The 57095-nt window shown below is 70.0% G+C and carries 51 protein-coding genes (2 of these 51 cut by a window edge); 45 read left to right on the forward strand and 6 right to left on the reverse strand.

The features are described 5' to 3' along the window. The 13 genes from ABZ796_RS07570 to ABZ796_RS07630 all read left to right on the forward strand — a co-directional run. Positions 1-499, forward strand: the 3' end of a protein-coding gene (locus ABZ796_RS07570; RefSeq protein WP_357335892.1) for an aromatic ring-hydroxylating dioxygenase subunit alpha. It extends 701 nt beyond the left edge of the window; the window shows 499 of its 1200 coding nt (coding positions 702-1200); the start codon falls outside the window, past its left edge; its stop codon occupies positions 497-499. Further along, a complete protein-coding gene (locus tag ABZ796_RS07575) occupies positions 496-1377 on the forward strand; it encodes a hypothetical protein (protein ID WP_357335893.1) in 882 nt (293 codons plus the stop codon). Before ABZ796_RS07570 ends, ABZ796_RS07575 begins: the two co-directional genes overlap by 4 nt. A 124-nt stretch (positions 1378-1501) precedes the next feature. Continuing rightward, the gene (locus ABZ796_RS07580; RefSeq protein ID WP_357335895.1) at positions 1502-2998 is read left to right on the forward strand and encodes an aldehyde dehydrogenase family protein; all 1497 of its coding nucleotides are present in this window, start codon (positions 1502-1504) and stop codon (positions 2996-2998) included. Positions 2999-3000: 2 nt separating this feature from the next. Then, the gene (locus tag ABZ796_RS07585) at positions 3001-3219 is read left to right on the forward strand and encodes a ferredoxin (protein WP_357335897.1); all 219 of its coding nucleotides are present in this window, start codon (positions 3001-3003) and stop codon (positions 3217-3219) included. 25 nt (positions 3220-3244) lie between these two features. Beyond that, positions 3245-4462, forward strand: a complete 1218-nt coding sequence (locus tag ABZ796_RS07590; protein WP_357335898.1) for a cytochrome P450 — start codon at positions 3245-3247, stop codon at positions 4460-4462. 46 nt (positions 4463-4508) lie between these two features. Next, positions 4509-4898, forward strand: coding sequence for an SCP2 sterol-binding domain-containing protein (locus ABZ796_RS07595; protein WP_357335900.1), 390 nt, complete (start codon positions 4509-4511; stop codon positions 4896-4898). 12 nt (positions 4899-4910) lie between these two features. Further along, complete coding sequence (locus tag ABZ796_RS07600; protein WP_357335902.1) at positions 4911-6029, forward strand: NDMA-dependent alcohol dehydrogenase; 1119 nt, start codon at positions 4911-4913, stop codon at positions 6027-6029. 9 nt (positions 6030-6038) lie between these two features. Further along, positions 6039-7697: an FAD-dependent oxidoreductase gene (locus ABZ796_RS07605; protein WP_357335904.1), complete on the forward strand. Its 1659-nt coding sequence runs from the start codon at positions 6039-6041 to the stop codon at positions 7695-7697. Then, positions 7694-9166, forward strand: coding sequence for an acetyl-CoA acetyltransferase (locus tag ABZ796_RS07610; protein ID WP_357335906.1), 1473 nt, complete (start codon positions 7694-7696; stop codon positions 9164-9166). The genes ABZ796_RS07605 and ABZ796_RS07610 overlap by 4 nt, the downstream gene beginning before the upstream one ends. A 40-nt stretch (positions 9167-9206) precedes the next feature. Beyond that, positions 9207-9524, forward strand: a complete 318-nt coding sequence (locus ABZ796_RS07615) for a hypothetical protein (protein WP_357335907.1) — start codon at positions 9207-9209, stop codon at positions 9522-9524. After that, positions 9521-9958: an OB-fold domain-containing protein gene (locus tag ABZ796_RS07620; protein ID WP_357335908.1), complete on the forward strand. Its 438-nt coding sequence runs from the start codon at positions 9521-9523 to the stop codon at positions 9956-9958. Before ABZ796_RS07615 ends, ABZ796_RS07620 begins: the two co-directional genes overlap by 4 nt. Continuing rightward, positions 9955-11130 carry a hypothetical protein gene (locus tag ABZ796_RS07625; RefSeq protein ID WP_357335910.1) on the forward strand — a complete coding sequence of 392 codons (1176 nt, stop codon included), beginning with the start codon at positions 9955-9957 and terminating at the stop codon, positions 11128-11130. The genes ABZ796_RS07620 and ABZ796_RS07625 overlap by 4 nt, the downstream gene beginning before the upstream one ends. A gap of 14 nt (positions 11131-11144) precedes the next feature. Further along, positions 11145-12569: an aldehyde dehydrogenase gene (locus tag ABZ796_RS07630; protein WP_357335911.1), complete on the forward strand. Its 1425-nt coding sequence runs from the start codon at positions 11145-11147 to the stop codon at positions 12567-12569. A 54-nt stretch (positions 12570-12623) separates the two neighbouring features. Here the strand turns inward: ABZ796_RS07630 and ABZ796_RS07635 are convergent, their stop codons facing one another. Next, complete coding sequence (locus ABZ796_RS07635; protein ID WP_357335913.1) at positions 12624-13757, reverse strand: acyl-CoA dehydrogenase family protein; 1134 nt, start codon at positions 13755-13757, stop codon at positions 12624-12626. Positions 13758-13841: 84 nt separating this feature from the next. After that, on the reverse strand, positions 13842-14522 hold the full coding sequence (locus ABZ796_RS07640) for a TetR family transcriptional regulator (RefSeq protein WP_357335914.1): 681 nt from the start codon (positions 14520-14522) through the stop codon (positions 13842-13844). Positions 14523-14695: 173 nt separating this feature from the next. On the opposite strand from ABZ796_RS07640, the gene ABZ796_RS07645 reads away from it, so the two are divergent. The 7 genes from ABZ796_RS07645 (at position 14696) to ABZ796_RS07675 (ending at position 23282) form a co-directional block, all read left to right on the forward strand. After that, positions 14696-15871, forward strand: coding sequence for a thiolase family protein (locus ABZ796_RS07645; protein WP_357335915.1), 1176 nt, complete (start codon positions 14696-14698; stop codon positions 15869-15871). Positions 15872-15898: 27 nt separating this feature from the next. After that, entirely contained in the window at positions 15899-16666 is a 768-nt protein-coding gene (locus tag ABZ796_RS07650) for a 3-hydroxyacyl-CoA dehydrogenase (RefSeq protein WP_357335917.1), read from the forward strand. A gap of 1 nt (position 16667) precedes the next feature. Continuing rightward, entirely contained in the window at positions 16668-17342 is a 675-nt protein-coding gene (locus tag ABZ796_RS07655) for a hotdog domain-containing protein (RefSeq protein ID WP_357335919.1), read from the forward strand. A gap of 29 nt (positions 17343-17371) precedes the next feature. Then, positions 17372-18550, forward strand: a complete 1179-nt coding sequence (locus tag ABZ796_RS07660) for an acyl-CoA dehydrogenase family protein (RefSeq protein ID WP_357335921.1) — start codon at positions 17372-17374, stop codon at positions 18548-18550. After that, positions 18547-19632, forward strand: a complete 1086-nt coding sequence (locus tag ABZ796_RS07665) for a phosphotransferase family protein (RefSeq protein WP_357335923.1) — start codon at positions 18547-18549, stop codon at positions 19630-19632. Before ABZ796_RS07660 ends, ABZ796_RS07665 begins: the two co-directional genes overlap by 4 nt. After that, positions 19611-21614: an NADPH-dependent 2,4-dienoyl-CoA reductase gene (locus ABZ796_RS07670; protein ID WP_357335924.1), complete on the forward strand. Its 2004-nt coding sequence runs from the start codon at positions 19611-19613 to the stop codon at positions 21612-21614. Before ABZ796_RS07665 ends, ABZ796_RS07670 begins: the two co-directional genes overlap by 22 nt. Positions 21615-22058: 444 nt before the next feature. Continuing rightward, a complete protein-coding gene (locus tag ABZ796_RS07675) occupies positions 22059-23282 on the forward strand; it encodes a lytic murein transglycosylase (RefSeq protein ID WP_357335926.1) in 1224 nt (407 codons plus the stop codon). A gap of 16 nt (positions 23283-23298) precedes the next feature. Here the strand turns inward: ABZ796_RS07675 and mftR are convergent, their stop codons facing one another. Continuing rightward, positions 23299-23907 carry a mycofactocin system transcriptional regulator gene (gene mftR, locus ABZ796_RS07680; RefSeq protein WP_357335928.1) on the reverse strand — a complete coding sequence of 203 codons (609 nt, stop codon included), beginning with the start codon at positions 23905-23907 and terminating at the stop codon, positions 23299-23301. A 127-nt stretch (positions 23908-24034) separates the two neighbouring features. On the opposite strand from mftR, the gene mftA reads away from it, so the two are divergent. The 11 genes from mftA (at position 24035) to ABZ796_RS07735 (ending at position 38212) form a co-directional block, all read left to right on the forward strand. Continuing rightward, the gene (gene mftA / locus ABZ796_RS07685) at positions 24035-24133 is read left to right on the forward strand and encodes a mycofactocin precursor MftA (protein WP_179658722.1); all 99 of its coding nucleotides are present in this window, start codon (positions 24035-24037) and stop codon (positions 24131-24133) included. A gap of 2 nt (positions 24134-24135) precedes the next feature. Beyond that, complete coding sequence (gene mftB / locus ABZ796_RS07690) at positions 24136-24408, forward strand: mycofactocin biosynthesis chaperone MftB (protein WP_176883989.1); 273 nt, start codon at positions 24136-24138, stop codon at positions 24406-24408. 12 nt (positions 24409-24420) lie between these two features. Further along, positions 24421-25632: a mycofactocin radical SAM maturase gene (gene mftC, locus ABZ796_RS07695; protein ID WP_357335930.1), complete on the forward strand. Its 1212-nt coding sequence runs from the start codon at positions 24421-24423 to the stop codon at positions 25630-25632. Between the two features lie 29 nt (positions 25633-25661). Continuing rightward, positions 25662-26912, forward strand: coding sequence for a pre-mycofactocin synthase MftD (gene mftD, locus ABZ796_RS07700; protein ID WP_357335932.1), 1251 nt, complete (start codon positions 25662-25664; stop codon positions 26910-26912). Beyond that, positions 26909-27580, forward strand: a complete 672-nt coding sequence (gene mftE, locus ABZ796_RS07705; protein WP_357335933.1) for a mycofactocin biosynthesis peptidyl-dipeptidase MftE — start codon at positions 26909-26911, stop codon at positions 27578-27580. Before mftD ends, mftE begins: the two co-directional genes overlap by 4 nt. Continuing rightward, positions 27577-28386, forward strand: a complete 810-nt coding sequence (locus ABZ796_RS07710) for a mycofactocin-coupled SDR family oxidoreductase (protein ID WP_357335934.1) — start codon at positions 27577-27579, stop codon at positions 28384-28386. The genes mftE and ABZ796_RS07710 overlap by 4 nt, the downstream gene beginning before the upstream one ends. Further along, positions 28383-29819 carry a mycofactocin biosynthesis glycosyltransferase MftF gene (gene mftF, locus ABZ796_RS07715; protein WP_357335935.1) on the forward strand — a complete coding sequence of 479 codons (1437 nt, stop codon included), beginning with the start codon at positions 28383-28385 and terminating at the stop codon, positions 29817-29819. Before ABZ796_RS07710 ends, mftF begins: the two co-directional genes overlap by 4 nt. 123 nt (positions 29820-29942) lie before the next feature. Further along, entirely contained in the window at positions 29943-31070 is a 1128-nt protein-coding gene (locus ABZ796_RS07720; RefSeq protein WP_357335936.1) for a sugar phosphate isomerase/epimerase family protein, read from the forward strand. 186 nt (positions 31071-31256) lie between these two features. Next, a complete protein-coding gene (locus ABZ796_RS07725; RefSeq protein WP_357335937.1) occupies positions 31257-34562 on the forward strand; it encodes a PQQ-dependent sugar dehydrogenase in 3306 nt (1101 codons plus the stop codon). A gap of 213 nt (positions 34563-34775) precedes the next feature. Further along, the gene (gene purU, locus ABZ796_RS07730; RefSeq protein WP_357335938.1) at positions 34776-35678 is read left to right on the forward strand and encodes a formyltetrahydrofolate deformylase; all 903 of its coding nucleotides are present in this window, start codon (positions 34776-34778) and stop codon (positions 35676-35678) included. Positions 35679-35707: 29 nt separating this feature from the next. Beyond that, positions 35708-38212, forward strand: coding sequence for an FAD-dependent oxidoreductase (locus ABZ796_RS07735; protein ID WP_357335939.1), 2505 nt, complete (start codon positions 35708-35710; stop codon positions 38210-38212). A gap of 68 nt (positions 38213-38280) precedes the next feature. Here ABZ796_RS07735 and ABZ796_RS07740 read toward each other — a convergent pair whose 3' ends face one another. Beyond that, positions 38281-38979: a GntR family transcriptional regulator gene (locus ABZ796_RS07740; protein WP_357335940.1), complete on the reverse strand. Its 699-nt coding sequence runs from the start codon at positions 38977-38979 to the stop codon at positions 38281-38283. 111 nt (positions 38980-39090) lie between these two features. On the opposite strand from ABZ796_RS07740, the gene glyA reads away from it, so the two are divergent. The 10 genes from glyA to ABZ796_RS07790 are packed head-to-tail and all read left to right on the forward strand — an operon-like array spanning position 39091 to position 50778. Next, on the forward strand, positions 39091-40386 hold the full coding sequence (gene glyA / locus ABZ796_RS07745; protein WP_357335941.1) for a serine hydroxymethyltransferase: 1296 nt from the start codon (positions 39091-39093) through the stop codon (positions 40384-40386). Next, positions 40386-41603 carry a sarcosine oxidase subunit beta family protein gene (locus tag ABZ796_RS07750; RefSeq protein WP_357335942.1) on the forward strand — a complete coding sequence of 406 codons (1218 nt, stop codon included), beginning with the start codon at positions 40386-40388 and terminating at the stop codon, positions 41601-41603. The genes glyA and ABZ796_RS07750 overlap by 1 nt, the downstream gene beginning before the upstream one ends. 12 nt (positions 41604-41615) lie before the next feature. Next, positions 41616-41906: a sarcosine oxidase subunit delta gene (locus ABZ796_RS07755; RefSeq protein ID WP_357335943.1), complete on the forward strand. Its 291-nt coding sequence runs from the start codon at positions 41616-41618 to the stop codon at positions 41904-41906. Then, positions 41903-44806: a sarcosine oxidase subunit alpha family protein gene (locus ABZ796_RS07760; RefSeq protein ID WP_357335944.1), complete on the forward strand. Its 2904-nt coding sequence runs from the start codon at positions 41903-41905 to the stop codon at positions 44804-44806. The genes ABZ796_RS07755 and ABZ796_RS07760 overlap by 4 nt, the downstream gene beginning before the upstream one ends. Then, positions 44799-45431 (forward strand): sarcosine oxidase subunit gamma family protein, encoded by a 633-nt coding sequence (locus ABZ796_RS07765; protein ID WP_357335945.1) that lies wholly within the window; start codon positions 44799-44801, stop codon positions 45429-45431. The genes ABZ796_RS07760 and ABZ796_RS07765 overlap by 8 nt, the downstream gene beginning before the upstream one ends. Next, positions 45431-46804 carry an L-serine ammonia-lyase gene (locus tag ABZ796_RS07770; protein ID WP_357335946.1) on the forward strand — a complete coding sequence of 458 codons (1374 nt, stop codon included), beginning with the start codon at positions 45431-45433 and terminating at the stop codon, positions 46802-46804. The genes ABZ796_RS07765 and ABZ796_RS07770 overlap by 1 nt, the downstream gene beginning before the upstream one ends. 29 nt (positions 46805-46833) lie before the next feature. Next, on the forward strand, positions 46834-47718 hold the full coding sequence (locus tag ABZ796_RS07775; protein WP_357335947.1) for a bifunctional methylenetetrahydrofolate dehydrogenase/methenyltetrahydrofolate cyclohydrolase: 885 nt from the start codon (positions 46834-46836) through the stop codon (positions 47716-47718). Continuing rightward, entirely contained in the window at positions 47715-48608 is an 894-nt protein-coding gene (gene folP, locus ABZ796_RS07780) for a dihydropteroate synthase (protein ID WP_357335948.1), read from the forward strand. The genes ABZ796_RS07775 and folP overlap by 4 nt, the downstream gene beginning before the upstream one ends. Next, positions 48605-49459, forward strand: coding sequence for a methylenetetrahydrofolate reductase (locus tag ABZ796_RS07785; protein ID WP_357335949.1), 855 nt, complete (start codon positions 48605-48607; stop codon positions 49457-49459). Before folP ends, ABZ796_RS07785 begins: the two co-directional genes overlap by 4 nt. Beyond that, on the forward strand, positions 49456-50778 hold the full coding sequence (locus tag ABZ796_RS07790; RefSeq protein ID WP_357335950.1) for a folylpolyglutamate synthase/dihydrofolate synthase family protein: 1323 nt from the start codon (positions 49456-49458) through the stop codon (positions 50776-50778). Before ABZ796_RS07785 ends, ABZ796_RS07790 begins: the two co-directional genes overlap by 4 nt. Positions 50779-50959: 181 nt before the next feature. Here ABZ796_RS07790 and fdhA read toward each other — a convergent pair whose 3' ends face one another. Next, the gene (gene fdhA, locus ABZ796_RS07795; RefSeq protein ID WP_357335951.1) at positions 50960-52171 is read right to left on the reverse strand and encodes a formaldehyde dehydrogenase, glutathione-independent; all 1212 of its coding nucleotides are present in this window, start codon (positions 52169-52171) and stop codon (positions 50960-50962) included. 239 nt (positions 52172-52410) lie between these two features. Here fdhA and ABZ796_RS07800 point away from each other — a divergent pair, with 239 nt between their 5' ends. From ABZ796_RS07800 to ABZ796_RS07810, 3 genes are all read left to right on the forward strand, one after another. After that, positions 52411-53193, forward strand: a complete 783-nt coding sequence (locus ABZ796_RS07800) for an IclR family transcriptional regulator (protein ID WP_357335952.1) — start codon at positions 52411-52413, stop codon at positions 53191-53193. A gap of 267 nt (positions 53194-53460) precedes the next feature. Then, positions 53461-54711, forward strand: a complete 1251-nt coding sequence (locus tag ABZ796_RS07805) for an aromatic ring-hydroxylating dioxygenase subunit alpha (protein WP_357335953.1) — start codon at positions 53461-53463, stop codon at positions 54709-54711. An 18-nt stretch (positions 54712-54729) separates the two neighbouring features. Next, positions 54730-55905 (forward strand): hybrid-cluster NAD(P)-dependent oxidoreductase, encoded by a 1176-nt coding sequence (locus tag ABZ796_RS07810; RefSeq protein ID WP_357335954.1) that lies wholly within the window; start codon positions 54730-54732, stop codon positions 55903-55905. A 68-nt stretch (positions 55906-55973) separates the two neighbouring features. On the opposite strand, the gene ABZ796_RS07815 is transcribed toward ABZ796_RS07810, so the two are convergent. Continuing rightward, a complete protein-coding gene (locus tag ABZ796_RS07815) occupies positions 55974-56648 on the reverse strand; it encodes a GntR family transcriptional regulator (RefSeq protein WP_357335955.1) in 675 nt (224 codons plus the stop codon). Positions 56649-56850: 202 nt separating this feature from the next. On the opposite strand from ABZ796_RS07815, the gene ABZ796_RS07820 reads away from it, so the two are divergent. Beyond that, positions 56851-57095: the 5' end (the start) of a RidA family protein gene (locus ABZ796_RS07820; RefSeq protein ID WP_357335956.1), read on the forward strand. Its footprint extends 277 nt past the window's final position; 245 of the gene's 522 nt are visible here — the first part of the coding sequence; its start codon is at positions 56851-56853; the stop codon falls past the right edge of the window.

Raw genomic sequence — 57095 nt, forward strand, 5'->3', positions numbered from 1 at the left:
CCACACCAACGTGATGGTCTTCGAGGACTTCGACCGGCACTGCCGGTTCATCGCCCCGCGCAAGAGCATCGACCGCTGGCTGGAGGAGGAGCCCGGTGACCGCAGCCTCGTCGAGGACGTCACCGAGACCCACTTCCTCGGCCCGAACAGCACCCTGCTCAAGCAGCCCGACCACTTCCAGCTGCTCACCTTCCGCCCGCACCCGACCTCGCCGACGCACTCCGTCATGGAGATGCGCCTGATCGTGCCGTCGGCGGACGAGGCCGGCATCACCCAGGAGCGCTGGGAGTACCTGTGGGAGAAGAACTGGCAGATCCTCCTCGCGGTGCTCCACGCCGAGGACTTCCCGGTGCTGCGCGACTCCCAGAGCGCCATGGGCAGCGCCGACGCGGGCTCGATGGTGCTTGGTCGCAACGAGGTCGCCAACCAGGTGTTCCGGCGTCTGCTCAAGCGCCTCCTGGCCGAGACCTCCGAGACGGACGAGACGGGCGAGGCATGATCACCTACGCGTGGCGCACGACGCTGGCCGACAACGAGGTGAAGGACGTCGAGAGCCTGCTCGAGGAGGCGGTCGAGTACGACGCCGAGGCCGGCTTCTCGACGGCCACCCCGACCACGGCGGGTCGCGGGGAGGTCCGCCACCTGTTGGTCTCGATCGCGCCACCCGGCGAGCGTGGCAGCGTCGCGCTCGACCGGCTGCCGGACGTACCTGTCGTGGCGTACCTGCGGCTCGATGTGCGCGGGGAGGTCGCCGACGTCCAGCTCGTGGTGCGTCCCGAGTTCCGCTCCCACGGCATCGCCACGCTGCTGGCCGAGCTCCTCGACGAGCAGCCGACCGGCTGGTCCTCCGTCGAGGGCGTACGCCGCCTGCGGGCGTGGGCGCACGGCGCCCATCCCGCCGCCGAGCGGATGGCGCGACGGTTCGGCGCCCGCGTCGACCACGCGCTCTTCAAGACCCTGCGCTTCATCGGCGGGTCCCGCCCGTTCGCCGGCGATGATGTGGGGGCCGCCGTCGAGCCTGCCCCCGAGGGGCCGGCGGAGATGGTCGAGGGGCACCTGGCCGGCATCGCGCCCGGCGAGCGGGAGGTGCTCGCGCGCGGACGGACCCGCCTGGCCACTCCAGCCGGAAGCGTCCTCGTCGGTGTCGACGAGAAGGATCCGGCGCGACAGCCGGCGTGTATCGCGCTCGACCCCGCAGGCGTGCCGGCCGGCGACGTCCGGGCCCTGCTGACGACCGCGCTCCTGCGGGCCCAGGCCGACGGCGCCCGGGTCGCCCAGATGTACGTCGACGCCCTCTCCGAGGTCTTCGTGGGTGCCTCCCGAGGGCTCGGATTCCAGCACGACCAGTCGGACCTGCTCTACCTCAGGCCCCTCTGAGACCTGGCCGCCACGCCGTGTGCGGGGTAGGGCATTGACCGCGTAAACCTAATTGTATAAGTTTTGCGACTGTGAGGGGCGCCACACCGGCCCTCTCGTGCAGCAAGTGAACGAAGGACATGTGATGCGTGCATTCCAGAACTTGATCGGTGGCGAGTGGATCGACGCCGAGGGCGTGATCCCTGCCGACGACCCGTCCACGGGCGAGGTCTACGGGCTGGTCCCGGACTCCGACGCCGCCACCGTCGACGCCGCCGTCCGGGCCGCCCGGACCGCCTTCGACGGCCCCTGGGCCCGGATGTCGGTCGGCGACCGCGCCGAGGCGCTGCGCCGCCTGGCCGGTGTGCTGGAGAAGCGCTTCGACACCCTGGTCGAGGAGCTGATCATGGACACCGGCGCGACCGCCCGGTTCGCCCCCATGCTGCAGGTGGGTGCGCCCCTCGCCCACCTGCGCGACTTCGCCGAGATGGCCCACCACCTGGAGACGCCGGAGTCCTTCCCGCTCCAGGCGGGGCCGGCGCTGGGGCAGTGGGAGCTGCACCGCGAGCCGGTCGGGGTGGTCGGGGCGTTCACGCCCTACAACTTCCCGCTCTTCATGACCGTCTGGAAGGTCGCGCCCGCGCTGCTGGCCGGCAACACGGTGGTCCTGAAGCCCTCGCCGCTGACCCCGATCGGTCCCGAGGCCCTCGCCGCCGCCAGCCTGGAGGCCGGCATCCCGGCCGGCGTGATCAACCTGGTCCACGGTGACCGGATCGCCGGGGAGGCGCTGGTCGCCCACCCCGACGTCGACCTGGTCAGCTTCACCGGCAGCACCGCGGTCGGCACCCGGGTGATGGCCTCGGCCGCCGCCACCGCCAAGGACGTCATCCTCGAGCTCGGCGGCAAGTCCGCCGGTCTGGTGCTGCCCGACGCGGACGCCGAGCTGACCGTTCGCGGCATGCTCTTCTCCAGCATGATGCACGCCGGTCAGGCCTGTGTGGCGCTGACCCGGATGCTGGTCCCGGACTCGCGCTACGACGAGTTCGTCGACCTGCTCGAGCAGCGTGCCAAGGTGCTGCACGTCGGCCACGCGGCCGACTTCACCACCGACGTCGGGCCGGTGATCTCCGATGCCGCTCGCATCAAGGTGGAGAAGTTCGTCGCCGCCGGCCTGGAGGCCGGGGCCCGGGCGATCGTCGGCGGTGAGGCCCCCGCGGGCGTGCCCGCCGGCGGCCACTACGTCAGCCCGACGGTCCTGGTCGACCTCGACAACGACAACCCGGCCGCGCACGAGGAGATCTTCGGGCCGGTGCTCTCGGTGATCCGCTACTCCGGCGTCGAGGACGGGATCCGGATCGCCAACGACACCCGCTACGGCCTCGCCGCCGCGGTGTGGGGCACCGACCTGGTCAGGGCCCGCGAGGTCGCGCTGCGGATGCGCGGCGGCCTCACCTGGATCAACGACGCGGCCCAGGCCGACGTCACCAAGACCCCGCTCGCCGGACGTGGGATGAGCGGCGTCGGTCAGGAGAACGGCCGCGACGGCCTCCTCGCCTACACCAAGGTCCGCAGCCTCTACACGGCGCTGGACACCGACATCGACCTGCGCGCGTACGGCGTCGTGGGCAGTGAGTGGGAGTGAGTATGAACGACCACAGTCAGGCATCGATCGATCGCGAGCTCTGCAAGGGCCACGGCCGGTGCTACATGTCGGCGCCCGCCGTCTTCGACTCCGACGACGAGGGGTTCGGCGTCGTGGTCGGGGAGGCCACCACGCCCGGCGACACCGCCGCCCTCGAACGCGCCGTCAACAACTGTCCGGAGCGCGCGATCGCGTTCGCGTCCTCCGTAGCCACGCACTAGTCCCCCGGAAGAAGGAGACACCTTCATGAGCGAGCTCAAGGACGCCGAGAGCCCGGAGATCCAGACCGACTTCGACATCCACTCACCCGACATCGCCGACACCGTCTACGACGTCTACGCCGAGATGCGTGGCAAGTGCCCCGTCGCCCACAGCAAGCACTACGGCGGGCACTGGGTCGCGACGAAGTACGACGACATCCAGGAGGTTCTCAAGAACCCGACGGTCTTCTCCAGCGAGTCGGTCAACGTGCCCGGCACCATCGGCCAGGACGGGCCGATGATCCCGATCGAGGTCGACCCGCCCGACCACGGCATCTACCGCAAGCTGATCAACCCGCTCTTCTCGCCGAAGCGGATGGCGGCGCTGGAGCCGCAGATCCGTGAGATCGCCAACGAGCTGATCGACCAGATGCTGGAGGACAAGCAGGTCGACTTCATCCAGGCGTTCGCCAAGGAGTTCCCGAGCCGGGTCTTCCTCGCGCTGATGGGCTGGAACCTCGAGGACAGCGCCCAGTTCAACCACTGGGCCGACACCATCGTGCTGGGGGAGCCGGGCGCCAGCGAGGAGCGCGCCACCGAGGTGCGGATGGCGGCCGCCATGGAGGTCTACGCCTACTTCGGCGAGATGATCGACGAGCGTGCCGAGTCCGGCGACGCCGAGGACATCACCCAGATCCTCATCAACGGCACCTTCGAGGACCGCGAGCTGACCCAGTTCGAGGTGCTCAACATCCTGTTCCTCTTCCTCATCGGCGGACTGCACACCGTGCAGGGCCAGCTGGCCCACTCGGTCATCTACCTCGCCGAGCACCCCGAGGTGCGCAAGCAGCTCGTCGACGACCCGGGCCTGGTGCCCACCGCGGTCGAGGAGATGCTGCGCTGGGAGTCGGCGGTCTGCCCCGCCCGGGTCGTCAAGGAGGACTACGTCCTCGACGGCGTACAGCTGAAGGCGGGCGACAAGATCCTGATCCCGTTCGGCGCCGCCAACCACGACACCAGCGTCTACCCCGACGCCGACGTGGTCGACCTGACCCGCGACCCCAACCCGCACCTCGCCTTCGGCGCCGGCAACCACCGTTGCGTCGGGTCGCACCTGGCGCGGCTCGAGCTGCGCGTCGCCTTCGAGGAGCTGCACCGGCGGATCCCGGACTACCGCCTCGACCCCGACAACCCGCCGGAGCGTCACCTGAGCCAGGTCAAGGGCGTGGTCTCGCTCCCGCTCTTCCTCGGCGAGTCGATCTGACCCGTCGTACCCGACATCTCGCATCCCAACCAAAGGAGTACCCAAGATGACCGTCAAGTTCGGAACCGTGGAGTTCTACCAGGCGATGGGCGACGCCCTCAACAGCGACCCGGTCTGGGCCGACAAGGGCAAGAACATCGACTTCGACATGGCCTACAAGTACGAGGCGCCGCTCGAGGGCCAGTTCTTCGTCAGCTTCGACAAGGGCCAGGTGACCGCCGTGCGCGACGCCAGCCAGGAGGACCTCGACAACGCCGACTTCCTGATCAGCGGCTCCAGCGACACCTGGAAGGGCTGCTTCGACGGGAGCATCAACCCCACGGTCGCGATGACTCGGGGCAAGCTGCGCGTGCGCGGCAAGATGGCGCAGATGCTCAAGAACATGCCTGCGTTCATGTACATCCAGGAAACCATGGGCAAGATCGACTTCGAGTGAGGATCTGAGCAGATGAAGTCACGAGCAGCAGTTCTTCTCGACGGCCCCGGCAAGTGGGACGTGATCGAGGTCGAGGTCGACGAGCCCAAGGAGTTCGAGGTCCTGGTGCGGTTCACGCACGCGGGTCTGTGCCACTCCGACGACCACTACGCTCAGGGCGACGTCCCGGCGATGGCCTACCCGTTCGCCGGCGGCCACGAGGGCGCCGGGATCGTGGAGAAGGTCGGTCCGGGCGTACGCGACCTGAAGGTCGGCGACCACGTGGTGGCCGCCTTCATCCCCGGCTGCGGTCGGTGCACCTGGTGTGCCCGCGGCATGCAGAACCTGTGCGACAACGGCGCCTACATGATGCTGGGCACCCAGCTCGACGGCACCTTCCGTCTGCACACCGACGACGGCAAGGACGTCGGTCAGTGCTCGCTGGTCTCGACGTTCTCGGAGTACTCCATCCTGCCCGAGTGGGGCGCGCTCAAGATCGACGACGACATCCCGCTCGAGATCGCGGCGCTGGTCGGCTGCGGGGTCCCGACCGGCTGGGGCTCCTCGGTGAACGCCGCCCAGGTACGCCCCGGCGACGTGGTCGTGATCATGGGCATCGGCGGCATCGGGATCAACGCGGTGCAGGGCGCGAAGTTCGCCGGCGCCTCCCACATCCTCGCCGTCGACCCGGTCGAGTTCCACCGCGAGAAGGCGCTCGAGCTCGGCGCGACCGAGGCGTTCGTCAACATCGCCCAGGCGACCGACCGCGCCCAGCAGCTCACCAACGGCCAGGGCGCCGCCTCGGCGATCGTCACCGTCGGTGTCGCCAACGGCGAGCACGTCGCCGAGGCCTTCGGGGCGATCCGCAAGGCCGGCACCGTGGTGCTCACCAGCATGTGCAACGTCACCGAGTACGGCATCCCCGTGAGCCTGTTCGAGCTGGCGATGTACCAGAAGCGGATCCAGGGGTCGCTGTTCGGGATGATGCAGCCCACCCGCGCGGTGCCGGACATCCTGGAGCTGTGGCGCGAGGGCAACATCAAGCTCGAGGAGCTCATCACCCGCCGCTACGCCCTGGAGGAGATCAACCAGGGCTACGAGGACATGCACGCGGGGATCAACCTCCGCGGTGTCATCGACTACTCCGCCTGACGAGCCGACATGACCCACGTCGTCACCCGAGCCTGCTGCAACGATGCCAGCTGCGTACCTGTCTGTCCGGTCAACTGCATCCACCCGACACCGGACGAGCCGGACTACGGCACCGCCGAGATGCTCTACATCGACCCCGATGTCTGCATCGACTGCGCCGCCTGCGTCGAGGTCTGCCCGGTCGGAGCGATCAGCGCCGACTACGATCTCGCCCCCGACCAGGAGCCGTATGAACCGATCAACGCCTCCTGGTTCGACGGCGACGGGCGCCGTGACTATGCGCAGGAACCCGTCCAAGCCCGGTCCACGACCTGGACCGGACGGACGGGGGAGCAGCTTCGGGTGGCGATCGTGGGAACCGGGCCGGCGGCCTCGTACGCGGCCGAGGAGCTGCTGTCGCGGCGCGGTCTCGACGTCGCCGTCGACATGTACGAGCGCCTCCCGATCCCGGGTGGCCTCGTACGCTTCGGGGTCGCCCCCGACCACCAGGACACCAAGAAGACCTCGGTCGCCTTCGCCCGGACGCTGAAGCGGAAGGGCCTGCGGCTCTTCCTCAACACCGAGGTGGGCCGCGACATCACCGTCGAGGAGCTGCGTGCCGGCTACCACGCGGTGATCGTCGCCGTCGGCGCGCTCGACGACCGCCGCCTCGGCATCCCGGGGGAGGACCTGCCCGGCAGCCACTCGGCGACCGAGCTGGTCGCCTGGTACAACGGCCATCCCGACTTCGCCCACCGTACCTTCGACCTCTCCAGCGACCGTGCCGTCGTCGTCGGCAACGGCAACGTCGCCCTCGACGTCGCCCGGATCCTCGCCTCGGACCCGGAGCGGCTGGCGGGCACCGACATCGCCGACCACGCGCTCGCACAGCTGCGGGAGAGCAACATCCGCGAGGTCGTCGTGGTCGGGCGCCGCGGACCGCAGGAGGCGGCGTTCACCACCAAGGAGCTGCTGGGCCTGATCCAGACGCCAGGGATCGACGTCGTCGTACGCGGCGAGGAGCTCACCCAGGGCGAGGCCGCTCCCGGCTCGGCCGCCGCCGAGAAGCAGCGCCTGCTGCAGGAGCTGCTCTCACGTCCCCTGACCGCGCCCCGACGGGTGGTGCTCCGCTTCCTCGGCTCGCCCGAGACGGTCCTCGGTGCGGACTGGGTGGCGGGCATCCGGCTGCAGCACAACCGCCTCGAGGCGGACGCGGGCGGCGTGGTTCGCCCGGTGCCCACCGGCGACCTCGAGGAGCTCGCCTGCGGACTGGTCCTGCGGTCCATCGGCTACCGCGGGTCCGCGGTGCCCGGCGTGCCCTTCGACGACGTACGCGCCGTGGTGCCCAACACCGGAGGACGCGTCCACGAGGCGGGTGAGAACGTTCCGGGACTGTTCGTGACCGGCTGGATCAAGCGCGGCCCGAGCGGGGTCATCGGCACCAACAAGCAGTGTGCTCGGGAGACCGTGGCCCACCTGCTGGCGGACTTCGACGCGGGCACGCTGCCCTCGCCCCAGCACACCGCGGACGACATCGAGTCGCGGCTGCCCGGCCACGTCGGCCTGGAGGGGTGGCGCCAGATCGACACCTACGAGACCGGTGCCGGGCGGGCGGCACGACGCCCCCGGGTGAAGCTGGTCGACGTCGAGGAGATGCTCGCCGTGGCACGGTCAGGAGCCGGTGCATGAGTCTGGATCCACGTACCCCTGTTCTCGTCGGAGGCGGGCAGCTCAACCAGCGCTCAGACCCCGTGGAACCGGTCGACATGATCGTCCGAGCCGCCCATCTTGCGGCTGCCGACGCCGGTGCTCCGGCTCTCGTCGAACGGATCGACTCGATCCGTGTCGTCGGGATGCTGTCGTGGCGCTACCGCGACCCGGGCCTGCTCGTGGCTCGGCGGTTGGCGGCCTCGGTGCGACACACCGTCTACACCGGCCACGGAGGAAGTCATCCGCAGGCACTGGTCAACGATGCCGCCGAGGACATCGCCGCCGGGCGCTGCGACGTCGTGCTGGTGGGTGGAGCCGAGGCCTGGCGAACCCGGATGAGCCTCAAGGCACGCGGTGAGCGGCCGGACTGGACGTGGCAGGACGACTCCGTGCCGGTTCCCGAGACGCGTCCGGACGTCCCCATGAAGGACCCGACCGAGATCGCGGCCGGCCTGGACCGGCCGGCGTACATCTATCCGCTCTTCGAGCAGGCGATCAGGGTCGCATCCGAGCGCAGCATCGATGCGCACCGAGACGTCATCGCAGGACTTTGGGCGCGGTTCAACGAGGTCGCGATGGGCAACCCCGACGCCTGGGTGCAGCGCCCTTACACCGCCGAGGAGATCTCCACCGCCACATCGGCGAACCGCATGGTCTCCTCGCCCTACACGAAGCTGATGAACTCCAACAACAGTGTCGAGCAGGCGGCCGCCGTCCTCGTCTGCTCCGTCGAGGCCGCCCGTCGCCACGGGGTGCCTGAGGACCTGTGGGTCTTCCTCCGGTCAGGGAGCGAAGCCTCCGACACCGCCCGGATCGCGGCCCGCCCGAGGCTCGACGCCTCGCCTGCGATCGCCGCGGCCGGCCGGACTGCTCTGGAGCTCGCGGGCTTCACCGTCGACGACCTGGGGCCTGTCGACATCTACTCCTGCTTCCCTGCCGCCGTACAGGTTGCCGCCGACGCGCTGGGGCTGCCCCTCGATGATCCGGCTCGCCCGCTCACCGTCACCGGCGGCCTCACGTTCGCCGGGGGACCCTGGAACAACTACAGCACCCACGCCATCGCGACCATGCTGCGCGAGGTGCGCCGCACCCAGCGGCCGGGGCTGGTCACCGCCAACAGCGGCTATCTGACCAAGCACGCCATCGGTGTCTATGCGCCCACGCCCGGCGACGGGTTCCGCCGGGCCTCGGCGCAGGCACAGGCCGACGAGGCCGCCCCGACCCCGGTCGCCCCCGAGTACGCCGGACCCGCCGAGCTGGAAGCCTGGACCGTCGCGCACGACCGTGACGGCCGACCGGCGACGGCGATGGCAGCGCTGCGTACGCCCGATGGTGCCCGGACCCTGGCGCGATCGGAGGCACCCGACCTCGTCGCGCGCCTGGCGACCGAGGACCTGGCCGGCGCCAAGCTCGACGTCTCGGCCGATGCCACCTTCGCCCTGCCCTGAAGTCTGCCCCTGAAACCCCCGCTACCCGAGGAGATCTGCGATGACCATCACCACCTCCGACTTCGAGACGACGTACCGCCGGCACGTCGACGGAGTCGTCTCCGGCGACCTCAAAGCCGTGCTCGCCGACATGGCTCCCGGCGCGGTCCCCGCGGTCTTCGTCGGCGTCCAGGTCCCACGTGCCGACGTCGACGGCGCCGAGATCATCTCGGTACGCGTCGACGGAGACCGGGGTGTGGGCGAGGCCGTCTACGCCACCCCGGACGGCTCGATCGGCCTGCGCTCGGGCTGGGTGCTCGTCGACGGTGCCTGGAAGGCCGACATCTTGGAGAACTTCGACCCATCGAGCGCCCGATGACGGCTGCTGTGACCGAGACCCTTCCGGCAGGCCCGGCCGCCGATGAGAGCGATCGGCCCTTCTGGGAAGGACTGCGGGACGACCAGCTCCTGCTGCCTCGGTGCGGGGCCTGCGGGCAGTGGCGCCCGCTCGGCCGCGCGATGTGCGCGGCATGTTGGTCCTTCGACACCGACTGGGCTCCCGTCGACGCTGCGGGCGCCATTCACACCTGGGTACGCAGCGCCCGCGCGTTCATGAGCGAGCTCGACGTCCCCGTCCCGTACGTCACGGTGCTGGTGCGGCTCGACCAGGTCCCGGTGCGACTGCTGGGCATCCTCCTCGGCGACGATCCGCGCCCGGCGATCGGCGACCGTGTCACCGGAGTCATCCAGCAGCCTTCCAACGCCGAGTGGCCGGTGCTCCGCTGGCGTGCCGCAGGCGGTGAGGACCGATGAGCCTGCGAGGGACGACCGCGGTGGTGGGGGTCGCCGACATCCATCACCCACGGGGGAAGGCTCCGGGTGGCGAGCGGGAGCTCGTTCTCCAGGGGATCCTGGAGGCGTGCGCCGATGCGGGGATCTCGCCGCGAGACATCGACGGGTTCACCTCCTATGCCGGCGGTGACCACAGCGGACCCGTGCTGGCCGCCGACCTGGGCGTGCGCGAGCTGCGCTGGTCGAGCATGGTCTGGGGTGGGGGAGGTGGAGGCGCGGCGGCCGCCATCGGCGCGGCCGCCGCGGCGGTCACCACCGGTCAGGCCGAGTGCGTTGTCGCCTTCCGCGGCATGTCCCAGCGCGAGACCGGCCGCCGCGGCTACGCCAAGTACTACTTCGACAACAACTATCTGCCCCACGGCGTCGCCACGCCTGCTCACGTCTGCGCCCTGCGGACTCAGCGAATGCTCGAGCACGACGGTGTGCCCCGCTCGGCGATGCGCAACCTCGTCCTGGCCGCCTACCGGCACGCCCAGAACAACCCGGGCGCCGCGGGCTACGGCAAGCCGCTCGACGAGGCCGGCTACGACGCCTCGCCGTTCATCGTCGAGCCGTTCCACCTCTTCGACTGCTCGCGTGAGAACGACGGTGCGGTCGCACTGATCGTGGTCTCGGCGGAGCGCGCCCGCGCGATGGGGCGCCCGGCGGCGTACGTCCTGGGCGCCGCCCAGGGCGCACCAGGCGGCTACTCCGCGCTGAACGAGAACGACGAGCCCTACACATCTGCTGGTTTCGTCGACTCGTCCTCCGGTGCGGGCGTCGCCTCGCGACTGTGGGCGGAGGCCCGGGTGAAACCGGCCGAGGTCGACGTCGTCCAGGTCTATGAGAACTTCAGCGGACCCGCGGTCGCCTCCCTCATCGACCACGGACTCTGCCCGCCCGGACCGGCGGCCGCCGAGGTGATGACCGTCGAGAACCTCACCGCACCCGGAGGCTCGCTGCCGGTGAACACCTCCGGCGGCAACATCGCCGACTCGTTCGTCAACGGCATGGGTCTGGCCGTGGAGGCAGTCCGCCAGATCCGCGGGACCTCGACCAACCAGGTCGACCGGGCCGACACCTCGCTGTTCATCGGCGGACCGATGGCACCGCTGGTCAGCTCGGTCCTCCTCGGCAGCGAACAGACCCTCTGAGCAAGGAGCCCATGATGTACGACCGCCCCCGACTCTTCATCGACGGAGAATGGACCGATCCGGCGAAGGGAACGACCTATGAGGTGATCGAGGCCGCCACGGGCGAGCCCTTCGCCACCACGGCGCTCGCCACCGCCGAGGACGTCGACGCCGCCGTCGCCGCCGCCCGTGCGGCGCTGTCCGGTCCCTGGAGCAGGATGACCCAGGCCGATCGCGCCCGAATCCTCGGTGCCTTCGCCGCCGCGCTCGGTGCCCGCCGCAAGGAGACCGCCACCCTGGTCAGCCGGGAGAACGGCATGCCGATCTCCCTCTCGCACGTCGTCAACGGCATCGCCCCCGGATTCATCACCGGCTACTACGCCGAGCTGGCCGCGTCGCTGACTCTCGAGGAGAGCCGCCCGAGCCCGACCGGCGGCGACACTCTGGTGGTGCGCGAGCCGGTCGGCGTGGTCGCCGCGGTGACTCCGTGGAACTACCCGCAACCGCTGGCGATCATGAAGATCGCCCCGGCGCTCGCGGCCGGGTGCACCGTGGTGCTCAAGCCGGCGCCCGAGACCGCACTGGACGCCTTCGTCCTCGCCGACGCCGCCGCGGAGGTCGGTCTGCCGCCGGGCGTGCTCAACGTGCTCCCGGGCGACCGTGAGGCCGGAGCCCATCTGGTCGAGCATCCCGGCATCGACAAGGTTGCGTTCACCGGATCGACCGGTGCCGGCCGGGTGATCGGCGCGAGCGCCGGCCGGCTGCTGCGCCCGGCCACGCTCGAGCTCGGCGGCAAGTCCGTCTCGCTCGTCGCCGAGGACGCCGACCTCGCACTGGTGACCTCCAAGCTGCTGGAGGTCTCGCTCCCGAACAACGGCCAGACCTGCCATGCCGCCACCCGGATCCTGGCCCCGCGAAGCAGGTACGCCGAGGTGGTCGAGGCGGTCACCTCGACGGTGGCTGCGTTGACGGTCGGGGACCCGCTGGACCGGGCGACCCAGGTCGGCCCGCTCGTCTCGAAGGCCCAGCAGCAGCGGGTTGCCGACTACATCAGGCAGGGCCGCGACCTCGCCCGCCTCACCACCGGCGGCGGCGTCCCCGACCGCCCGGGCTGGTACGTCGAGCCGACCGTCTTCGCCGACGTCGACAACGACTGTGTCATCGCCCAGGAGGAGATCTTCGGGCCGGTGCTGGTGATCACGCCGTACGCCGACGAGGACGAGGCGATCGCCCTGGCCAACGACTCCGACTACGGGCTCGGGGGAGTCGTGTGGAGCGCGGACGAGGAGCACGGCCTCGACCTGGCCCGCCGGATCAGCAGCGGCACGGTGGGCGTGAACCACTACGAGCTGCACATCAACGCGCCCTTCGGTGGCGTGCGCTCCAGCGGCCTGGGCCGCGAGCTCGGGCCCGAGGGGCTCGAGCCCTATCTGGTCGCCAAGTCGATCTACCGGCGCTGAGCCGGCCCCTGCTGGTCGAGCCGCCGGAGATCCGGTGGCTCGACCAGTCGGTTTTCAGCGGAGCAGGTCCTTGGCGACGATGTCGGTCATGATCTCGTTCGCGCCCCCGTAGATCCGCTGCACGCGGGCGTCGACGAACGCCCGTGCGACGGGGTACTCCAGCATGTAACCGTAGCCGCCGTGCAGCTGGACGCCGACGTCGATGACCTCGTGCTGCAGGTCCGTGGCCCATGCCTTGGCCTTCGCCGCATCGACCGGCGACAGCGTGCCGCCGTTCCACTCGCGTACGCACCGGTCGATGTAGGCCCGGGAGACCTCGATCGCCGTGCGCAGGTGTGCCAGCTTGTGCGCGGGCACCTGGAAGTCGGCGATCCGGCGCCCGAAGGCGGTCCGCTCCTTGACGTAGTCGACCGTCCAGCCGAGCACCGCCTCGGCCGAGGCCTGCCCGGCGATGGCGATCCCGAGCCGCTCCAGCGGCAGGCTCTGCTTCAGGTACGCCAGTCCCTGACCGACCTCGCCGAGCAGGTTCTCCGCCGGCACGTGCACCTGGTCGAAGGAGAGCTCGGCGGTGTCCTGGGCGCGCAGCCCGACCTTGTCGAGCTTGCGGCCACGGGTGAACCCGGGGGTGCCGTCCTCGACAACGAAGAGGCTGAAGGACTCGCCGGTGCGCGCGAAGACGATGACCAGGTCGGCCAGGATGCCGGAGGTGATGAACGTCTTGGAGCCGTTGATCAGCCAGCCGTCGCCGTCCGGCACCGCGCTCGTTGTGATCCCGCGCAGGTCGCTGCCGGCACCCGGCTCGGTCATCGCGATCGCACCGATCGTCTCGCCGGTCACGAACCCCGGCAGCCAGCGCTTGGCCTGCTCCGGTGTTGCATGCCGCAGCAGGTAGTTCAGCACGATGTCGTCGTTGGTCGAGAAGCCCGACTGCAGCGAGCTGGCACCCACCCGGGCGATCTCGAGCTGCAGGATCATCCGGTAGCGGTAGTCCGTCTCACCCGGCCCACCGAACTCCTCCGGCACGGCCAGACCGAGAAGCCCCTGCCGGCCCGCGGCCAGCCAGGTCTCCCGGTCGATCTCGCGTTGCTCGTCCCAGCGCTCGAGGTTCGGCTCGACCTCGCGGGAGACGAACTCCCGGACCACCTCCCGGAACTCCTCGTGGTCCGTCTCGAACAGGTCGCTCTCCATGTCCATCCCCTTCCAATAAATCTAACGTCTGTAGGTTATTGGAAGACGCACGTATCCGCCAGGGGTGGCGGGGGCGACGTTGGGTCAGGCCGTCCTGGCGAGGTCTGCGTCAGACGCAGGGGCGTCGGTTCCGGTGCCCGAGTCGATCGTGCCGAAGTGGGCGACGCCGAGAAGGTAGCTGCGTACGGTGTGCTCGAAGATCTGCTTGGTGTTGAGCTGGTTCGCTGCGCCGGCGGCCGTCAGGGCCGGGAAGCGTTCGGGGTCGGCGTGCTCGAAACGAACGCGGGCGCGCGACGGTGGCCGCATCGCCTCGGCGATCGCGGCTCCGAGCGAGACCTTCTCCAGGCCGTCGAGGATCTGTACATGGAGGTCGACCGGCACCCCGCACTCGCTCAGATAGATGGCGGCCTGCTCGTACATCTCGGTCAGCAGGTCGCGAGGCATGAAGCGAAGGAGGATCGGGGCGGCATTGCGATGCCGCACGACGGAGGCCCGGAAGTTCAGGGCGAGCTGGGTGAACCACTCTGCCCAGTCGTTCTGGCTCGGCTTGCGGGGGAGCGGGGTCTTCGCGACGATCGCGTGGGCCACCGCGGCGAGGATCTCGTCCTTGTCGGCGAAGTGGTGGTAGAGCGACGGCGCCTTGACGTTGAGCTCGCGAGCCAGTCGCGGCAGGCTCAGGGCATCGATGCCGTCCTCGTCGACGATCGCCAGGGCGGCCTTGATGGTTGCCTCTCGGCTGATCAGCGGTGTGCTCGGTCGTGCCATGGGAGCCCTCCTCGGTCCTGCGGCCGTCGATAACCGCATCACTTTAGATTCTCGCACGGCTTTGCCGATTCGCCGACGACACTGGTGCGTTTTGCTGGTTACACTCTTGTAAACCTAATGATAGAAGGTTTAGTGTGATCGCGACCGCAAAGTCGTGAACATCAGGAGCCCCTATGACCAACGCCGTGATCGTCGACATCGCCAGGACCGCCTCGGGCAAGGGGAAGCCGGGAGGTGCGCTCTCCGGCGTCCACCCCGCTGACCTCTTCGCGACCGTGATCCGGGCACTGGTCGAGCGCAACGATCTCGACCCCGCCCTGGTCGAGGACGTCATCGGTGGCTGCGTGATCCAGTACGGCGACCAGTCGCTCAACATCACCCGCACCGCCCTGCTCGCCGCAGGACTTCCGGTCGAGGTCCCGGGCACGACGATCGACAGGCAGTGCGGCTCCTCCCAGCAGGCCGCGCACTTCGCCGCCCAGGGCGTGATCGCAGGGGCGTACGACATCGTGATCGCGGGCGGTGTGGAGTCGATGAGCCGGGCGCCGATGGGCACTTCGGTCGGCACCGGCGACCCCTTCGGGCCGCTCGCCGCTCGCTTTCCGAGCCTGCCCAACCAGGGCATCGGCGCGGAGCTCGTCGCCGCACGATGGAAGATCGACCGGGACCAGATCGACGCCTATTCCGCCGAGTCGCACCGCCGTGCCGCCGCGACCGCGCTCTCCGGCAGCTTCGGTCCCGAGGTCGTCCCGGTGACGCTGCCCGACGGCAGCTGCCACGTCGTCGACGAGACCGTACGGCCCGCCACGACCGCCGACGGGCTCGGAGGGCTCAGGCCGTCGTTCTACAGCGAGGAGATGGCCGCGCGCTATCCCGAGATCGGCTGGCACATCACGCCGGGCAACTCCTCGCCGCTGACCGACGGCGCCTCGGCGGCGCTCATCATGAGCGAGGAGAGGGCCGCCGAGCTCGGCCTGACCCCGCGAGCACGATTCCACACCTTCGCGGTCTCCGGCTCCGACCCCGAGATCATGCTCACCGGTCCGATCCCGGCCACCCACAAGGCGCTGAAGAGGTCGGGCCTGAGCATCGAGGACATCGACGCGTACGAGGTCAACGAGGCCTTCGCGCCCGTTCCGCTGGCCTGGGCGCAGGAGTTCGGCGCGGACCCGGTGCGGCTCAACCCGCGTGGTGGCGCCATCGCTCTCGGACACCCGCTGGGCGGCTCCGGCACGCGCCTGATGACCACCCTCCTCAACCACCTCGAGGAGACGGGCGGGCGCTACGGCCTGCAAACGATGTGCGAGGGCGGCGGGATGGCCAACGCGACCATCATCGAGCGCCTCTGATCCCCCCGCACCACAGGAAGGAACAGCATGAACATCACCGGCAAGTCCGCCCTCGTCACGGGGGGCGCCTCCGGCCTCGGCCTCGCCAGCGTACGCAGGCTCCACTCGGCCGGGGCACACGTCGTGATCCTCGACCTGCCCGGCAGCGACGGCAAGCAGGTCGCGGCCGACCTCGGTGAGCGCGCCGTCTTCGTGCCGGCCGACGTCACCGACGAGGAGCAGGTGCAGGCCGCCGTCGACGCCGCCGTCGGGGAGGCACCGCTGGCCGTGACCGTGAACTGCGCGGGCATCGGCAACGCGATCAGGGTCGTCGGGAAGGACGGCTCGCCGTTTCCGTTGGCCGACTTCACCAAGGTCGTCAACGTCAACCTTGTCGGCACCTTCAACGTCCTCCGGCTCGCGGCCGCCGCGATGGTGGCCGGCACGGAGATCGACGGCGAGGAGCGCGGCGTGATCGTCAACACTGCCTCGGTCGCCGCCTTCGACGGCCAGATCGGCCAGACTGCCTACTCGGCCTCGAAGGGCGGCATCGTCGGGATGACCCTGCCGATCGCCCGTGACCTGGCCAACCACCGGATCCGGGTGAACACCATCGCGCCGGGACTGTTCCACACGCCGCTGTTCAACGCCCTTCCGGACGAAGCCATCGACTCCCTGGGCGCCCAGGTGCCCCACCCCAGCAGGCTCGGCAAGCCCGAGGAGTACGCCGGTCTGGTCGCCCACATCGTCGAGAACCCGATGCTCAACGGCGAGGTGATCCGGCTGGACGGCGCGATCCGGATGGCGCCACGCTGAGGTGGACGGCGAAGCTGACGGCACGGTGACCGACCACGCCGAACCCTGGGAGACACGCATCGGCGTACCTGAGTCGTTCACCGGAGTCCATCCCGACAAGGAGCCGTCCGAGCTCCCCGGCGGCAAGGCGTGGGCGCCGCTCATCGAGGCGCTGCGCGGATTTCTCGACGACCTCGCCGGCTCCTTGCCGGACCAGGAGCGCACCGTCGCGCTCACCCGGGAGGTTGAGAAGTGGTCAACGCAGCTGAGACAGGACCAGGTGCCCGAGACGCTGCAGGCATTCGGTCATCGTGTCGATCTGGACGGCCGCGGACAGGTGATGGTCCCCGCGTTCGTACTCACCGGTCGCGGCCCGGACAGCGTCGAGGGAACTGTGACCTTCGGACGCTACTTCCTCGGCGGCCACGGCGCCGTCCACGGGGGAGCGGTCGCGCTCCTCTTCGACGAGGTGCTCGGACGTCTCTCCGACACCTCGTCGCGCCCGCCGGGGCGCACCGCCAACCTGACCGTGAACTACCGCGCGGTCACGCAGGTCGGTAAGCCGCTCACCGTACGGGCCCACTTCGAGGAGGAGTCGGGGCGCAAGCGATACCTCGTCGGCGAGATCTGGGACGGCGAGACCCTCTGCGCCGACGCCCGGGCGCTGTTCCTCGGCCTGCGTGCGGGCCAGGACTAGAGGCTATGGATGCAGACAAGGAGCAAGCGATGACCGATGTGGCCGCGATCGCGGAGACGATCCGGAAGCTGATCGAGACCCATGTCCTCCCGGTGGAGGACGAGCACGACGGCGACGTTGAGGCTGCCGGAGGTGAAGCGCTGCGTGTGCGGCTGCAGGCCGAGGCCCGTGCGGCCGGAGTCTTCGCCCCGCATGCACCGGTTGCCTACGACGGTCTGGGTCTGGGGATGGTCGATCGAGTCCCGGTCTTCGAGGCTGCTGGGACGGGCCTGTTCGGCCCGATGGCCCTCAACATCAACGCGCCCGACGAGGGCAACGTCCATCTGCTCGCCCATGTTGCCGACGATCGGCAGAAGGTGCGGTTTCTCGCGCCGCTGGCGCGGGGCGAGGTGCGTTCGGCCTTTGCCATGACCGAGCCGTCGCCCGGTGCGGGGGCCGACCCTGCGGCGTTGACGAGCCGTGCAGAACGGACCTCGTCGGGCTGGCTGCTCAACGGACACAAGTGGTTCATCACGGGTGCCGACGGCGCTGGGTTCCACATCGTCATGGCGCGTACCTCCGGCGAGCCCGGCGGCGCGGGTGGAGCGACGATGTTCCTGGTGCCCGCGGACGCTCCGGGCGTCGCGCTGGTGCGCCACGTCGGCACCCAGGATCGCTCGATGCTGGGCGGGCACTGCGAGATCACCTACACGAACGTCGAGGTGGGAGCGGAGGCGGTTCTGGGTGAGGTCGACGAGGGGTTCCGCTACGCGCAGGTGCGTCTCGGACCGGCCCGGATGACACACGTGATGCGCTGGACCGGCGCCGCTGTCCGAGCCCACGAGACAGCCGTACGCCACGTCGCCGAGCGCCGCGCGTTCGGATCCCGGCTCGCTGAGCAGGGGATGGTGCAGCAGATGATCGCCGACAACGAGATCGACCTGGCCGCGACCAGGGCGCTGCTCTCGGCGGCCTGCCGCGAGCTCGACGACGGTGGTCGGGCGTCGGAGTCGACCTCGATCGCCAAGACGTTCGCTGCCGAGGCGCTGTGCCGGGTCGCGGACCGAGCGGTGCAGATGTGCGGCGGCCTGGGAGTCTCCCGGGATCTCCCGGTGGCCCGGATCGCACGCGAGCTCCGTCCATTCCGGATCTACGACGGGCCATCCGAGGTGCACCGCTGGTCGATCGCCCGCCGCGCGGTGCGCCGGATCGCGGGTGATGCGTCATGACCGGAGTTCTCGCCGAGATCGAGCTGGCCGTGGTCCGCCGGCGGATGCTGGCCGCCGGCGCGGAGGTCGGGCCGGAACTCGATGGCAGCCTGATCTCCGGCGGCCGCTCCAACCTCACCGTCCTCCTCGACGACGGCGTATGCCGCTGGGTGCTGCGTACGCCTCCCCGGCACGGCCGCACGCCGTCGGCCCACGACGTGGGCCGCGAGTTCCGTGTCACCAGCGGTCTCGCCACCACCGACGTGCCGGTCGCGGCCCCGGTGGTCTTCTGCGAAGACGAGGCACTCCTGGGCGGCCCGTTCTCGGTGTGGGAGTTCGTCGACGGGGTGACCGTCCAGTCCCGTGACCAGCTCGATGCCTTGGGCTCGGAGGTTGTCGACGGCATCACCGGCGCCCTGGTCGAGACGTTGGCCGCACTCCACCGAGTCGACCATGTCGTGGTCGGGTTGGAGCGCTTCGGCCGCCCGGATGCGTACGTTCGTCGTCAGATCACCCGGTGGTCGGGCCAGTGGGAGCTGGTCGCTCCGGGCGATGCCACGGTGCAAGACCACGCGATCGCCGTGCGCAGACTGCTCGAAGAGCAGATCCCCGAGCAAGTACACACCTCGATCGTCCACGGTGACTACCGCATCGACAACGCCCTGCTGGACCTGACCGGAACCACGCCACGGGTCGCGGCGGTCGTCGACTGGGAGCTCTCCACGATCGGAGACCCGGTCGCCGACGTCGCCACCATGTGCGCCTACCGGCACCCCGCCTTCGACCAGGTTCTCGGCTTCCCGACCGCGTGGACCAGTCCGAGCCTCGACGATGCCGATGCGCTCGCGCAGCGCTACGAGCGTGCGGGCGGAGTCGAGCTCGCGCACTGGCCGGTCCACCTGGGACTGGCCTACTACAAGATCGCCGTCATCGCCGCGGGCATCGACTACCGCTGGCGGGCGGAGGGCGCACCCGAAGGCGGCAACGACACCGCGGGATCCGCGGTCGCACCCTTCCTGGAGGCGGCGCTGACCACCCTGACCGCTGAGGGGCTCTCCCGCCCGCCGACACAAGGAGCACGATGTCGTTCGACCACCTGCTGAGCCCGCTGCGGCTCGGCGCCCTGGAGCTGCCCAACCGCGTCGTGATGGGATCGATGCACACCGGGCTCGAGGATGCCGACGACGACGTCCCGCGACTGGCCGGATACTTCGCCGAACGTGCCCGAGGCGGTGCCGGGCTGATCATCACCGGTGCGTACGCCGTCAACGCCGAGGGCCGGCTCAGCGAGGGTGCCGGCGACGTGGCGACCGACGACCGGATCGACGCGCACCGGCAGGTCACGGACGCGGTCCACGCCGAGGGAGGCCGGATCGCGCTGCAGCTCATCCACGCCGGCCGCTACGGTCGCCACACCGACTGCGTCGGCGCCTCCTCGATCAAGAGCCCGATCAACCGGTTCCAGCCGCGCGCTCTGACCACCGACGAGGTCTGGAAGGTCGTGGACGACTTCGCCGCGGCAGCCGCGCGGGCCCGGGCCGCCGGTTACGACGCGGTCGAGATCATGGCCTCGGAGGGCTACCTGATCAACCAGTTCCTCGCGCCCCTGACCAACGACCGCACCGACGAGTGGGGCGGCTCGGCCTACGCCCGGAGGCGCCTGCCGGTCGAGATCGTCCGCCGCATCCGCGCCGAGCTCGGTCCGGAATTCCCGATCCTCTACCGGATCTCCCTGCTCGACCTGGTCGACGGCGGCCAGACCTGGCAGGAGACCGTCGAGCTCGCTCAGGCCCTGGAGGCCGATGGCGTGACCGCCTTCAACAGCGGAATCGGCTGGCACGAGGCTCGTATCCCGACGATCATCACTCAGGTGCCACGGGGTGCCTGGCTGCGCTACACGCGGTTGTTGAGGCTCGCGGTCGACGTGCCGGTGTGTGCCTCCAACCGGATCAACACCCCGCAGCTCGCCGAGGACATCGTTGCCGACGGCGACGCCGACCTGGTCGCAATGGCCCGGCCGCTGCTCGCCGATCCCGACTTCGTTGCTAAGACGGCCGCTGGGCGCGCCGACGAGATCAACACCTGCATCGCCTGCAACCAGGCCTGCCTGGACCATGGTTTCTCCGGCCTCGAAGCCTCCTGTCTGGTGAACCCGCGTGCGTGCAAGGAGACGGTCTGGACCATCTCGCCCGCTCCTCGCCCGCGCAGGGTCGCGGTCGTCGGGGCTGGTCCGGCTGGCCTCGCCGCAGCAGTGACCGCGGCCGAGCGCGGGCTCACGGTCACCCTCTTCGAACGCGAGCGGGAGGTCGGAGGGCAGTTCCGGCTGGCGATGGAGGTGCCCGGCAAGGAGGACTTCGCCGACACGCTGCGCTACTTCCGCCGTCGCCTGGAGGTGCTCGACGTCGAGGTACGTCTCGAGGCGACCGCGACACCCGGCGACCTCGAGGAGTTCGACGACGTCGTGATCGCCACCGGCGTCAGGCCCCGGATCCCGCAGATCCCGGGGATCGACCACACCAAGGTCGCGAGCTACGCCGACGTGCTCGCTGGGCGGGTGACCCCGGGCGAGCGCGTCGCGGTGATCGGCGCCGGGGGGATCGGCGTCGACCTGTCCCACTGGCTCACCCACGACCCGAAGGAGGACCTCGACCGCTGGCTGGCCCGATGGGGTGTCGACCCCACCATGACCCGGCCGGGCGGGCTCACCGAGCCGCAGCCGTACGAGCCGTCCCGGAAGGTCACCCTCCTCCAGCGCAAGGCGACCGCGATCGGAAAGGACCTGGGGAAGACCTCGGGCTGGGCGCATCGTGCGGTGCTCGGTCAGGCAGGAGTCAGGCTGGTTCCCGGCGCCTCCTACGAGCGAATCGACGACCGTGGTCTGCATATCGTGGTCGACGGGGTCGCGCACACGATCGAGGCGGACACGGTCGTGGTCTGCGCCGGTCAGGAGTCGGTGCGTGACCTCTACGACGCACTGGTCACCGCAGGCCGCACGCCGCACCTGATCGGTGGCGCCGAGCTGGCCGCCGAGCTCGACGCGAAGCGCGCGATCGCCCAAGGCACAGCCGTCGCTGCGGCGCTGTAGGTCCAGCCGCCAAACGATCGGTAACAGTGTGGCGTACACCACGCTCGTTAAACCTAATGATGATAGATTTAGTCCAAGGTTGACTTGAGGAGGAGGCCCGATGATGAGCTCCGCGACAATCCAGCGCCCCGGCTCGGTGGCGGAAGGTGAGTGCCTGCCCGGACGGGGGTGTGCGGTCCAAGCCTGGCTGGTCACCGCCCCGCAGCAGCAGCCGCGTCCCCTCTCGAAGGGGCGAGCTCCCTGGGGCACGTACCACCTCAAGGAGAACGGCGGGAACTTGACCGTCTGTGGTGAGTACGCAGTGACCTGGCACGTCTTCTGGGACCATCCGGCCACTCCGCTGGCGCCGCAAGCCTGTTCTACGTGTTTCGGTATCGTCGGCGAGTCGGGTGGCGGGATTCGTGGGTCCCGACGGGGATCCGTCGCCCTGCATGGGGAGACAGAATGATCCCGCAGGAGGATGTGAGCCCGACGTCGAGCGCGAAGGGGTCGAGGCCTGTCGTCGCACTCGTCCATCTGTTCGCCGTGTCGGTCGTATGGGCCGTCCACCTGGTGAATCCGTCTGCGTTCGCCAGTGGGAACATGCCGGCCTCCGCGCCCCTGGACGGCGTCTCGGTGCCGACAGCGGCGGTGCAGGACCAGGCGAGCTATTCGCAACCAGCTGTCGTGGCGGCCGGTGTCCCGCAGAGGGAGGTCATGCAGGTCGCGACGGGCGTTTCGACAGCGGGGATCCCGAACGCTGCGCGTGCCGCTTATCAGCGCGCGGAGACGGTCATCAATGCTGCGGACAAGGCGTGTGACATCGACTGGCAGCTGCTTGCGGCGGTCGGCCGCGTCGAGTCGGATCACGGCCGCTTTGGCGGCAGCAGCCTAGGTGCCGACGGCATCTCTCGCCCAGGCATCTACGGCATCCCTCTCGACGGTAGGGCCAAGACCGAGGCGATCGCGGACACGGACTCCGGGCAGTATGACCGAGACCAGGCCTGGGATCGTGCTGTCGGTCCGATGCAATTCATCCCCGCCACATGGTCGGCCGTCGGTGTGGACGCTGACGGTGACGGGCAGAGGAACCCTCAGGACATCAACGACGCCGCGCTGGCGGCAGCGGTGTATCTGTGCTCGGGTCCACAGGGTCTCGGTAACGAGGCCGGGCGCCGTGCGGCGGTCCTCCGCTACAACCACTCGCGCTCCTATGCCGACCAGGTTCTGCAGACCCGCATGTCGTACCTGAAGGGCGACTACACCGCAGTGCCCGGCCGAACCCTGCCGGCGGCCTACGTTCCCGGCTCCGGCCGGCGGTCCTCCGCCGGGTCCGACGGCGAGAAGGAGGTGCCGAAACCAAGGCGGATCTCTCCGCGCGAAGACGGTGCCACAGATCGTTCGACCACCGATCCGGAACCAGGTGGTCGGAACAGCAGCGATGACACCGCGGGATCCGGGCCCAGGTCGCCTTCTTCGGATGAGGCTCCGGCTTCACCGCCCGAGCAGGAACAGGACGATGCAGATGGGACCCTCGAGAAGGTCGCGGAGCCCCTTCCGCCCCCTGTCCGCGAGCCTGTCGATCGTGTCTTGACCTTGACTCAGGCGGCCACCCGGTGCACGGCGGACGGCGTGAGTCGGCTCGACCTTGTCGCTTGGGACACGTGCATCAACGACTTGGTCCGATGAGCCTCAGGCCCGAGCGTCAGGTCGAGAGGTAGGAACGCAGATGGACCATCGTGGCCCCGAGCAGGTGGGGGAGGGAGGCGTCCTTGTCGGCGAGCCATGCCTGGTAGGAGGTCAGGGCGAGGGCCAGGGCGACCTGGCCGACGGTCTGGGGAAGCAGGTCGTCGGGGTGCGTGCTGGTGCGCTCGGCGACGTACTCGGCGATGACCTCGCGCCAGCTCGCGTAGCGGAGCACCGAGTGGGCCTGGAGCGCCGGCGTGGTCAGGATCAGCCGCATCCGGTCGCGGTGGCTGGGGCTGGCGTCGGCGGGGAAGTCGTTGAAGGCGAGTACGCCGCGATGGACCGCCTCGTGGAGCGGGAGGTCTTCGGGCATCGCGCGCAGGATCTCGCGGAACCCGTCGAGGGTGCGGTCGAACTGCCCCCAGGGGATGTCGTTCTTCGAGGGGTAGTAGCGGGTGATGGTGCGTCTGCCGACCCCGATCGCCTCGCCGATGTCGTCGAGGGTGGTGGCCTCGAAACCTCTGGTCACGAAGAGCTGGAAGGCGGCCTGCTCGATCTCCGCGTGCGAGGTCGCGGCCGGTCGTCCGCGCAGCGAGCGCCGCGTCGTGGGGGCGGGGCTGGTGGGCACCTGCCGCAATCTACCGCAGCGGTCCGGGCAAAAGAATCGCTTGATCCCGCGCACCCCTATCTTTTTGACCCCGAGTGTCATTAATGTGTTGTGAGTCACTTCGAACCTGCGATGAAGGAGATATGTCATGAACCCTGAGGAGAACACCCAGGTCGTCGACGAGGCCCTGACCGAGGAGTCCTTGATCGAGGAGGTCTCGATCGACGGCATGTGCGGCGTCTACTGATCATGGCCGCCGTGAGCCTGGACAGCGCGTGGACGCTGTCGCCGTCGGTCGCGCTGCGGCCGGAGCCGTTCGGGGCGCTGGCCTACCACTTCGGGAACCGGAAGCTGACCTTCCTCAAGCGTCCCGAGCTGGTGGCGGTCGTGCGCGCCCTGGGGTCGCACCCGGACGTGCGCGGTGCGCTCGTGGCATCGGGAGTGCCGGAGGGCCAGCACGCCGCGTACGTCGCTGCGCTCTCCGGCCTGGCCCGGACCGACATGATCCGACCTGCTGAGTAGAGGAGCGAGACGATGAAGCTGGTGGAGCACTTCGAGCTCGGCCTGGATGCGCCGATCTGTCTGACCTGGGAGCTGACCTATGCGTGCAACCTGGAGTGCGCGCACTGCCTCTCGAGCAGCGGCCGGCGCGACCCGCGCGAGCTGAGCACCGAGCAGTGCGAGGCGGTGATCGACGAGCTGCAGCGGATGCAGGTCTTCTACGTGAACATCGGCGGTGGCGAGCCGACCGTACGTCCCGACTTCTGGCACCTGGTCGAATATGCCGTCGCCCATGACGTCGGGGTGAAGTTCTCCACCAACGGCGTCCGGCTCACCCCGGAACGGGCGCGGTGGCTGGCGGCGAGCGACTACGTGGACGTGCAGATCTCCCTCGACGGCGCCACGGCCGAGGTCAACGACCGGGTGCGGGGGACGGGGTCGTACGACACCGCGATCACCGCGCTGCGCAACCTGCACGAGGCGGGGTTCGGCGACGCCAAACTGAGCGTGGTCTGCACCCGGGAGAACATCGGGCAGCTCGACGAGTTCAAGGCGATCGCCGACCGGTTCGGGGCAACGCTGCGGCTGACTCGGCTGCGTCCCTCCGGCCGCGGCGCGGACGTGTGGGACGAGCTGCATCCGCTTCCTGAGCAGCAGCGCGAGCTCTACGACTGGCTTGTCGCCCATGGCGACGGGGTGCTGACCGGGGACTCCTTCTTCCACCTGGCCGCCTTCGGGCCGGAGGACGGCAGCGGAGCCCTGCCCGGGCTGAACCTGTGCGGCGCGGGCCGGGTGGTGTGCCTGATCGACCCGGTCGGCGACGTCTACGCCTGCCCGTTCGCGATCCACGACCAGTTCCTGGCCGGAAACCTGCTCACCGACGGCGGGTTCCGCGAGGTGTGGCAGGAGTCAGCCCTGTTCCAGGAGTTGCGGGAGCCGCAGACCGGTGGTGCCTGCTCGGGCTGCGCCCACTACGACTCGTGTCGGGGTGGCTGCATGGCCGCGAAGTTCTTCACCGGTCTGCCGCTGGACGGGCCCGATCCCGAGTGTGTCCAGGGGTACGGCGAGTCCGCGCTGGCCGGCGCCCGGACGATCCCCGCGGTCAGCCAGGACCACTCCCGCAGCGAGCCGAGCCGCAACGCGCCGGTGCTGCTGACCCTCTCCCGACGCCGTCCGGATGCCGAGCTGACCCCACCGGTGAGTGCGTGCGCAGAGTCGCCGCTGGCCGGCTTCGCCCCCAACTGAACCCCCTGAAGACAGAAGCGAGAACACTGATGCCCTGGAAGAACCCGTGGAAGCAGAATCCGTGGTTCGAGTCCGTCGCGGTGGCGCAGGAGCGTGCCCGCAAGCGGCTGCCCAAGCCCGTGTACGCGGCGTTGCTGGCCGGCTCGGAGCGTGGCCAGACGATCGCGGACAACCAGCAGGCCTTCGCCGACCTCGGGCTCGCACCTCATGTGGCCGGCCATCACGACAAGCGCGAGCTGGCGACCACGGTGCTGGGCCAGGAGATCGGGTTCCCGGTGATCATCTCGCCCACCGGCGTACAGGCTGTGCATCCCGAGGGCGAGGTCGCGGTCGCGCGGGCGGCGGCAGCGCGGGGGACGGTGATGGGGCTGTCGAACTTCGCCTCGAAGCCGGTCGAGGAGGTCGTGGCGGCCAACGCGGCGACTTTCTTCCAGATGTACTGGACCGGTGATCGCGAGGTGATGATCCGCCGGATGCGTAGGGCGCATGTGGCCGGGGCGAAGGCGCTGATCGCCACCCTGGACTGGTCCTTCTCGATGGGCCGCGACTGGGGCAGCCCGGAGATCCCGGAGAAGGTCGACCTCTCCGCGATGCTCAGGTTCGCACCGCAGGTGATGAGCCGCGGCAGATGGTTGGCGGCGTACGCCCGCAGCGGCAGCATCCCGGACCTGACCGCCCCCAACCTGGCCTCGATCGCCGACGACGGATCCCTGGGGGAGTCGCCGACGTTCTTCGGTGCCTACTACGAGTGGATGACCACGCCGCCGCCGTCGTGGGACGACGTGGCCTGGATGGTGCGTACGTGGAAGCAGATCTCGGGTGGCGCGCCGTTCATGCTCAAGGGCGTGTGCCGGGTCGACGACGCGCTGCGTGCCGTCGATGCCGGCGTCGACGCGATCTCGGTCTCCAACCACGGCGGCAACAACCTCGACGGCACCCCGGCCACCATCCGGGTGCTACCCCCGATCGCCACCGCGGTCGGCGACCAGATCGAGGTGCTTCTCGACGGTGGCGTACGCCGAGGCTCCGACGTCGCCAAGGCGCTCGCCCTGGGCGCCCGTGCGGTGATGGTCGGGCGCGCCTACCTGTGGGGCCTGGGCGCCAACGGCCAGGCCGGCGTCGAGAACGTCCTCGACATCCTCCGCAACGGCCTCGACTCCGCGGTCCTCGGCATGGGCAAGGCCTCCGTCCACGAGCTCAGCCCGGAGGACCTGGTGATCCCCGACGGCTTCGAGCTCGCCCTGGGCCGACCATCGGGCCGACCATCGGGCCGGCCGTGAGCCTGGTCGACCGTCCCTGGCCGGAGATCGTGCTCGGCGGCACGGTCCTGGTGCCGGTGGGCTCCACCGAGCAGCACGGCCCCCACCTGCCTCTTGACGTCGACACCGTGATCGCGACCGCGGTCGCCGACGAGCTCGCCCCGCTCGTCGGCGCCTCCGTCGCGCCGGCCGTCCCGATCGGCGCCAGCGGCGAGCACCAGTCGTTTCCCGGGACCATCTCGATCGGGACCTCTGTGCTGACCTCGGTCCTCGTCGAGCTCGGGCGCTCGCTGACCACCTGGGCCTCCAGGATCGTCCTGGTCAACGGGCACGGCGGCAACCTCGACGCGGTCACGGCCGCCGTCACGGTCCTCCGCGCCGAGGGCAGGGAGGTGGCCTGGGTGCCGTGCCAGGTGTCCGACGCCGACCCGCACGCCGGTCTCACCGAGACCTCGCTCATGCTGCATCTGGCCCCCGAACGGGTACGCCTGCGGCAGGCCGTCCCCGGAAACACCCGTCCGATCGCCGCGCTGCTGCCGGTGATGCGGACCGGCGGCGTCGAAGCCGTCTCTGCCAACGGCGTCCTCGGCGACCCGACCGGAGCGAGCGCCGAGCACGGCAAGCGCATCCTCGAGGCGATGGTCGTCGGTGCCTACGACCGCCTCCGGACGGGGGTCACGGCACGATGAAGACCGATGCGGCAAGCACGGAGACAGTGACCCGGGTCGCGCTGGTGACCGGCGCCGCGCGCGGGATCGGCGCGGCCACCGCGCGTGCTCTGGTGGCCGAGGGGGTGCATGTCGTCGCGCTCGACTGGTGCGCCGGTGAGGACTCACCGGCCGGCTACCCGCAGGCCACCAAGGCCGACCTGGACACCCTGGTCGCCTCGCTCCCGGCGGGCCGGGTCGAACCGGTCGTCGGTGACGTACGCGACCCGGCGGCGCCGGCTGCCGCGGTCGGTGTCGCGACCGACCGGTGGGGACGGCTCGACATCGCCGTCGCGGCCGCCGCGGTGATCGCCGGCGGGCGTCCGCTGTGGGAGGACGACTCGCTCGACCTGCAGTGGCAGATCGACGTCGCCGGGGTCTGGAACACCGCCACCGCGGCCGTGCCGGCGATGCTCGCCGGCCCCGACCCGAGCGGGTGCCGGTTCGTCGCGCTCGCCTCCGCCGCGGGCTCGCGTGGGCTCTTCCACCTCGCCGCCTACAACGCCGCCAAGCACGCCGTGGTCGGTCTGGTGAAGGGCCTGGCCGCCGACCTGGCCGGCACGGGCGTGACCGCCTGCGCCGTCTCACCGGGCTCCACCGACACCGCGATGCTCGCCGCGACCGCCGACCTCTACTCGGTCACTCCGGCAGACCTCGCCGCCCACCAGCTCCTGCGCCGCCCGCTCACCCCCGAGGAGGTCGCCGCCACCGTCGTCCACGCCTGCTCCCGTGCCGGTGCGGTGCTCAACGGCTCGGACGTCGCCGCCAACGGAGGCTTCGGCGGGTGAGGCTGCTGCCCGACGGGTTCACGGTGCGGGTGCGCGACGACGTACGCCTCCTCCCGACACCCGACGGAGGGTTGTCGCTGGTCGGCGGTTCCCCGTTGCGGTCGATGCGCCTGGCCCCGAGGGCCGCCGACCACGTGAGCGGCAGCATCGTCCGGGTCGGCGACGCCGCCACCGACCTCATCGCCCGCCGCCTGCTCGACGGCAACCTCGCCGACCCTGTCGACCTGACGCCGGTCGACCCGGCCGAGCTCACCGTCGTCGTCCCGGCCCGCGACCGCCCCGGACACCTCGACCGCTGCCTGAGCGCCCTCCAAGGGCTCACTGTCATCGTCGTCGACGACGCCTCCCGCGACCCGGCCGCTGTCGCGGAGGTCGTACGCCGCCACGGCGCCACCCTCCTCACCCTGGCCCGCAACCGCGGACCCGCCGGTGCCCGCAACGCGGGCCTGGCCCGCATCACCACCACCTACGTCGCCTTCGTCGACTCCGACGTCACCGCCGCCCTCACGATGCTCACGCAGCTGGCCGGTCATCTCGCCGACCCTCGGGTCGCCCTGGCGGGGCCGCTGGTCCGGGGACACACCGACAAGGCTCGACCGTCCTGGTTCGAACGCCACGACGTGACCGCCTCCTCCCTCTCCCTCGGCACCAGGGCGTGCTCGGTCCGCCCCGGCGCGGCCGTCGGCTGGCTGCCGTCGGCCTGCCTGGTGGCCCGAACCAGCACACTGAGGCAGGTCGGCGGCTTCGCCGACGACCTGCGCGTCGGCGAGGACGTCGACCTGGTCTGGCGACTGGTCGAGGCCGGCCACGTGGTCCGCTACGAACCCGAGCTGGAGGCTCTGCACGAGGTCCGCGGCACCATCCGCGGCTGGCTCGGCCGCAAGCTCGTCTACGGCACCGGCGGCGCCGAGCTCGGCCGCCGCCACGGGGACGCGATCGCCCCGGCCGTACTCTCCCCGGCCATGGCCGTCGCCGGAGCCGCGATCCTCGCTGGGCGCTGGTGGTCGGTGCCCGCGGCACTGGCCTCGCTGGTCTGGGGGAGTCGTGCCGTCGCTGGGGCGCTCCCGGACGTACCCGGACGCACCGGCCTTGCGATCGGCCTCGCCGCCCGAGGGCTCGGCTGGTCACTGCGCCAGGAGTCAGCCCTCCTGCTGCGCCACTGGTGGCCGCTCACCCTGGTCGCCTGCCTGCTCAGCCGCACTGCACGCCGCATGGTCCTCGCCGCACTCGTCGTCGACACCGTCGTCGCAACTGTCGGCGCATCCCGCGAGGGCGACGCCCGGCCCACGGCCCTCCTGGGCCGCCGCCTCGACGACCTCGCCTACGGCGCCGGTCTCTGGCTCGGCGCTGCACGGGCCAGATCCGTTCGATGCCTCACCCCGCGGCTCGTACGCCGACCAACCCGAACGAGACTTTCGAAAGACACTTTCTAACTTTCGCATGATGAATTAGAACTATTGACGGGCGCTTCGCCGAAACCGTAGGTTGACGAACGCACAACGTGACACAGGTCACAGTTGCGGCTCACTTGGCTTCACCCTCCCGAAGGAGCACTGATGCGCAACCGTCCCACCCCTGCCGCGAACCACGAGGTTCCGGCTATCGCACGCAAGCTCGGGCTCAACCGTCGCCAGCTGCTGGCGGCCACCACAGGCATGGCCGCGGCGGGAATCGCCCTCGGCGGCGTGCCTCTCGCCGGGCCGGCCGCCGCCGGCAACGCACTGCTGATCCCACGGCCGCGGCGCGGGATCATCCTCTACACGGTGCGCGACGCGATCAGTCGCGACCCGGCCACCAGCCCGTACGCCTCGGGGTTCAGGGCGGTCTTCGAGGAGCTGTCGAAGATCGGCTATCGGCAGATCGAGTTCGCCGGCTTCAACCAGAGCGCCAATGCGCCCGGCGGCAACGTCAACAACGTCGAGGGGGCACGTCTGCTGCGGACGTGGCTCGATGACAACGGTCTCGAGGCCGAGGGGAACCACGGGTCGGTCCCCTCCACGATCACCGATGCATCCCTCGCCGCGTTCGACGCGGCGTGCGAGATCGCGAACATCTTGGGGATGAGGCACATCGGGACCGGAAGCGATCCCACCGGGTCGGCCTACCTGGCCGACTGGCAGGCCGCAGCCGAGCGCTGGAACATCCTCGGTGAGCGCGCGGCCGGACACGGGCTCAAGCTCTACACGCACAACCACGACGTCGCGTACAGCTTCCTCCTCGACAGCGGACCGGCCGACGCGCTGGGCCGCCCGACGCGGTCGTCCGGGGTGCGCCGGCTGGAGTGGTTCCTGGCGAACACGGACCCGCACCACGTGTCGCTGGAGATGGACATCTACTGGGCGCACGTCGCGCAGTACAAGCACCACACCTACACCGCCCCTGACGGCAGCCTCGTCGAGGATGTCTTCGACCCGCTCGAGGTCGTCAGGTCCGCGCCGATGCGCTTCCCGCTGTTCCATGCCAAGGACGGCAAGAAGGACGCGACGCAGGCCAACGGCTACGTGATGGCGCCGTTCGGGGAGGGCGACATCGACTACCAGGCCTTCTTCGGCAACATGCCGGCGCGGGGCTACCACAACCCGATGTGGGAGCAGGACACCGCGCCCGGCGGTGCGGCGAACCCTGGCCAGTCCCTGGCCTTCGCCAAGCTGAGCTACCAGAACATGGACGAGCTGCGCGGCTGACCGGCCGCCACCTCTCCCGTCGCGAACTGCCGGAGCGCGCCCTCACCGGGGCGCGCTCCGGGCACCGGCGTGCTCGCGCGCCCTTCTACGGCATCTTCCGCCCTCGTTCTGCAAGGAATCGTCATGCCCACAAACAGCTCAGTCGGTCGGGTTTCCCGCCGTCGTGCCCGAAGATCACTCCTCGCGGTGACCTCCGGGCTCGGACTCGTTCTCGCCTCCGGGCTCGCACTCGCGACGCCCGCTGCCGCCCATGACGGCGTCGACCACGGCACCGAGCCCGGGGCCGGCCTCGCCCTGGACTGGTCCAACTACGAGAAGGTCACTCTCACCAAGGACACCGGTGAGCCGATCGACATGGCCGTCCTGCCGGACCGGCGCGTGCTCACCACCGCGCGCAACGGCGACGTCCGGCTCGTCGACCCCGACGCCGGTACGACCCGTGTGGTCAACACGATCTCGACGTACAACAACTCCGAGGACGGTCTGCAGACGATCACCCTCGCGCCCGACTTCGAGGAGTCGGGCTGGGTCTACCTCTACTACGCGCCGCGCACGATGACCGGCCCGTACCCCACGACCACGCCGTCCGGATCGGCCCCCAACACGCTCCCCGCCGGTCAGACCGAGTCCTACTGGGACCAGTGGAAGGGCTACAACCAGCTCACCCGGGTGAAGTGGGACGAGTCCGCCGACAGGCTGGATCTCGACACCGAGCAGGTGATCCTCAAGGTCGAGGTCCAGCGCGGTCAGTGCTGCCACGTCGCCGGTGACGTCGACTTCGACGACCAGGGCAACCTCTACCTGGCCACGGGTGACAACACCCCGGCGGGTGCCCCGGGCGCGAACGGGTACGCCCCCAACAACGACGCCCCCGGCTTCAACCCCGGCTTCGACTCCCGCCGCGGCGCGGGCAACACGAACGACCTGCGTGGCAAGATCCTGCGGGTCGCGGTCCAGGCGGACGGCTCCTACACCGTCCCCGAGGGCAACCTCTTCGCCCCCGGCACGGAGGCGACGAGACCGGAGATCTTCGCGATGGGTCTGCGCAACCCGTTCCGGATGGATGTCGACGCCGCCACGGGCTCGGTGAGCTGGGGCGACTACGGCCCGGACGCCGGGGCGCCGAATGCGGACCGTGGCCCGATGGGGTACGTCGAATGGCAGACGACCGCGATCGACGAGCCGATCAACGGCGGCTGGCCCTACTGCACCGGCGACCACTTCAACTACAACGAGTGGAACTTCGAGACGGCGACGCCGAGAGGGTTCTTCGACTGCGCCGCTGGTGCGGAGAACAACTCGCGGTGGAACACGGGGCTCTCGACGGTTCCGCAGGCCACGGCCGCGACCCTCTACTACGGCGACAACAACACCCACCAGCCGTGGCCCGAGCTGACCGACTTCAGCCCGGCCGGCGGTCAGGGGCCGATGGGCGGTCCGGTGTACCACTACGACGCGGACAACCCCTCGCCGACGAAGTTCCCCGAGTACTGGGACGGCAAGGCGTTCTTCGCCGAGTTCTCCCAGGACTACCTGGCGGCGTTCACCGTCGACTGGCCCAGTGGCCCGGTCTCGCACATCGAGCAGTTCCTGCCCAACATCGATCTCGAGACGAACCGGCAGCCGATCACCGACAGCCCGATCGACATCGAGTTCGGGCCGGACGGGTCGCTCTACGTCCTCGACTACGGTGACGGCTTCTTCCGCGCCAACCCGGATGCCGGGCTCTATCGGGTCGACTACAGCGTCGGCAACAAGGCTCCGCGTGCGGAGATCGTCGCCGACCCGATCTCCAGCAGCTCGGCACCGCTGACCGTCGAGTTCGACGGTTCGGGCTCGGTCGACCCCGAAGGCGGAGCGCTCACCTACGACTGGGACCTCGACGGCGACGGCACCTTCGAGGCCACCGGGGCGACCACGTCGCACACCTACGACGAGCTCGGCCGCTACACCGCCCGGCTCCGCGTCACCGACGCCGAGGGGCGTCGCGGCATCACCTCGACCTCGATCAGCGTGGGCAACGTCGCGCCGAGCATCGAGGTGACCACGCCGGCCGAGGGTGGCTTCTTCGACTGGGGCCAGGCCGTGCCCTTCCGGGTGACGACCGACGACGCCGAGGACGGGGGCGCGACGGTGTGCTCCCGGGTGACCTGGACGTTCGGCCTCGGGCACGACGTCCACGCCCACCCGCTCAACCAGGGGACCGGGTGCCAATTCGCGATCCCGACGCCCGCCGACGCCACCGAGCACGGCGAGACGGAGAACATCTTCGGAGTCGTGGTCATCGGCTACACCGACAACGGCGCCAACGGTGTGCCGGCGGCCAGGTCCGAGGTGTCGATGATCCTCAACCCGAAGTCGCAGGAGGCCGAGTGGGCGGACGCATCCGAGGGCGTCGCGATCGCCCCGGACGACACGGCGAGCGGCCTGCGTAAGGTCACCTCGCTCGATGCGGGCGACTGGCTCTCCTGGAAGCCCGTGAACTTCGCCGGCATCACCTCGGCGAAGCTGCGCGCCAGTGGCACCGGCAGCGTGCAGCTGCGGTGGGGGTCGGCCGACGCGACGCCGTTCGCCTCGTTCGACGTCGACAGCGGGGACTGGTCCGAGACGACGTCCGACCTGACCGGAGCGCCATCGGGCAGCGGTGAGCTGTTCGTGACCTCCACCGGCGGCGTCACCCTGGACCGGATCAGGTTCGTCGGGGACGGCTTCGCCGACGTCACTCCGCCCACGGTCTCCGCGACGCTCGACCCGGCGCAGCCGACCGGGCAGAACGGCTGGTGGACGGGGAACGTGTCGGTGGCGGTCGCCGCGACCGACAACGGCACCGTCGCCTCACGGCAGCGCTCGACCAACGGCGGTCAGACCTGGGAGAACGCGAACAACCCGCTCACGGTGTCCGCGGAAGGCGTCACGACGGTCCACTACCGCGCGACCGACAACGGTGGCAACGTCTCCGAGGTCGGACAGGTCATGGTGCGGATCGACAAGACCGGGCCGCAGGTCGCGGTCGAGGGTGTCTCCGACGGGGCCACGGTCGGCAACTCCGGGGCCGCATCGTGGTCGGCCACCGACGCCACCTCCGGTGTCGGGTCCGTGGCCGCGACCCTGGACGGTGCGGCGGTCGCCGGCGACAAGCTCGCCCTGTGGCGGCTCTCGCTCGGGTCGCACACCCTCGAGGTCACCGCGACCGACAAGGCGGGGCGTGCGACGACGAGGACGGTGACGTTCACGACCACCACCTCGCTGAGCGAGCTCACCACCCTGACCGAGCGGCTCGCCCGCTCCGGCGAGATCACGCCCGCGGGGGAGAGAGCCCTCGAGAAGCGGCTCAGCCAAGCCGCCAAGCACGTCGCTGCCGGACGTCACGCCGCCGCGCGATCGCAGCTGCAGGAGTACGCCGACCTGGCGGCCAGCCCGCTCAACGTCGCCGACGCCGACGCTCGCGCCGCGCTGCGGCGCGACGCCAAGGCGGTGATCAGTCAACTCTGAGGTGACTCTTCCGTGCGGGTCCGAGGGGCATGTCCCTTCGGGCCCGCACGGGCCGTTCCGGACACCTTCGACAGGCACCTCCCCGCGCGCCCTGCTCGCCGTGTCATAGCCGGCTGTTCGCAGGCCGGAGACCCTTGACGCCGCTTTGAGGGCCGTTCTACGATCATTCTGATATATGAGTTGTGTATCATTCTCGTCATTCAGGAGCCCCGCATGACCATCAGTCCGCCAAGCTCGACCGCTGTTGCGTCCGTGGCGACCGTCCCGACAGCGACGACCAACGTGCTCACGCTCTCCTGCCAGGAGAGCCCGGGGATCATGCAGGCGGTCACGAGCTTCCTGTACGACCGCGGGTTCGACATCCTCGAGCACCAGCAGCACGACGACCGGATGGGGGAGCTGTTCTTCCTCCGCACCGAGTTCGCCGCTGCCGACGGGGCCGACGTCGATGAGCTCACGGCCGCATTCGGGCCGATCGCGGACCGGTTCGACATGTCGTTCACCTTCCACGACGAAGCCAAGCCGCGGCTGCTGGTGATGGTCTCCAAGTTCGGCCACTGCCTCAACGACCTCATCTTCCGGTGGCGCGGCGGGACCCTGGGCGCCGAGATCGCGGTCGTCGCCTCCAACCACGAGGACCTCCGGCCTATGGCGGAGGCGGCGGGGCTGAAGTTCATCCACATCCCGGTCACGCCGGAGACCAAGCCGCAGGCCGAGCAGCGCATGCTCGACCTGGTCGAGGAGTACGACATCGACCTGGTCGTGCTCGCCCGCTACATGCAGATCCTGTCCGACGGCCTCTGCCGCCAGCTCGAGGGACGTGCGATCAACATCCACCACTCGTTCCTGCCCGGCTTCAAGGGGGCCAAGCCCTACCACCAGGCGCACGCGAGGGGCGTGAAGCTCGTCGGTGCCACCGCCCACTACGTCACCGCCGACCTCGATGAGGGCCCGATCATCGAGCAGGAGGTCAACCGGGTCGACCACACCTACACCCCGCAGGCCCTGGCCCACGTCGGGCAGGACGCCGAGTGCCTCGCGCTCTCGCGTGCCGTCCGCTGGCACTGCGAGCACCGCGTCCTCATGCACGGCTCCAGCACCGTCGTCTTCCGCTGACCACCCACCCCGAAAGCACGGAGAAGCTCATGCCATCGTCCCGCAGCACCGTCTCGCCCCGCACAGTCATCATCGGCGCCGGCATCGTCGGCACGAACCTCGCGGACGAACTCGTGTCCCGCGGGTGGTCCGACATCACGGTCATCGAACAGGGTCCGCTCAGCCTGCCCGGTGGCTCGACCTCCCACGCTCCTGGTCTGGTCTTCCAGGTCAACCCGTCGAAGACGATGACGATGTTCGCCAAGTACACCGTCGAGAAGTTCCTGTCCCTGGAGAAGGACGGCGTGAGCTGCTTCAACCAGGTCGGCGGCCTCGAGGTCGCGACCACCGAGGCCCGGGTCGCCGAGCTCTACCGCAAGCTCGGCTACGCGAAGTCCTGGGGGATCGATGCCCGGGTCATCGGCCCCGCCGAGTGCAAGGACCTCTACCCGAACATCGACGAGTCGCAGGTCCTCGCCGGCCTGCACATCCCCACCGACGGTCTCGCCCGGGCCGCCCGTGCCGTCGACCTGCTCATCGAGCGTACGCGGGCGGCCGGGGTCACCTACCTCGAGCGCACCGCGGTGACCGGAGTCCTCCAGGAGGACGGCCGGGTCACCGGCGTGGAGACCACCGGCGGTGTCGTCGCGGCCGACATCGTCGTCTCGTGCGCCGGCTTCTGGGGCGTCGAGGTGGGCGCGATGGCGGGCACCGCCGTACCGCTCCTTCCGCTGGCCCACCAGTTCATCAAGACCACGCCCGTCCCGGCACTGGCCGGCAAGCACGACCAGCCCGACGGCGCGACCCTGCCGATCCTGCGCCACCAGGACCAGGACCTCTACTTCCGCGAGTGGGGCGAGGGCTACGGCATCGGCTCCTACGCCCACAAGCCGATGCCGTACGTCGCCTCCGACCTCGGCCCGACCCCGGAGCACGTCGACCACGACAACATGCCGTCGAGCCTCGACTTCACGCCCGAGGACTTCGAGGGCCCGTGGGACGAGTGCCGCAAGCTGCTCCCGTGCCTGCAGGAGGCGGAGATCGCGGAGTCGTCGTTCAACGGCATCTTCTCGTTCACGCCGGACGGCGGGTCGCTCGTCGGTGAGTCCCGCGACCTCGACGGCTTCTGGGTGGCCGAGGCCGTGTGGGTCACCCACTCCGCCGGCGTCGCCCGCGCGGTCGCCGAGGTGCTGACCACGGGACGCTCCGAGTACGACCTCGCCGACCTCGAGCTCAACCGCTTCGAGGAGACCCAGCTGGCCCCGGCGTACGTCAGCGAGACCTCGCAGCAGAACTTCGTCGAGATCTACGACATCCTGCACCCGCTGCAGCCCAAGGAGTCGCCCCGCGACATCCGGGTGAGCCCGTTCCATGCCCGCCAGGTCGAGCTCGGTGCCTTCTTCCTCGAGGCCGGGACCTGGGAGCGACCGCACTGGTACGAGGCCAACGCGGCCCTGCTCGACCAGCTGCCGGAGGAGTGGAAGTCGCCGACCCGCGACGACTGGTCGGCCCGCTACCACTCGCCGATCGCGGCCGTCGAGGCGTGGAAGACCCGCACCGCCGTCGCCATGTACGACATGACGCCGCTGCGCCGCCTCGAGGTCTCCGGTCCCGGTGCCGAGACGCTGCTGCAGCGCCTGACCACCGGCGACGTGAGCAAGAAGCCCGGTGCGGTGACCTACACCCTGTTCCTCGACGAGCAGGGTGGGATCAAGAGCGACATCACCGTCGCCCGTCTCGAGGACGAGCTCTACCAGGTCGGTGCCAACGGCACGGTCGACCTGGCGTACCTGCGGCGGGAGGCCCGCAAGCTGCGCGCCGAGGACCCCGCCCTCGCCGCCCATGTCCGCGACACCACCGGCGGCACCTGCTGCATCGGCCTGTGGGGTCCGCTGGCCAGGGACCTGATCGCCGAGGTCAGCGCCGACGACTTCACCAACGACGGTCTGAAGTACTTCCGCGGCAAGCGGGCCACCATCGGCGGGATCCCGGTCACCGCCCTGCGACTGTCGTACGTCGGCGAGCTCGGCTGGGAGATCTACGCCTCCGCCGAGAACGGCCAGAAGCTGTGGGACGTCCTGTGGAACGCGGGCCAGGCGCACGGCGTCGTCGCCGCCGGCCGGGCCGCGTTCGGCGCGCTCCGGCTGGAGAAGGGCTACCGGTCCTGGGGCGCCGACATGACCACCGAGCACGACCCGTACGAGGCGGGCGTCGGGTTCGCGGTGAAGGCCGCCAAGGAGGACTTCGTGGGCAAGGCGGCTCTCGAGGGTCGCTCGGTGGAGACCTCGGCCCGCCGGCTGCGCTGCCTCACCATCGACGACGGCAAGTCCATGGTGCTCGGCAAGGAGCCCGTGCTGTCGGGGGAGACCGCGGTCGGCTACGTCACCAGCGCGGCGTACGGGTTCACGATCGGCAAGCCGATCGCCTACGCCTACCTCCCGGCGGAGATCGGGGAGGGCGACCAGGTCGAGATCGAGTACTTCGGCCAGCGGATCCCGGCGACGGTGACCCCGGAGCCGCTCTTCGACCCGCAGATGAGTCGCCTGCGCGGCTGACCCCAGGGTCGAATCGGGCGCCGGCCGGGTGGGCCGGCGCCCGATTCCCTGTTGTGTGCGGAACGCAGTCAGAGCACGCGGCGGACCTCGGTGGCGAAGCTGTCGATGTGCTCACGCGTCAGCCGCTCGGCGCGCTCGGCGTCGCCGTCGGCGATCGCGTCCAGGAGGTCGGCGTGCTCGGAGATGTGGGACGCCAGGTCGGGGAGCTTGTCGACGACCAGGCACCAGATCCGGGTGGCCAGGTTGTCGTACCTGATCAGCACGTCCTCGAGGTGCTTGTTGCCCGTCGCGCGGTAGATCGAGCGGTGCACCGACATGTCTAGGCGCATCAGTGTGGACCGGTCCTCGCCCGTCCCGTCGAGGGCGCGCACCCTCTCGGCCATGGCGCGCAGCTCGGCCCGCACCGGCTCGGTGGCGGCGCTCGCCGCCCGGTACGCGGCGAACGGCTCGAGCTGCTGGCGCAGGTCGGAGATCGCGCCCAGCTCGGTCACGTCGACGGCCGTCGCGAACGTTCCCCGGCGTGGGTAGGAGACGACCAGATGGTCGGTCTCCAGGCGCTTGAGGGCCTCGCGCACGGGGGTGCGGCCGAACCCGAGCGACTCCGCGAGGCGGCCGTCGTTGATCGGCTCGCCCGGCCTGATGTCGAGCATGATCAGCCGGTCCCGGATGCGCTCATAGGCGGCGTACGCCAGAGAGGTCACGGGGCTGATCCCGGGGCTGATCCCTGGGCCGCTCGCCGGCCGGACGGGCGCCTGGACGTCGGTCATTGCATGTCACCGCTTTCTGATCTGGGCCGTTGACAGGTGTCTTCGCCACCCAGCATACTGGTCATCAGGAACTGATATATCAATCGTACTTCAAGAGTTTGGGAGTTCATCGTGGTTGACGTCCTGACCGCTTCGCTCGCGGACCTCGATCCCGAGGTCCATGAGCAGATCGACGCCGAGCTGCGCCGCCAGCAGACGACGCTGGAGATGATCGCCTCGGAGAACTTCGCTCCCGCCGCCGTCATGGAGGCCCAGGGATCGGTCCTCACCAACAAGTACGCCGAGGGCTACCCCGGCCGCCGCTACTACGGCGGTTGCGAGCACGTCGACGTCATCGAGCAGCTCGCCATCGACCGTCTCAAGGCGCTCTTCTCCGCGGAGTACGCCAACGTGCAGCCGCACTCGGGCGCCCAGGCCAACGCCGCCGCGATGTTCGCCCTCCTCGAGCCCGGCGACACCATCCTCGGCCTCTCGCTGGCCCACGGCGGCCACCTCACCCACGGCATGAAGATCAACTTCTCCGGCCGCCTCTACCAGGTCGTGCCGTACGAGGTCTCCCGCGAGGACTTCCAGGTCGACATGGCCGAGGTCGAGCGCCTTGCCCTCGAGCACCGGCCCAAGCTGATCGTCGCCGGCTGGTCCGCCTACCCCCGCCAGCTCGACTTCGCCGAGTTCCGCCGGATCGCCGACCTGGTCGGCGCCCGGCTCATGGTCGACATGGCCCACTTCGCCGGCCTGGTCGCGACCGGCCTGCACCCGAACCCGGTGCCGTTCGCCGACGTGGTCACCTCGACGACCCACAAGACCCTCGGCGGCCCGCGCGGCGGCGTCATCCTCACCAACGACCCCGCCATCGCCAAGAAGATCAACTCCTCGGTCTTCCCCGGCCAGCAGGGTGGGCCGCTCGAGCACGTCATCGCCGGCAAGGCGGTCGCCTTCAAGGTCGCCGCGGAGCCCGAGTTCCGCGAGCGCCAGGAGCGTACGCTACGGGGTGCCCGCATCATCGCCGATCGGCTGCTCGCCGACGACGTCGCGGCCTCGGGTGTCTCGGTGGTCAGCGGCGGCACCGACGTCCATCTCGTGCTGGTCGACCTGCGCGACTCCGAGCTGACCGGCCAGGACGGCGAGGACCGCCTCCACCGCATCGGCATCACCGTCAACCGCAACGCGGTGCCGTTCGACCCGCGCCCGCCGATGGTCTCCTCCGGCCTGCGGATCGGCACGCCCGCCCTGGCCACGCGCGGGTTCGGTGACACCGACTTCGGCGAGGTGGCCGACATCATCGCGGCCGCGCTGAAGGATGACTTCACCGAGGAGACGGCCGACGCGCTGCGCGCCCGGGTCACGAACCTCGCCGAGAAGCACCCGCTCTACCCCCACCTCCTCGAGTCGAACGGAGCCGCGTGATGGCAGACCTGCTGCCCGAGCACCCCGACTTCCTCTGGCGCAACCCGGAGCCCAAGTCGTCCTACGACGTCGTGATCATCGGCGGCGGCGGGCACGGCCTGGCGACGGCTTACTACCTGGCGAAGAACCACGGCATCACGAACGTCGCCGTCCTTGAGCGCGGCTGGCTCGCCGGCGGCAACATGGCGCGGAACACGACGATCATCCGGTCCAACTACCTGTGGGACGAGTCGGCGGCGATCTACGAGCACTCCCTCAAGCAGTGGGAGGTGCTCCCCGACGAGCTCGACTACGACTTTCTCTTCAGCCAGCGCGGCGTGCTCAACCTCGCCCACACGCTCCAGGACGTACGTGACTCGGTGCGGCGCTGCGAGGCCAACCGCCTCAACGGGATCGATGCCGAGTGGCTCGACGCGGACCAGGTGAAGGAGGTCTGCCCGATCATCAACACCAGCGACAACATCCGCTACCCGGTGCTCGGCGCGACCTACCAGCCGCGCGCGGGCATCGCCAAGCACGACCACGTCGCCTGGGCGTTCGCCCGTAAGGCCGACGAGCTCGGCGTCGACCTGATCCAGGACTGCGAGGTGACCGGCTTCGTCAAGGACGGCGACCGGGTGGTCGGTGTGCAGACCAGCCGCGGCACGATCGCCGCCGGCAAGGTCGCGCTGTGCGCGGCCGGTCACTCCAGCGTCCTGGCCGAGATGGCCGGGTTCGATCTGCCGATCCAGTCGCACCCGCTCCAGGCGCTCGTCTCCGAGCTCCACCAGCCCGTCCACCCGACCGTCGTGATGTCGAACCACGTGCACGTCTACGTGTCTCAGGCCCACAAGGGCGAGCTGGTCATGGGTGCGGGCGTCGATGCGTACAACGGCTACGGGCAGCGCGGCGGGTTCCATGTGATCGAGGAGCAGATGGCCGCGGCCGTCGAGCTCTTCCCGATCTTCGCCCGCGCGCACCTGCTGCGGACCTGGGGCGGCATCGTCGACGTCACGCCGGACGCCTCCCCGGTCGTGAGCAAGACGCCGATCGACCAGCTCTACGTGAACTGCGGCTGGGGCACCGGCGGCTTCAAGGGCACACCCGGCGCCGGCTGGACGATGGCGCACACGATCGCGCACGACGAGCCGCACGCCTACAACGCACCGTTCGCGCTGGAGCGATTCAGCACCGGTGCCCTCATCGACGAGCACGGCGCAGCAGCCGTGGCCCACTGAAAGGAGCCGAGGATGATCCTCATCAGCTGTCCCGACTGCGGGCCCCGCGACGAGACCGAGTTCCACTACGGCGGTCAGGCCCACGTCCCCTATCCGGAGGAACCGAGCACCCTCACCGACGAGGAGTGGGGTCGCTACCTGTTCTATCGCGAGAACACCAAGGGCATCTTCGCGGAGCGCTGGGTCCACAGCTCCGGCTGCCGCAAGTGGTTCAACGTCCTTCGCGACACCGTCACCTACCGCATCGCCGCCGTCTACCGCAACGGCGAGCCACGCCCGACCCTGGATGGAGACTCGCAGTGAGCACGACGTCCCACCGCCTCACCGACGGCGGCCGCATCGACCGGTCCACCCGCCTGGCCTTCAGCGTCGACGGCCGGGAGTACGCCGGCCACGCCGGTGACACCCTCGCCTCGGCGCTGATCGCCAACGGCGTGCTCGAGTGCGGCCCCTCGCTCTACCGACAGCGCCCCCGCGGCGTCATCGCCGCCGGGCTCGAGGAGTCCAACGCGCTGGTCAAGCTGAGGCGCCCGGGCGACTCGGTGACCGAGTCGATGCTCCCGGCCACGACCGTCGAGCTCGTCGACGGCCTCGAGGCCGACTACCTCAGCGGCCTCGGCGAGCTCGACCCGTCCGATGACACCGCGATCTATGACAAGAAGTACGTCCACACCGACGTCCTCGTCATCGGCGCCGGCCCCGCCGGGCTCGCCGCGGCCCGCACCGCCGCCGCCACCGGCGCCCGGGTGATTCTGATCGACGACCAGCCCGAGCTCGGCGGGTCCCTCCTCTCCACCCGCGCCCTCACGATCGACGGCGTCGACAGCGACACCTGGCTGCGCGAGATCACCGAGGAGCTCGCGGCCGCTCCGGAGGTCACGGTCCTGACCCGGACCAACGCCTTCGGCAGCTACGACGCCAACTACGTGATCGCGCTCGAGAGCCGGCTGGACCACCTCGACGCCTCCGCCAAGGCCGCGCTCGCCGGTCTGTCACGACAGCGCCTGTGGCACATCCGCGCTCAGCAGGTCATCGTCGCCACCGGTGCGCACGAGCGTCCCCTCGTCTTCGGCAACAACGACCGTCCCGGCATCATGCTCGCCTCCGCGGTCCGCACCTACCTGAACCGCTACGGCGTGGCCGCAGGCTCCCAGGTTCTGCTCGCGACGACCAACGACAGCGCCTACGAGGTCGCCGCCGACCTGGCCGCCGCCGGAGTCTCCGTGGCGGCCGTCGTCGACGCCCGTCCCGAGCGGTCCGAGGCCGCCCGCCGCGCCGAGGAGGCCGGCATCGAGGTCGTCCTCGGCTCCGCCGTCCTCGACACCGACGGTGACCCGCGGGTCACCTCGGCGACGGTCTCGGCCATCGACGGCGACGGCGCCGCGGTCGGCGAGCGCCGAGAGATCGCCTGCGACGTCGTCGCCGTCGCCGGCGGCTGGAGCCCCGTGGTCCACCTGCACAGCCAGCGGCAGGGCAAGGTCCGCTGGGACGAGGACCTGGCCGGGTTCGTCCCCGATGGCGAAGTCGCCGGCCAGCAGATCGTGGGCTCGGCCCGCGGCAGCTACACCCTGGACGCGTGCCTCGCCGAAGGACGGCATGCCGCGGCGACGGCGCTGCTTGCCACGGGCTTCATCGACGAGGCCCCGGAAGGCCCGCTCCCCGCGGCGACGGGTGCCGGTACGACCCGGGCGCTGTGGCTCACCGCCGAGGACGGCGTCGCACTCGACGATCTGGTCGACCACTTCGTCGACTTCCAGCGCGACCAGACGGTGCATGACGTACTGCGGGCGACCGGGGCAGGCATGCGCAGCGTCGAGCACATCAAGCGCTACACCTCCATCAGCACCGCCAACGACCAGGGCAAGACCTCCGGTGTCAACGCCATCGGGGTCATCGCGGCCGCGCTGAACGACGGTCGCAGTCCCGGTGAGATCGGCACGACCACGTACCGGGCGCCGTACGCTCCGATCCCGTTCGTCGCGCTGGCGGGCCGCGAGCGGGGTGACCTGTTCGACCCGGCCCGGCTGACCTCGATCCACCCGTGGCACGTCGCGCACGGCGCCGAGATGGAGATCGTGGGCCAGTGGCTGCGGCCCTGGTACTACCCGCAGGACGGCGAGTCGCTGGACGAGGCCGTGCTCCGGGAGTGTGCCGCGGTCCGCGAGTCCGTCGGCATGATGGACGCGACCACCCTGGGCAAGATCGAGGTGTGGGGGAGCGAGGCCGGTGAGTTCCTCAACCGGATCTACACCAACGCCTTCAAGAAGCTCGCCCCCGGCTCCGCGCGCTACGGCGTCATGTGCACACCCGACGGGATGATCTTCGACGACGGGGTCACGCTGCGCATCGACGAGGGCCGCTACTTCATGACGACCACCACCGGCGGCGCCGCCAAGGTCCTCGACTGGCTCGAGGAGTGGCACCAGACCGAGTGGCCGACCCTCGACGTCAGCTTCACCTCGGTCACCGAGCAGTGGGCCACCGTCGCCGTCGTCGGGCCCAAGTCGCGCGACGTGATCGCCAGGATCGCTCCGGACCTCGATGTCAGCAACGAGGCGTTCCCGTTCATGACCTTCCGCGAGACGACGCTCGCCTCGGGCATCCCTGCACGGGTGTGCCGGATCTCCTTCTCCGGAGAGCTCGCCTTCGAGGTCAACGTCGAGACCTGGTTCGGCCAGCAGGTGTGGCAGGAGATCCACGCGGCCGGCCAGGACTGGGCGATCACCCCGTACGGCACCGAGACCATGCACGTGCTCCGCGCCGAGAAGGGCTACCCGATCGTCGGCCAGGACACCGACGGCACGGTCACGCCTCAGGATGCCGGGATGGAGTGGATCGTCTCCAAGGCGAAGGACTTCGTCGGCAAGCGGTCCTACGGCCGGGCCGACACGTCCCGCACCGACCGTAAGCACCTCGTCTCGGTGCTGCCCGTCGACAAGTCGTTCCGGCTTCCCGAGGGCACCCAGCTGGTCGAGGCAGGTACGCCGATCACCCCCGCCGACGGACCGGTGCCGATGCTCGGCCACGTGACGTCGAGCTACCACAGTGCCGCGCTCGGACGCTCGTTCGCGCTCGCGCTGATCAAGGATGGCCGCAACCGCATCGGCCAGACCCTCGTCGCGCCGGTCGGTGACCGACTGGTCGACGTCGTCGTCGCTGAAACCGTCCTCTACGACCCGGAAGGAACCCGCCGCGATGGTTGAGACCACGATCGAGCCGCTGGACAAGAAGATCTCCGATCTGCGCGTGAGCCCGGCCCAACACCTTCACGGCGCCTTCGTCGACGCCGGCGTCACCGGTGCCTTCGGGGTGCGCGTGCGTGAGGAGCAGTTCCTCACCATGGTGAGCCTGCGGGTGCCGGCCGGCTCGCCCGACCGCGCGCGTCTGGGCAAGATCCTCGGGGCCGAGCTCCCCGGCCGGTGCGGCGAGGTCGCCACGGGCCACGACGTGGTCGTCCTGTGGCTCTCGCCCGACGAGTTCCTGGTCATCTCGCAGAGCGTGGCCGGCTCCACCCTGGTGTCCTACCTGCGCGCAGGGGTCTCCGAGGATGGTGCCGCGGTCGTCGACCTGTCGGCCAACCGCACCACCCTCCGCCTCGAAGGCGCCTCGGCGCGGGCCGTCCTGGAGAAGGGCTGTCCGCTCGACCTCCACCCGCGGTCCTTCCCGACCGGCACCGCGGTCGTCACCGCCATCGGACGTGTCCCGGTGCTGCTCTGGAAGATCGAGGCCGACTCCTACCGGATCCTTCCGCGGGCTTCGTACGCCGACTACCTGGGCCGCTGGCTGATCGATGCCATGGCCGAGTTCAAGTTGCTGGGATCCGGCTGATGGCGCTGAGCGTGTTCGACATGTTCTCGGTCGGCATCGGGCCGTCGTCCTCCCATACGGTCGGCCCGATGCGCGCGGCGGTGCAGTTCACCGATGCCCTGAAGGCGGGATCGACGCTCGACGTCGTCGCCCGGGTCGAGGTGGAGCTGTTCGGCTCCCTCGGTGCCACCGGCCACGGCCACGGCTCCGACAAGGCGGTCGTCCTCGGTCTGGAGGGCAACCGTCCCGAGACGGTCGACACGGACAACGCCGACGCCCGGGTGGCCGAGGTCCGGGCCGCCCGGCGGCTGAGACTCGCCGGTGCCCGGGACATCGAGTTCGACGCCGACGACGTCGTCATGCACCGCACCCGCACCCTGCCCGCACATCCGAACGGCATGATCTTCCACGCCTTCGACGCCACCGGCGACGTGCTCGCGGAGAACACCTACTACTCGGTCGGCGGCGGCTTCGTCGTCGACGAGGACGCGGCCGGTGCCGACCGGATCGTCGAGGACGCGACCCCGATCCCGTACCCCTTCACCACCGGGGCGGAGCTGCTCGCGGTCTGCGCCGAGTCGGGCAAGCGGATCAGCGACGTCATGCTGGCCAACGAGCTGGCGTGGCGTACGGAGGAGGAGGTGCGCGCCGAGCTGCTGCACATCTGGTCGGTCATGCAGGAGTGCGTGCACAACGGTTGCACCCGCGTCGAGCCCACGCTCCCCGGCGGGCTCAAGGTGCCGCGGCGCGCTCCCGGCCTGTACGCCCACCTGCACGCCGTCACGGACGAGACCGACCCGCTGCGGGCGATGGACTGGGTCAACCTCTTCGCGCTGGCCGTCAACGAGGAGAACGCGTCGGGCGGGCGGATCGTCACCGCCCCGACCAACGGTGCCGCGGGCATCGTCCCGGCCGTGCTCCACTACTACGAGAAGTTCGTGCCCAGCGCCGACGAGGACGGGATCGTCAGGTTCCTCCTCGCCGCCGCGGCGGTCGGGATCCTGTTCAAGATCAACGCCTCGATCTCCGGCGCCGAGGTCGGCTGCCAGGGTGAGGTCGGCTCGGCCTGCGCGATGGCGGCCGGCGCCCTGTGCGAGGTGCTTGGTGGCACCCCGGAGCAGGTGGAGAACGCCGCCGAGATCGGCATCGAGCACAACCTCGGGCTCACCTGCGACCCCGTCGGGGGCCTGGTGCAGATCCCGTGCATCGAGCGCAACGCCATCGCCAGCAACAAGGCCATCAACGCCGCCCGCATGGCCGCCCGCGGCGACGGCAGCCACCGGGTCTCTCTCGACGCCGCGATCAAGACCATGCGCGAGACCGGGGCCGACATGAAGATCAAGTACAAGGAGACCTCCCGCGGAGGCCTCGCCGTCAACGTCATCGAGTGCTGACGTCAGTGCCTCGCACGAAGGAGAAGCGCATGACCACCGCAGCAAGGATCGACGGCAAGCGTGTCGCCGCTGACCTCAAGGCCGGGCTCGCCGTGCGGGTGAAGGCACTGAACGAGGCCGGGATCGACCCCGGCCTCGGCACCATCCTCGTCGGTGACGACCCCGGCTCCCGCTCCTACGTCGCGGGCAAGCACCGCGACTGCGCCGAGGTCGGCATCGCCTCGATCCGGATCGAGCTCCCCGCCAGTACGTCACAGGCCGAGATCGAGGCCGCGGTGCAGCAGCTCAACGACGACCCGGGCTGCACCGGCTTCATCGTCCAGCTGCCCTTGCCGCCGCACGTCGACACCCACCGGGTCCTGGAGCTCATCGACCCGGACAAGGACGCCGACGGCCTCCACCCCACGAACCTCGGCAAGCTGGTGCTCGGCACTCCGGCCCCGCTGCCGTGCACGCCGCGCGGGATCATCGAGCTCCTGCGGCAGCACGACGTGCCGATCACCGGACAGCGGTTCTGCATCATCGGTTGCGGTCTGACCGTCGGCAGGCCCCTCGGTCTCATGCTCACGCGTCCCACCGAGCACGCCACCGTCACCCTGTGCAACATCGAGACCCGTGACGTCGCCGCCCATGCCCGGGCCTCGGACGTCATCGTCGCCGCCGCGGGCGTCGCGCACCTGGTCAAGCCCGACTGGGTCAGCCCCGGCGCCACCGTCCTGTCGGTCGGCATCACCCGCACCATCGAGGGAATCCTGGGCGACGTCGACCCGAACGTGGACGTCGTCGCCGGCAAGATGACCGGTGCCACCGGTGGGGTCGGGCCGATGACCCGCGCCATGCTGCTGACCAACATCGTCGAGATCGCCGAACAGCAGCTCGCTGCCCCGGAGGCGCTCGCAGGAGCTCTGACATGACCACCACTCAGCTCGTGACCGGAGCGGGACAGCGCTGCCAGGTGATGGGCATCGTCAACGTCACGCCCGACTCCTTCTCTGACGGCGGCAGGTTCCTCGAGGTCGACGCCGCCGTACGCAGAGGGCTCGACCTCGTCTGCGAGGGCGCCGACATCATCGACGTCGGCGGCGAGTCAACCCGGCCGGGCGCGCAGCGGGTCAGCGAGCGCGAGGAGCTCGCCCGGGTGATCCCGGTCGTCGCGGCCCTGGCCCGGAGCGGGGTCCCGGTCTCGGTCGACACCATGCGCGCTGCGGTCGCCCGGCAGGCGGTCGAGGCCGGCGCGGTCATCGTCAACGACGTCTCCGGTGGGCTCGCCGACCCCGAGATGCTGCCGTTCCTCGCCGAGGCGGACGTCACCTGCGTACTCATGCACTGGCGGGCGCACTCCACGCGGATGGACGACTACTGCTTCTACGACTCCGTCGTCGACGACGTCCGCACCGAGCTCCGTGCCCGGGTCGAGTCCGCACTCGAGGCAGGAGTACGCCCCGAGCGCATCGTCCTCGACCCGGGCCTGGGGTTCGCGAAGACCGCCGCCCAGTCCTGGGAGCTGCTCGCGGCCCTCCCCGCGCTGCGAGATCTCGGCTTCCCTCTCCTCGTCGGCGCCTCCCGCAAGCGGTTCCTCGCCGAGACGGCGGCGTACGGGCGACGTGAACCGGACGTACCGGCCGACCGGGACGAGGCCTCGGACGCCGTCGCGGCCATCGCCGCGGCGGAAGGCGCCTGGGGAGTGCGCGTGCACTCGGTCTCGGGCGCCGCCGCCGCCTCCCGGGTGGCCGCGCGCCTGCGCGGCGCCACCGGGGCCACGGTCGCAGCCGAGCCGGTCGGCGTCGGAGCAGGGCGGCGATGAGCCGTCGCTCGGCCGCCGCGACCGTACGCAGGCTGCTGCTCGAGGCTCGCTACGAGGTCCTGCCCACCGCCTCGATCGAGGAGGTCGTCACCTCCGCCCTGCCCGCCGGCCGAACGGTCACGGTGACCGCCTCCCCGGCCAAGGGTCTGGAGCGGACCGTGGACCTGTCGGTGCGGCTCGCCAGCCACGGCTACGACGTCGTGCCGCACCTCGCCGCGCGCATGGTCTCGAGCCGGGCCGAGCTCGGCGAGATCACCGGTCGGCTGAAGGACGCCGGTATCGAGAAGATCTTCGTGCCCGCCGGCGACGCCGAGCGGCCTGGTGAGTTCCCCGGCGCGCTGGAGCTCCTCGAGGCCCTGGTCGATCTCGGCGACCCGTTCCCGCACGTCGGCGTGGCCGGCTACCCGGAGGATCATCCGACGATCATCCACGACCGCCTGGTGCAGGCGATGTGGGACAAGCGCCACCACGCCACCGAGATCGTCAGCAACCTCACCTTCGACCCCGACGCTCTCACCGACTGGGTACGCCGCGTACGCGCGCGAGGTGTCAGGACGCCGATCATCGTCGGGCTGCCCGGTCCGGTCGAGCGCGCCAAGCTCCTCGCCATGGCCACCAGGATCGGGGTGGGGGAGTCCACGAGGTTCCTCGCCAAGAACAAGGGGATGTTCGCGCGCATCGCGGCGCCCGGCGGCAATTCGCCGGAGCGCTTCCTCGTCCGCGCCGCCCCGGATCTGGAGGGGGCCGAGGCCGCCGTCTCCGGCCTGCACCTGTTCACGTTCAACCAGGTCGCCGAGACCGAGGCCTGGCGCCGTGACCTGCTGGTACGCCTCGGGAATGACCCCCAGTGACGGAGACGCGCTTCGACCTCGACGTCAACGAGGTGGAGCGCCAGCTCCTCGCCCGCTGGCCCGAGACCCGGATCGCTCCCTCGCTCGAGCGCATCCGGGCGGTGATGGACGGGCTCGGCCGGCCCCAGCGCGGCTACCGCTCGATCCACATCACCGGCACGAACGGCAAGACCAGCACCGCGCGGATGGTGGAGGCGATCCTGCTCGAGCTGGGCTCAGCGGTCGGCCGGTTCACCAGTCCTCACCTCACCGACATCCGGGAACGGATCACCATCGGCGGCCGGACGATCTCCCACGGCGGGTTCGTCCGGGCCTATCAGGGCGTGCTGCCCGCGGCCGAGGCCGTGGACCGGGATAGTCCCACGCCGCTCTCGTTCTTCGAGATGACGGTCGCGATGGCCTACCAGGCGTTCTCCACCGCCGCTATCGACGTCGCGGCGGTCGAGGTCGGCATGGGCGGCATGTGGGATGCGACCAACGTCATCGACGCCGAGGTCGCCGCGATCCTCCCGATCGGCCTCGACCACGTCGACCAGCTGGGGCCGACCAGGCTCGACATCGCGGCTGAGAAGGCCGGGATCATCAAGCCCGGCGCCCTGGCCGTGACGGCCCGGCAGACCCCCGAGGTCGAGCAGCTCCTGAGGGCCCACGCCGACGCGCATCTCGCCCGGCTCACGGTCGAGGGGCGCGACTTCGCGCTGAGCGGCCGCCGAGCGCTCGACGCGGGCCAGGTGATCTCGGTCAACGGCCTCGCGGGCGACTATCCGGAGGTCGAGCTGTCCCTGCACGGACGCCACCAGGCGCACAACGCCGCGCTCGCCGTCGCGAGCGTCGAGGCCCTCCTGGAGGACGCGATCCCGCTGGACGCACTGCGACGGGCGCTGGGGTCGGTCAGGTCGCCCGGGCGGCTGGAGGTGCTGCCCGGCGCCCCGGCCGTGATCCTCGACGCCGCCCACAACCCCGACGGCGCCCGGGCCCTGGCCGCCGGACTCTGCGATCGGGGCCGGCGCCCGACGGTCGCCGTCTTCGCCGCGATGGGCGACAAGGACCTCGTCGGCATGCTCGCCGCGCTCGAGCCCGTCGTCAACACGATGGTCTGCACCCGGAACAGCAGCCCGAGGTCGCTGTCCTCCCGAGACGTCGCCGATGCCGCGCGAGCGGTCCTGGGCGCGGATCGCGTCGTCGAGATCGATGACCTCGCCGATGCGCTCCTCGAGGCGACCGGAGCCGCCTCGGCTCTCTGCCCGGACGGCGGGCAGGTGCTGGTCACCGGCTCCGTCGTCACCGTCGGAGAGGCACGCCGCCTGCTGGGTCTGTGAAACGGTGCTGCCCGCTGGTCGGGCCACCGCTGGTCGAAGGCCACTTCGTTCAGACCTCGGAGCCGCTAGGCGGAAGCGTGTCGAGACCAACACAGCTCCCTTCGCGCTCGAGTCGACTGTGTTGGTCTCGACACGGAGTCGTTCGTTCCTCACGACTCCGGCTCGACCAGCGGGTGGCGGATCAGCGCACCATGCCGTGCGGGTCGATGACGTACTTGGTCGCCGCACCCTGGTCGAACGCCGCGTAGCTCTCCGGCGCCTCGTCGAGGCTGATCGCCTTCGCGTTGACGGCGTCGGCGATGTGGGCCTTGTCGGCGAGGATCAGGTTCATCAGCTGGCGGTTGTACTGCTTGACCGGGCACTGGCCGGTCACGAACGTGTGCGACTTGGCCCAACCGAGGCCGAGCCGGACACCGATCTGACCCTGCTTGGCGGCGTCGTCGACGGCACCCGGGTCACCGGTGACGTACAGGCCGGGGATGCCGAGGGAGGCGCCGGCGCGCGCGACGTCCATGATGTCGTTGAGGACGGTCGCGGGCTGCTCGGCGGCGTCGCGGCCGTGGCCGCGTGCCTCGAAACCGACGGCGTCGATCGCCGCATCCACCTCCGGCTCGCCGACGATGTCCGCGATGATGTCGGCCAGCGCGTCGCCGGAGGACAGGTCCGCGGTCGCGCAGCCGAAGCTGGCGGCCTGCGCGAGCCGGTCCGCGTTCATGTCGCCGACGATGACGGTCGCGGCGCCGAGCAGCTGCGCCGAGTACGCCGCGGCGAGCCCGACCGGGCCCGCACCCGCCACGTACACGGTCGACCCGGTGGTGACGCCCGCGGTGTAGGCACCGTGGTAGCCGGTCGGGAAGATGTCGGAGAGCATCGTCAGGTCGAGGATCTTCTCCAGGGCCTGGTCCCGGTCGGGGAACTTCAGCAGGTTGAAGTCGGCGAACGGCACCATGACGTACTCCGCCTGGCCACCGATCCAGCCGCCCATGTCGACATAGCCGTACGCCGCGCCGGCCCGTGCCGGGTTCACGTTGAGGCAGATGCCGGTCTTGCCCTCGTTGCACATGCGACAGCGGCCACAGGCGATGTTGAACGGGACCGAGCAGATGTCTCCCACCTCGTGGAAGAGGACGTCGTCGCCGATCTCGACGATCTCGCCGGTGATCTCGTGGCCGAGTGTCTGGCCGATGGCTGCGGTCGTCCGGCCGCGAACCATGTGCTGGTCGCTGCCGCAGATGTTGCTGGTCACGAGCTTGAGGATGACGGCGTGCGGTGCGGCGCGCTTGATGCCCAGGCCGCTGACGACGTCCTGGGGGAGCTCCAGCTTCGGGTACTCGATGGACTCGACGGCCACCTCGCCCGGCCCCTTGTAGACGACGACTCTGTTGTCTGCCATGGCGTCTCTTCTTCCTGCCCCCGAATGAGGGCGTCCGGCGTACTCGGATTGCAGGGATGTTTCTCATAGCGAAACAAAAGCGCTATATGAAACAAACTAGTCCGTCGACGGCGTCGGCATCAAGACCCTGGTTCGACCGATTTCGGGCCTCGTGCGGCGGCGTCTGATCGCCCGTGCCGCCCCTACCCGGCAGTAGGGGGTGACGAGGAGAACCTGGCAGGGAGGCATACTGTTTCAGCATGAGCAACACGAGCGAAACACGGAGCACGACCGTTCACTCAGTTGACCGAGCCATCTCCATCCTCCAGGTGCTCGCCCGTCGGGGGGCTGTCGGTGTCACTCCCATCTCCGAGGAGCTGGGGGTGCACAAGTCCACCGTCTTCCGGTTGCTGGCCACGCTCGAGGCTCGTGGACTGGTGGAGCAGAACGCGAGTCGCGGGCACTATCAGCTCGGCTATGGCGTCATCCAGCTCGCCGCCGGCGCGACCCGCAAGCACGACATCTCGGTCACGAGCCGGCCGATCTGCATGGCCCTGGCTGACGCGGTCGGCGAGACCGTCAACATCGTCATCAACGACGGTGAGGAGGCCATCACGATCGACCAGGTGATCGGGAGTGCCGAGATCACCTCGGTGAACTGGGTCGGTCAGCGGAGCCCCCTGCACACCACTGCGTCCGGCAAGGTCTTCCTGGCGACCATGCCGGCCGAGGAGCGCCGTCGGATCCTCGAAGGTGGCCTCGAGCGCTACACCGAGGAGACCGTCGTCGATCCGGACAAGCTCGAGGCGCAGCTCGCCGAGGTCAGAGAGCTGGGGTACGCCTTCTCCGTCGACGAGCACGAGATCGGTCTCACCGGCGTGGCGGCGCCGATCCGTTCGCTGGGCGGCGGGGTGATCGCTGCCGTGGTGGCCTCCGGCCCGTCGTTCCGCATCACCCCTGAGAAGGCGCCCGAGCTGGCCGAGCATGTTCTTGCCGCCGCCGCGGCGATCTCCGAGCGCAACGGCTTCCCCAAGGCCGAGTGATCTCCGCCCGCCGAGGCGACCTGTCGGCACCTCCCCGTGGCCCGCATGCTCCGTGCATGCGGGCCGCGTCGCGTACGTCGTAAAGCGTGTGTAAATCCTGCGGACGAATCCAGATCGATCCGTTGACAGCGTCTTCTCGAGCGCGGCAGAATCGTTTCACGCTACGCAGTAGTTGTGCAGAGCGAAACAAGCCGCCGTCTGGCGGACCGCCGTATCTGAACCCGGAATCTGCCCGGTTTGAGCGTGGGAGACATCATCGTGACGCGAATGAGCATCGAAACGGCGCCTGAGGATCTGGCGTCCCTGGCGGATAGGCGAGCATCCGGCTACAGCCTGGAGGCACCCTTCTACACCAGCTCGGAGATCTACGAGCAGGATCTCGACATCATCTTCGGTCAGCACTGGATCTTCGCCGTCGCCGAGGCGGAGATCCCGGACCCCGGCGACTACGTCACCATCGATCTGGGTGCCCACTCCGTGATCGTCGTCCGTGACGACGACGAGAACGTTCGCGCCTTCCGGAACGTGTGCCGGCACCGCGGATCGCGACTGCTCGAGTCGGCCTGCGGCTCGATCGGCAACATCGTGTGTCCCTACCACCAGTGGACCTACCGGGTCGACGGCAGCCTCATCTTCGCGGAGTCGCAGGCGGCCACCTTCGAGTACGACAAGTTCGGGCTCAAGCCGGTCAACGTCCGCGCCGTCGGCGGCCTGGTCTTCCTCTGCCTGGGCGACGAGCCGCCGGCCGACTTCGACGAGGTCAGCGAGTTCATCGAGCCCTACCTCAAGCCCTACTCGCTCGCCACGGCGAAGGTCGCCCACCAGACCGACATCGTCGAGGAGGGCAACTGGAAGCTGGTGATGGAGAACAACCGCGAGTGCCACCACTGCGACGCCTCCCACCCCGAGCTCGTCACGGCGTACTTCCCGATCAGCCGCTACGAGGCCGAGGACGTGCCGCCGCGCATGCAGTCGACCTTCGAGCGCTATCAGGTGGCGCAGGCCGAGCTGGAGAAGGCCTGTGGGGCCATCGGCTTCCCGATCGGGGAGCGCTGCGAGCTCGAGGGTCGTACGACGGCCTTCCAGATCTCACACCTGCCGCTCGACGGCGCGGGCGCCTCGTTCGGCCCCGACGGGCAGCAGCTCTGCGCGAAGCTGATGGGCTCCATCGAGGACCCGCGGTTCGGTGACCTGTCGCTGCACATGCAGCCCAACTCGTGGTTCCACTTCCTCGGTGACCACGCCGTCGTCTTCTCGGTGATCCCGCTCGCTGTCGACCGGACGCTGGTCCGGACGATCTGGCTGGTGAACCCGGAGGCCGTCGAGGGGGTCGACTACTCGGTCGAGTCCCTCACCTCCGTCTGGCGTGCCACCAACGACCAGGACCGTGTGCTGGTCGAGGGCACGCAGCGAGGAGTCGCGGACCCGGGCTACGTCCCCGGTCCCTACTCGGTGGTCGAGGGCGAGGTCGATGCCTTCATCACCTGGTACGTCCAACGCGTCCAAGCCAACGCCTAGCCGGAGCTCGGAGGAGACATGACCATCATGGAGACCGACATCCCCGCGGTGTCGGAGCCCAACTCGTTCGGTCTGCAGAACGGCCGCCCGGCGGCCGTCCGCAGCAGGCGGATGCTGGAGCCCTGCTGGGCCGAGAGTGACGTGATGGACCTGGTGTGCAGCCAGGTGCTCGCGGTCACCCATGACGTGAAGACCTTCGTCTTCACGACCCCCGACCGGCGCCCCTTCGACTTCGAGGCGGGCCAGTTCATCACCATCCGGGTCGAGATCGACGGCGAGCTGATGACCCGCTGTTACACGATCGCCTCGCCGCCGACCCGGCCCGACCGGCTCGCCATCACGGTCAAGCGGGTCGCCGACGGTGTGGTGTCGAACTGGCTCCACGACAACCTCGAGCCCGGGAACTGGATCTCGATGCACGCCCCGGCGGGTGCGTTCGTCCTGCCGGAGGAAGATGCGCCGAAGTACCTGTTCCTCTCGGCGGGGAGCGGCATCACCCCGGTGCTGTCGATGACGCGGACGCTGTACGACCTCGGCTCCGAGGCGGACATCCTCTTCGTCCACAGTGCTCGGACGCCGGCCGACATCATCTACCGCGGTGAGCTCGAGGCGATGGCACGCCTGATGCCCAACCTGCGGGTGGTGGAGATCTGTGAGGGCGATGCCCCCACCGAGCGGTGGATGGGGCTGCAGGGACGCATCTCCAAGCCGGTGCTCGAGATCCTGGCTCCTGATCTCAACGACCGGGAGACCTTCATCTGCGGTCCCGCGGGCTACATGGCCGCGGCGAAGTCGCTGCTCGAAGAGCTCGACTACGACATGGGGAAGTACCACGAGGAGAGCTTCGACTTCGGCGCTCCCGAGGTGCCCGAGGTGCCCGCGCCGGCGGCAGCGCCGCCGGCCGAGCAGGACTCCGAGGAGGAGGCCGCGGCCGGCTTCTCGGTCGAGTTCGCGCGCAGCGGTCGGATGATCACGTGCGGTCCGGACGAGACCATCCTGGAGGCCGCGGTGGCCGCCGGCATGCGGCCCATGGCCGCCTGCGGGCAGGGCATGTGCGGCACCTGCAAGGTGTCGATGCTCTCCGGAGAGGTCGACATGAGGCACAACGGCGGTATCCGGCCCAAGGAGATCGCCAACCAGAAGGTCCTGATCTGCTGCTCCAAACCCCTGGGCGACATCCAGCTGGACTGCTGAGGCGTGCTGGGACAGGCGTACGCAGCGCCGGTGGCTGTCAGGTCGCGGACCCGGCAGCCACCCGGGTCTCAGAGGACCTGACGGATCTCGCGCTCGAAGCCGCCGATGTGCTCGAGGGTGAGCTTCTCGGCCCGGTCGGCCTCACCGTCGGCGACGGCGGTGAGGAGCTGGGCCTGCTCGACGACGTGGTGGGCCAGGTCGGGGAGCCGGTCGATCACCATCCACCAGATCCTGATGGCCAGGTTGTCGTACCTGATCAGGATGTCCTCGAGGTGGGCGTTGCCGCTCGATCGGTAGATCAGGCCGTGCGCTGCCTTGTCGACCTGCATCAGGGAGGTGCGGTCTCCGTCACCGAGCCTGCCTTCGCCGATCTGGGCCGCGAGGGCGCGCATCTGCTCACGCTGATCGGCCGTCGCGCGCTCCGCGGCTGCGCGGGACGCGTACGGCGCGAGCTGGCGCCGGATCTCGGCGATCGCGCTCAGCTCGGTCGCGTCGATCGTCGTCGCGAAGGTGCCGCGGCGTGGGAAGGAGTGGACCAGGTGGTCGGCCTCGAGGCGCTTGATCGCCTCGCGGACAGGGGTGCGTCCCATGCCGATGGCCGCGGCGATCTGGCCGTCGTTGATCGGCGCCCCCGGTCGGATGTCGAGCATCACCAGGCGCTCGCGGATGTACTGGTAGGCCTGCTCGGCGAGCGAGCCGGCGGGGGGATTCGCCGTCGTTGCCAGGATCTCGTCAACCGTCATCGAGTCATGCCCCACTTGTCCGTTCCGGCCGGTGTGCTTTTTACCATCCTAGACTGATACATCAGTCGCCGGGCAATGGCGTGCCGCCGGCGCCGGTACGCGACGGCCAGGTCGACCTCGTCCCGGACGGGGATCCAGCGCGTCGGAGATGATCTCCGCTAGAGGGTGTCGACAACTAGTATATCAGTGCTAGTGTCCAGCCATGTCGGAGCGTGCGAACTGGGTGGTGCGGCTGCTGGGCCCGCGGAGATCGAGCCCGGCCGTGCCGGCGCCGGACGCCGTGCTGGCCGAGCTCGGCCTGTCTCCGCGTGAGGTCGTCGTGCCGCCGGCCGCGGTCCACGTGCCCGTGGTCCGAGCCGGGGCGTTCGTCTTCACTTCGGGGCAGCTGCCGATCCGGGCGGGCGAGCTGATCGCCACGGGCAGGCTGGGGGAGACGCTCGGGGTCGC

Source organism: Nocardioides sp. NPDC047086, assembly GCF_040643685.1.
In the GTDB taxonomy this organism is placed as follows: domain Bacteria; phylum Actinomycetota; class Actinomycetes; order Propionibacteriales; family Nocardioidaceae; genus Nocardioides.

What these genes read in the sequence shown, in the direction of transcription:
- ABZ796_RS07595 (WP_357335900.1), top strand. Translation starts at nt 4,509, where the DNA reads ATGACCGTCAAGTTCGGAACCGTGGAGTTCTACCAGGCGATGGGCGAC.
- ABZ796_RS07710 (WP_357335934.1), top strand. Translation starts at nt 27,577, where the DNA reads ATGAAGACCGATGCGGCAAGCACGGAGACAGTGACCCGGGTCGCGCTG.
- ABZ796_RS07755 (WP_357335943.1), top strand. Translation starts at nt 41,616, where the DNA reads ATGATCCTCATCAGCTGTCCCGACTGCGGGCCCCGCGACGAGACCGAG.
- mftD (WP_357335932.1), top strand. Translation starts at nt 25,662, where the DNA reads ATGCCCTGGAAGAACCCGTGGAAGCAGAATCCGTGGTTCGAGTCCGTC.
- ABZ796_RS07740 (WP_357335940.1), bottom strand. Translation starts at nt 38,979, where the DNA reads ATGACCGACGTCCAGGCGCCCGTCCGGCCGGCGAGCGGCCCAGGGATC.
- fdhA (WP_357335951.1), bottom strand. Translation starts at nt 52,171, where the DNA reads ATGGCAGACAACAGAGTCGTCGTCTACAAGGGGCCGGGCGAGGTGGCC.
- ABZ796_RS07575 (WP_357335893.1), top strand. Translation starts at nt 496, where the DNA reads ATGATCACCTACGCGTGGCGCACGACGCTGGCCGACAACGAGGTGAAG.
- ABZ796_RS07600 (WP_357335902.1), top strand. Translation starts at nt 4,911, where the DNA reads ATGAAGTCACGAGCAGCAGTTCTTCTCGACGGCCCCGGCAAGTGGGAC.
- ABZ796_RS07775 (WP_357335947.1), top strand. Translation starts at nt 46,834, where the DNA reads ATGACCACCGCAGCAAGGATCGACGGCAAGCGTGTCGCCGCTGACCTC.
- ABZ796_RS07815 (WP_357335955.1), bottom strand. Translation starts at nt 56,648, where the DNA reads ATGACGGTTGACGAGATCCTGGCAACGACGGCGAATCCCCCCGCCGGC.
- ABZ796_RS07620 (WP_357335908.1), top strand. Translation starts at nt 9,521, where the DNA reads ATGACGGCTGCTGTGACCGAGACCCTTCCGGCAGGCCCGGCCGCCGAT.
- ABZ796_RS07615 (WP_357335907.1), top strand. Translation starts at nt 9,207, where the DNA reads ATGACCATCACCACCTCCGACTTCGAGACGACGTACCGCCGGCACGTC.
- ABZ796_RS07750 (WP_357335942.1), top strand. Translation starts at nt 40,386, where the DNA reads ATGGCAGACCTGCTGCCCGAGCACCCCGACTTCCTCTGGCGCAACCCG.
- ABZ796_RS07765 (WP_357335945.1), top strand. Translation starts at nt 44,799, where the DNA reads ATGGTTGAGACCACGATCGAGCCGCTGGACAAGAAGATCTCCGATCTG.
- ABZ796_RS07785 (WP_357335949.1), top strand. Translation starts at nt 48,605, where the DNA reads ATGAGCCGTCGCTCGGCCGCCGCGACCGTACGCAGGCTGCTGCTCGAG.
- ABZ796_RS07660 (WP_357335921.1), top strand. Translation starts at nt 17,372, where the DNA reads ATGACCGATGTGGCCGCGATCGCGGAGACGATCCGGAAGCTGATCGAG.
- ABZ796_RS07645 (WP_357335915.1), top strand. Translation starts at nt 14,696, where the DNA reads ATGACCAACGCCGTGATCGTCGACATCGCCAGGACCGCCTCGGGCAAG.
- ABZ796_RS07640 (WP_357335914.1), bottom strand. Translation starts at nt 14,522, where the DNA reads ATGGCACGACCGAGCACACCGCTGATCAGCCGAGAGGCAACCATCAAG.
- ABZ796_RS07800 (WP_357335952.1), top strand. Translation starts at nt 52,411, where the DNA reads ATGAGCAACACGAGCGAAACACGGAGCACGACCGTTCACTCAGTTGAC.
- ABZ796_RS07810 (WP_357335954.1), top strand. Translation starts at nt 54,730, where the DNA reads ATGACCATCATGGAGACCGACATCCCCGCGGTGTCGGAGCCCAACTCG.
- ABZ796_RS07585 (WP_357335897.1), top strand. Translation starts at nt 3,001, where the DNA reads ATGAACGACCACAGTCAGGCATCGATCGATCGCGAGCTCTGCAAGGGC.
- ABZ796_RS07665 (WP_357335923.1), top strand. Translation starts at nt 18,547, where the DNA reads ATGACCGGAGTTCTCGCCGAGATCGAGCTGGCCGTGGTCCGCCGGCGG.
- mftC (WP_357335930.1), top strand. Translation starts at nt 24,421, where the DNA reads ATGAAGCTGGTGGAGCACTTCGAGCTCGGCCTGGATGCGCCGATCTGT.
- mftA (WP_179658722.1), top strand. Translation starts at nt 24,035, where the DNA reads ATGAACCCTGAGGAGAACACCCAGGTCGTCGACGAGGCCCTGACCGAG.
- ABZ796_RS07605 (WP_357335904.1), top strand. Translation starts at nt 6,039, where the DNA reads ATGACCCACGTCGTCACCCGAGCCTGCTGCAACGATGCCAGCTGCGTA.
- ABZ796_RS07770 (WP_357335946.1), top strand. Translation starts at nt 45,431, where the DNA reads ATGGCGCTGAGCGTGTTCGACATGTTCTCGGTCGGCATCGGGCCGTCG.
- ABZ796_RS07670 (WP_357335924.1), top strand. Translation starts at nt 19,611, where the DNA reads ATGTCGTTCGACCACCTGCTGAGCCCGCTGCGGCTCGGCGCCCTGGAG.
- ABZ796_RS07675 (WP_357335926.1), top strand. Translation starts at nt 22,059, where the DNA reads ATGATCCCGCAGGAGGATGTGAGCCCGACGTCGAGCGCGAAGGGGTCG.
- ABZ796_RS07735 (WP_357335939.1), top strand. Translation starts at nt 35,708, where the DNA reads ATGCCATCGTCCCGCAGCACCGTCTCGCCCCGCACAGTCATCATCGGC.
- purU (WP_357335938.1), top strand. Translation starts at nt 34,776, where the DNA reads ATGACCATCAGTCCGCCAAGCTCGACCGCTGTTGCGTCCGTGGCGACC.
- ABZ796_RS07650 (WP_357335917.1), top strand. Translation starts at nt 15,899, where the DNA reads ATGAACATCACCGGCAAGTCCGCCCTCGTCACGGGGGGCGCCTCCGGC.
- ABZ796_RS07625 (WP_357335910.1), top strand. Translation starts at nt 9,955, where the DNA reads ATGAGCCTGCGAGGGACGACCGCGGTGGTGGGGGTCGCCGACATCCAT.
- ABZ796_RS07630 (WP_357335911.1), top strand. Translation starts at nt 11,145, where the DNA reads ATGTACGACCGCCCCCGACTCTTCATCGACGGAGAATGGACCGATCCG.
- ABZ796_RS07805 (WP_357335953.1), top strand. Translation starts at nt 53,461, where the DNA reads ATGAGCATCGAAACGGCGCCTGAGGATCTGGCGTCCCTGGCGGATAGG.
- ABZ796_RS07580 (WP_357335895.1), top strand. Translation starts at nt 1,502, where the DNA reads ATGCGTGCATTCCAGAACTTGATCGGTGGCGAGTGGATCGACGCCGAG.
- ABZ796_RS07590 (WP_357335898.1), top strand. Translation starts at nt 3,245, where the DNA reads ATGAGCGAGCTCAAGGACGCCGAGAGCCCGGAGATCCAGACCGACTTC.
- ABZ796_RS07610 (WP_357335906.1), top strand. Translation starts at nt 7,694, where the DNA reads ATGAGTCTGGATCCACGTACCCCTGTTCTCGTCGGAGGCGGGCAGCTC.
- mftB (WP_176883989.1), top strand. Translation starts at nt 24,136, where the DNA reads ATGGCCGCCGTGAGCCTGGACAGCGCGTGGACGCTGTCGCCGTCGGTC.
- folP (WP_357335948.1), top strand. Translation starts at nt 47,715, where the DNA reads ATGACCACCACTCAGCTCGTGACCGGAGCGGGACAGCGCTGCCAGGTG.
- ABZ796_RS07635 (WP_357335913.1), bottom strand. Translation starts at nt 13,757, where the DNA reads ATGGAGAGCGACCTGTTCGAGACGGACCACGAGGAGTTCCGGGAGGTG.
- ABZ796_RS07720 (WP_357335936.1), top strand. Translation starts at nt 29,943, where the DNA reads ATGCGCAACCGTCCCACCCCTGCCGCGAACCACGAGGTTCCGGCTATC.